General features: G+C 34.9%; 42 protein-coding genes and 1 tRNA gene (1 of these 43 running past the window's edge). 30 read left to right on the top strand and 13 right to left on the bottom strand.

All coding sequences use genetic code 11. The features are described from left to right. The 8 genes from YW9_RS0100220 to YW9_RS0100185 all read left to right on the top strand — a co-directional run. A protein-coding gene (locus tag YW9_RS0100220; RefSeq protein ID WP_018278159.1) for a RagB/SusD family nutrient uptake outer membrane protein crosses the window boundary here: on the top strand, positions 1-343 show its 3' portion. 1,007 nt of this gene lie to the left of the window's left edge; 343 of the gene's 1,350 nt are visible here — the last part of the coding sequence; its start codon lies off the left edge, out of view; the stop codon is at positions 341-343. 8 nt (positions 344-351) lie between these two features. Next, positions 352-1,779, top strand: coding sequence for a TlpA family protein disulfide reductase (locus YW9_RS0100215; RefSeq protein ID WP_018278158.1), 1,428 nt, complete (start codon positions 352-354; stop codon positions 1,777-1,779). A 285-nt stretch (positions 1,780-2,064) separates the two neighbouring features. Then, a complete protein-coding gene (gene greA, locus YW9_RS0100210; protein ID WP_026193684.1) occupies positions 2,065-2,538 on the top strand; it encodes a transcription elongation factor GreA in 474 nt (157 codons plus the stop codon). Between the two features lie 7 nt (positions 2,539-2,545). Beyond that, positions 2,546-2,941, top strand: coding sequence for an HIT family protein (locus YW9_RS0100205; RefSeq protein WP_018278156.1), 396 nt, complete (start codon positions 2,546-2,548; stop codon positions 2,939-2,941). Between the two features lie 184 nt (positions 2,942-3,125). Then, the gene (locus tag YW9_RS0100200) at positions 3,126-3,896 is read left to right on the top strand and encodes a polysaccharide biosynthesis/export family protein (protein ID WP_026193683.1); all 771 of its coding nucleotides are present in this window, start codon (positions 3,126-3,128) and stop codon (positions 3,894-3,896) included. 5 nt (positions 3,897-3,901) lie between these two features. Continuing rightward, a complete protein-coding gene (locus tag YW9_RS0100195; RefSeq protein ID WP_018278154.1) occupies positions 3,902-6,247 on the top strand; it encodes a GumC family protein in 2,346 nt (781 codons plus the stop codon). 179 nt (positions 6,248-6,426) lie between these two features. After that, complete coding sequence (fbp, locus tag YW9_RS0100190; protein WP_018278153.1) at positions 6,427-7,458, top strand: class 1 fructose-bisphosphatase; 1,032 nt, start codon at positions 6,427-6,429, stop codon at positions 7,456-7,458. Between the two features lie 78 nt (positions 7,459-7,536). After that, positions 7,537-8,691, top strand: coding sequence for a beta-ketoacyl synthase N-terminal-like domain-containing protein (locus YW9_RS0100185; protein WP_018278152.1), 1,155 nt, complete (start codon positions 7,537-7,539; stop codon positions 8,689-8,691). A gap of 17 nt (positions 8,692-8,708) precedes the next feature. Here the strand turns inward: YW9_RS0100185 and YW9_RS0100180 are convergent, their stop codons facing one another. Both YW9_RS0100180 and YW9_RS0100175 read right to left on the bottom strand, forming a co-directional pair. Then, a complete protein-coding gene (locus YW9_RS0100180; RefSeq protein WP_018278151.1) occupies positions 8,709-9,755 on the bottom strand; it encodes a carbohydrate-binding family 9-like protein in 1,047 nt (348 codons plus the stop codon). 7 nt (positions 9,756-9,762) lie between these two features. After that, a complete protein-coding gene (locus tag YW9_RS0100175) occupies positions 9,763-10,872 on the bottom strand; it encodes a glycosyltransferase family 4 protein (protein WP_026193682.1) in 1,110 nt (369 codons plus the stop codon). Between the two features lie 271 nt (positions 10,873-11,143). Between YW9_RS0100175 and YW9_RS0100170 the strand changes: the two genes are divergently transcribed. From YW9_RS0100170 to YW9_RS0100155, 4 genes are all read left to right on the top strand, one after another. Then, entirely contained in the window at positions 11,144-12,571 is a 1,428-nt protein-coding gene (locus YW9_RS0100170) for an alkaline phosphatase (protein WP_018278149.1), read from the top strand. Positions 12,572-12,588: 17 nt separating this feature from the next. After that, the gene (locus tag YW9_RS0100165; RefSeq protein WP_018278148.1) at positions 12,589-13,578 is read left to right on the top strand and encodes a cation diffusion facilitator family transporter; all 990 of its coding nucleotides are present in this window, start codon (positions 12,589-12,591) and stop codon (positions 13,576-13,578) included. A 328-nt stretch (positions 13,579-13,906) separates the two neighbouring features. Then, positions 13,907-14,677, top strand: a complete 771-nt coding sequence (locus tag YW9_RS0100160) for a DUF6261 family protein (RefSeq protein WP_018278147.1) — start codon at positions 13,907-13,909, stop codon at positions 14,675-14,677. A 3-nt stretch (positions 14,678-14,680) separates the two neighbouring features. Beyond that, positions 14,681-16,351 carry a DUF6909 family protein gene (locus YW9_RS0100155; RefSeq protein ID WP_026193681.1) on the top strand — a complete coding sequence of 557 codons (1,671 nt, stop codon included), beginning with the start codon at positions 14,681-14,683 and terminating at the stop codon, positions 16,349-16,351. Between the two features lie 226 nt (positions 16,352-16,577). Here YW9_RS0100155 and sov read toward each other — a convergent pair whose 3' ends face one another. The 6 genes from sov to YW9_RS12940 all read right to left on the bottom strand — a co-directional run bounded on the left by sov (position 16,578) and on the right by YW9_RS12940 (position 28,140). Continuing rightward, positions 16,578-23,630: a T9SS outer membrane translocon Sov/SprA gene (gene sov / locus YW9_RS0100150; protein WP_018278145.1), complete on the bottom strand. Its 7,053-nt coding sequence runs from the start codon at positions 23,628-23,630 to the stop codon at positions 16,578-16,580. 38 nt (positions 23,631-23,668) lie between these two features. After that, entirely contained in the window at positions 23,669-24,169 is a 501-nt protein-coding gene (locus YW9_RS13650; RefSeq protein ID WP_231555510.1) for a hypothetical protein, read from the bottom strand. Position 24,170: 1 nt separating this feature from the next. Then, a complete protein-coding gene (gene ruvA / locus YW9_RS0100140) occupies positions 24,171-24,755 on the bottom strand; it encodes a Holliday junction branch migration protein RuvA (protein WP_018278143.1) in 585 nt (194 codons plus the stop codon). A gap of 244 nt (positions 24,756-24,999) precedes the next feature. Then, positions 25,000-25,926, bottom strand: a complete 927-nt coding sequence (locus tag YW9_RS12285) for a formylglycine-generating enzyme family protein (protein ID WP_018278142.1) — start codon at positions 25,924-25,926, stop codon at positions 25,000-25,002. Positions 25,927-26,195: 269 nt separating this feature from the next. Next, positions 26,196-27,110, bottom strand: coding sequence for a formylglycine-generating enzyme family protein (locus tag YW9_RS12280; RefSeq protein ID WP_018278141.1), 915 nt, complete (start codon positions 27,108-27,110; stop codon positions 26,196-26,198). Positions 27,111-27,492: 382 nt separating this feature from the next. Beyond that, a complete protein-coding gene (locus YW9_RS12940; RefSeq protein WP_167933603.1) occupies positions 27,493-28,140 on the bottom strand; it encodes an SPFH domain-containing protein in 648 nt (215 codons plus the stop codon). A 776-nt stretch (positions 28,141-28,916) separates the two neighbouring features. On the opposite strand from YW9_RS12940, the gene YW9_RS0100120 reads away from it, so the two are divergent. The 13 genes from YW9_RS0100120 (at position 28,917) to pheS (ending at position 47,889) form a co-directional block, all read left to right on the top strand. Continuing rightward, positions 28,917-31,604 carry a hybrid sensor histidine kinase/response regulator transcription factor gene (locus YW9_RS0100120; RefSeq protein WP_167933602.1) on the top strand — a complete coding sequence of 896 codons (2,688 nt, stop codon included), beginning with the start codon at positions 28,917-28,919 and terminating at the stop codon, positions 31,602-31,604. Between the two features lie 52 nt (positions 31,605-31,656). Beyond that, positions 31,657-32,067 carry an rRNA maturation RNase YbeY gene (ybeY, locus tag YW9_RS0100115; protein ID WP_018278138.1) on the top strand — a complete coding sequence of 137 codons (411 nt, stop codon included), beginning with the start codon at positions 31,657-31,659 and terminating at the stop codon, positions 32,065-32,067. A gap of 30 nt (positions 32,068-32,097) precedes the next feature. Beyond that, on the top strand, positions 32,098-32,748 hold the full coding sequence (locus tag YW9_RS0100110) for a GDSL-type esterase/lipase family protein (RefSeq protein WP_018278137.1): 651 nt from the start codon (positions 32,098-32,100) through the stop codon (positions 32,746-32,748). 530 nt (positions 32,749-33,278) lie between these two features. Continuing rightward, positions 33,279-35,150 carry a tRNA uridine-5-carboxymethylaminomethyl(34) synthesis enzyme MnmG gene (gene mnmG / locus YW9_RS0100100; protein ID WP_018278135.1) on the top strand — a complete coding sequence of 624 codons (1,872 nt, stop codon included), beginning with the start codon at positions 33,279-33,281 and terminating at the stop codon, positions 35,148-35,150. A gap of 237 nt (positions 35,151-35,387) precedes the next feature. After that, on the top strand, positions 35,388-36,677 hold the full coding sequence (locus YW9_RS12270) for a glycosyltransferase (RefSeq protein ID WP_041997652.1): 1,290 nt from the start codon (positions 35,388-35,390) through the stop codon (positions 36,675-36,677). Then, entirely contained in the window at positions 36,664-37,689 is a 1,026-nt protein-coding gene (locus YW9_RS12265) for a radical SAM protein (RefSeq protein ID WP_040353552.1), read from the top strand. Before YW9_RS12270 ends, YW9_RS12265 begins: the two co-directional genes overlap by 14 nt. Positions 37,690-37,927: 238 nt before the next feature. Continuing rightward, positions 37,928-38,365 carry a hypothetical protein gene (locus YW9_RS0100085; protein WP_018278133.1) on the top strand — a complete coding sequence of 146 codons (438 nt, stop codon included), beginning with the start codon at positions 37,928-37,930 and terminating at the stop codon, positions 38,363-38,365. Positions 38,366-38,427: 62 nt separating this feature from the next. Then, positions 38,428-39,867, top strand: coding sequence for a tyrosine-protein phosphatase (locus YW9_RS0100080; protein WP_018278132.1), 1,440 nt, complete (start codon positions 38,428-38,430; stop codon positions 39,865-39,867). Continuing rightward, positions 39,860-41,518, top strand: a complete 1,659-nt coding sequence (locus tag YW9_RS0100075; RefSeq protein ID WP_018278131.1) for a carbamoyltransferase C-terminal domain-containing protein — start codon at positions 39,860-39,862, stop codon at positions 41,516-41,518. Before YW9_RS0100080 ends, YW9_RS0100075 begins: the two co-directional genes overlap by 8 nt. 6 nt (positions 41,519-41,524) lie before the next feature. Beyond that, complete coding sequence (locus YW9_RS0100070) at positions 41,525-42,229, top strand: WG repeat-containing protein (protein WP_018278130.1); 705 nt, start codon at positions 41,525-41,527, stop codon at positions 42,227-42,229. Between the two features lie 129 nt (positions 42,230-42,358). Next, a complete protein-coding gene (locus tag YW9_RS0100065) occupies positions 42,359-44,134 on the top strand; it encodes a MutS-related protein (protein ID WP_018278129.1) in 1,776 nt (591 codons plus the stop codon). 303 nt (positions 44,135-44,437) lie between these two features. Beyond that, positions 44,438-46,702, top strand: a complete 2,265-nt coding sequence (locus tag YW9_RS0100060) for an aconitate hydratase (RefSeq protein ID WP_018278128.1) — start codon at positions 44,438-44,440, stop codon at positions 46,700-46,702. A gap of 167 nt (positions 46,703-46,869) precedes the next feature. Further along, on the top strand, positions 46,870-47,889 hold the full coding sequence (gene pheS, locus YW9_RS0100055; protein ID WP_018278127.1) for a phenylalanine--tRNA ligase subunit alpha: 1,020 nt from the start codon (positions 46,870-46,872) through the stop codon (positions 47,887-47,889). 65 nt (positions 47,890-47,954) lie between these two features. On the opposite strand, the gene YW9_RS0100050 is transcribed toward pheS, so the two are convergent. Together YW9_RS0100050 and YW9_RS0100045 are read right to left on the bottom strand one after the other, a co-directional pair. Further along, a complete protein-coding gene (locus YW9_RS0100050) occupies positions 47,955-49,343 on the bottom strand; it encodes a M56 family metallopeptidase (RefSeq protein WP_231555621.1) in 1,389 nt (462 codons plus the stop codon). Position 49,344: 1 nt separating this feature from the next. Further along, positions 49,345-49,713, bottom strand: coding sequence for a BlaI/MecI/CopY family transcriptional regulator (locus tag YW9_RS0100045; protein WP_018278125.1), 369 nt, complete (start codon positions 49,711-49,713; stop codon positions 49,345-49,347). Between the two features lie 180 nt (positions 49,714-49,893). Here YW9_RS0100045 and YW9_RS0100040 point away from each other — a divergent pair, with 180 nt between their 5' ends. From YW9_RS0100040 to YW9_RS0100030, 3 genes are all read left to right on the top strand, one after another. Further along, positions 49,894-50,820 carry an ABC transporter ATP-binding protein gene (locus YW9_RS0100040; RefSeq protein WP_018278124.1) on the top strand — a complete coding sequence of 309 codons (927 nt, stop codon included), beginning with the start codon at positions 49,894-49,896 and terminating at the stop codon, positions 50,818-50,820. A 39-nt stretch (positions 50,821-50,859) separates the two neighbouring features. Continuing rightward, entirely contained in the window at positions 50,860-51,090 is a 231-nt protein-coding gene (locus YW9_RS0100035) for a DUF6341 family protein (protein ID WP_018278123.1), read from the top strand. Between the two features lie 163 nt (positions 51,091-51,253). Continuing rightward, positions 51,254-51,748, top strand: a complete 495-nt coding sequence (locus YW9_RS0100030) for a hypothetical protein (RefSeq protein ID WP_018278122.1) — start codon at positions 51,254-51,256, stop codon at positions 51,746-51,748. Positions 51,749-51,810: 62 nt separating this feature from the next. Here the strand turns inward: YW9_RS0100030 and aspA are convergent, their stop codons facing one another. After that, entirely contained in the window at positions 51,811-53,202 is a 1,392-nt protein-coding gene (gene aspA, locus YW9_RS0100025; protein WP_018278121.1) for an aspartate ammonia-lyase, read from the bottom strand. Between the two features lie 464 nt (positions 53,203-53,666). Between aspA and nrdD the strand changes: the two genes are divergently transcribed. Continuing rightward, on the top strand, positions 53,667-55,457 hold the full coding sequence (nrdD, locus tag YW9_RS0100020; RefSeq protein WP_018278120.1) for an anaerobic ribonucleoside-triphosphate reductase: 1,791 nt from the start codon (positions 53,667-53,669) through the stop codon (positions 55,455-55,457). Next, positions 55,438-55,911, top strand: coding sequence for an anaerobic ribonucleoside-triphosphate reductase activating protein (gene nrdG, locus YW9_RS0100015; protein WP_018278119.1), 474 nt, complete (start codon positions 55,438-55,440; stop codon positions 55,909-55,911). Before nrdD ends, nrdG begins: the two co-directional genes overlap by 20 nt. Positions 55,912-55,918: 7 nt before the next feature. Here nrdG and brnQ read toward each other — a convergent pair whose 3' ends face one another. Together brnQ and YW9_RS0100005 are read right to left on the bottom strand one after the other, a co-directional pair. Beyond that, entirely contained in the window at positions 55,919-57,241 is a 1,323-nt protein-coding gene (gene brnQ / locus YW9_RS0100010) for a branched-chain amino acid transport system II carrier protein (protein WP_026193680.1), read from the bottom strand. A 263-nt stretch (positions 57,242-57,504) separates the two neighbouring features. Further along, a tRNA-Leu gene (locus tag YW9_RS0100005) sits at positions 57,505-57,586 on the bottom strand. Positions 57,587-57,671: the final 85 nt, after the last annotated feature.

The raw sequence follows: 57,671 nt of genomic DNA, 5'->3' as shown, positions 1-57,671 counted from the left end.
TGCTGAATGTTATGCTCGTTTGGGTAAAAAAGATTTGGCAATCGCCGATTTGAATACGTTACGCGAAAAACGCCTCAAAAATTACACACCTTTGCAATCTGCTGATTTTTCGTCAGATAAAGATTTGATAAAATTCTGTTTGGAGGAACGAAGACGAGAAACTTTCCAATCGCATTTACGCTTGTTTGATGTGAAGCGAATGAATTTGGAGCCTGATTTTGCAACCACGCTTGTAAAGGAATTTCAGGGAGAAACTTACAAAGCTGAACCAAATTCAGGCAAGTTGGTGCTACCTATTCCTGCACAAGTAATGAAATTCAACCCTTCTTGGAAGAATAATTAATTTATGTGATGAAAAAAATAAGCATACTTTTGGCTTTTACTATGGTAATTAGCTGTGGTACGCCAGATAAAAAAGGTAATTTACTTTCGGGAAAAGTTTCAGGAGAAGCCAATAATAATTTGTCGGTTAATTTGCCTATTGACGGGAAATATTTTGCAGGGAATAATCAGCAAATCAACATTAAAAAAGACGGAAGTTATTCTGTTGAAATTCCTGAGGGAACAGCAGGAATGGTTTTTTTACACAATCACTTTATTCCAGCCTACTTGTTTATAGATAAGCAAGAACAATATGTTGTGGATTTTCAGGGCGAAGAAGTTACTTACGACTCTGATAATCAAAAGATGTTTCAATTGTTCAATGATTTGGAATTGTTTGCTGATGTTCGCAGCACAGTAGATGTGGAAAAGCACACGAACTTGGAGAGTAAAGTAAAGTATTATTCTGAATTATTGCAGCGAAGAAAAGAAATTCTGGATAAAGCTCGTGAAGAATTGCAACTTTCTGAAGTGGCTTATGAAAAGTTGAAAAATCTGGTAGCATTGAAAGTAGCTGACTTGCAATCTGCTGATTTTTTCTTCACATTCCGACTTTTTTATGAGCAAACTCCCGAAAAAAATAAGGAATTTGCTGATGTATATTTGAATTCTTGGGAAGAAATTTACGAAAAAGCCTTTCAAAACCCCGATTTATCGGCGTATGATGGGCAAACTGCCTTTCTTTCGCGTTACAGAATGCTACAAGATATTAAAAATACAGGAACTTTGCAGTTTGAATCATCTGAAAAGCCTTATTTCATTCGTGAAATTGATTTTTTCCGAGCAAATTTACCACAAAATTTAGTTGAGTATGCTTGGGCAAATACAATGTACGAAGGGCTGATGCAGGGAAATTTTGAAAAAGAATGGATTGCCAATTTCGAAGAATTTAAAACACAATTTCCGAGGAGTAAACTCACGGATTTGCTTATTCCTTATTTAAAGAAGGTTGTTGAATATCACAGTAGTGAGAAAGGTTTTTCTGTGAATTTTGTAGAAAACTATCAAAACATCAACTCTTTAGATGAACTTTTTGCAAAATATCAAGGAAAAGTACTTTACATTGATATTTGGGCGACTTGGTGTGTGCCTTGCCGTAAAGAATTACAATATTCTAAGGAAAATCATCCCACTTTGGAAACAATGGGCGTGATTCCTGTTTATCTCTCGATTGATAAAAATAGTGCTGATAATCAATGGAAAACAATGATTAAAAATCTGAAATTGGAAGGTATTCATATCAGAGCCAGTGAATCACTTCAAAAGGAATTGGGCGAGTTTGTTAAGGCAATTCCTCACTATATCATAGTTGGGAAAGATGGTAAAATTAAAGAGAAATCCGCCAAACGTCCTAGTGATAAACAAGATTTATTCGACCAACTAAATAAGTACTTATAGTTTAGTTATTTAGAAGTTTTTTTGAATTCGTTACAAAACTTATTTTTCACTTTTCAAGAGTTTTGTAACGAGTTCTTTTTTTGTGACGTTGCCATAGAATTGCTGGTAAAGTTTTGTATTTTCTACAAATAAATAAAATATTTATTATCAATTTATTGCAAATTCTGGGTGCTTAATTTAAAAATTAGACTTTTGTATTTTGCTTTCAACTTATTTTTCGTATCTTTGTCCCCGAATCCTCAAAACGCTTTGAGGATTTTTCGTTTTTTTAAAAATAAAGGAATTATGAGTAACGTATCGTATTACACCGCTGATGGTTTAAAAAAGTTGAGAGAAGAACTTAATCAACTAAAAGATGTTGAGCGCCCTAAGGCTTCGCAAGCTATCGCTGAAGCAAGAGATAAAGGAGATTTATCTGAAAATGCCGAATATGATGCAGCCAAAGAGGCTCAAGGACTTTTGGAGATGAAAATAGCTAAGTTGGAAACACTGTTAGCAAATGCCAGACTGATTGATGAATCACAACTTGATACTTCAAAAGTGTTGGTGCTTTCAACGGTTAAGATAAAAAACTTGAATAATAATATGCAAATGACATATACTTTGGTTGCTGAAAGTGAAGCTGACTTAAAGTCAGGAAAAATTTCTGTAAGTTCTCCTATTGGCAAAGGCCTATTGGGTAAATCTGTTGGGGAAATAGCAGAAATAAATGTTCCCAACGGAGTTTTAAAAATGGAAATTTTAGAAATTACCAGATAGAAGGCTTATGGCAACAATTTTTACAAAAATCATAAATGGAGAAATTCCGTGCTACAAAATTGCAGAAGATGACGATTTTATAGCCTTTTTGGATATTAATCCGAATGCCAAAGGACACACACTTTGTGTTCCCAAAAAAGAAGTGGATAAAATTTTTGATTTGGAAGATGAGCTGTACTTGAAGTTGATGATTTTCTCTAAAAAGATAGCTAAAGCATTAGAAAAGGCTATTTCTTGTAATAGAGTAGGAGTAGCGGTCGTAGGATTGGAAGTGCCTCACGTTCACGTACATCTGATTCCTATCAATAGGATGGAAGAGATGACTTTTAACGAAAAAGTAAAGCTTACAGATGCCGAATTTAACAAAATAGCTGAACAGGTTAGGAAATTTCTTTTAGACTAGCTGTTTGTTGACATAATGTTTGTATGTTAAATATTTGTTAGGAATTATTTTAAACTTGGAAAATTAACGCTGATATTATACTTTTGGCGTTGATTATTCTAACCAAAAATGTAGCATTTTAGAAAAGGAGTGAATACGCGCAAAAAGTTCAAGTTTAAAAGTTGTTATAAATAAAAACTAAATAATGAAAAGAGTATTAATTTTATTTTGTGTAAGTTTGATGTTGTTTTCTTGTGCATCAAGGGATAAGGTAGCTTACTTTACCAATGCTAAGAATAACAAGGTGGAGACATTGAAATCCTATGTTTCAAGACTTCAGCCAGATGATTTGTTGAGTATCATAGTGAACTCCAAAAGTGAAGAATTACTTAGTGAGTTTAACAAAGGGTTAGTAGGATTTCAGCCTTCTTCAGGAGTAAGAGTATCACAGTCGATGTTACAGACTTACTTGATAGATAAGGATGGATACATCCACTATCCAACTATTGGGAAAATAAAGTTGGGAGGTCTAACAAGGCAAGAAGCTGTAGATTTGCTTACAAATGCTATAAAGCCTTATATAACGGACGCTACAATCAATTTGAGAATTTTGAATTTCAAAATAACAGTAGAAGGCGAGGTTAATCGACCTGGTACCTACACTATAGAATCGGAGAGAATAACACTTCTTCAAGCTTTGAGCCTTGCTGGAGATTTGACAATTTATGGCAAAAGAAAGAACATTTTGATCATACGAGAGCAAGATAATCAACGAGTTTATAAAACTATTGATATTACTTCTACAGATTTTATGAATTCCGAGTACTACTACTTAAACCAAAATGACATTGTTTATGTAGAACCAAATAAAACGAGAGTTAATTCTTCAGTTGTGGGACCTAATACAACCACAATAATTTCGTCTATTTCAGTGCTTGTAGCTGTGGTAGCTTTAATAGTGAATATAAGTAGATAATTTTTATGGATAATAGAGAAAAATTTAACTCAGAGGAAACGACAGGAAATTTTAATTTTATGGAGCAAATAACTCCATATGTTTCCCGTTGGAAATGGTTTTTAGCTGGAGGCTTTTTAGCTTTGTTGGTTGCTTTTTTATATTTGAGGTATGCAACTCCACTTTATAAAGCATCAACAACAATTATGCTTAAAGATGAAAACAAAGGAGGGACTGTCAATGAATTCTCAATCCTTTCTGATTTGAATATTGGAGTAAAAGACAATGTCGAAAATGAAGTAGAAGTACTACGCTCGAGAACATTATCAGAGAAAGTAGTCAAAAAACTTAATTTGAATGTTTCTTATTTTCCTTTAGGGAAGAAAAAGCCGGACTTATACAAAGAATCTCCAGTAAATATTACACTGGAGAAAATAGCGGGTAGGTTTGATAAAGAAATGCCTCTAAATTTAGAAGTTAAAGGATTAAGTGATATTGCCTACAATTTTTACAATGATGGAAAGTTACTGGGAAAATATAACTATGGAGAAACGGTTAAAAATGAAATAGGGCAGTTTGTGGTAAACAAGTCTGAGCTGTATTTTAGCAAACCAGATTTCGGTTTGTCTATAGAACTTAATGGAGTTGAAAATACAGCTCAGATATATAGAAGAGTATTGAATGTAAATTTGCTTGGAAAAAATACTAGCGTTTTGGAGCTTTCATCAACAAATTCAAATAAGGAGAAAGCAATAGACTATTTGAACACTCTTGTTGAAATTTATAATTCAGATGCGATTGCTGACAGACGTTTTATATCTGAAAACACTTCTGATTTTTTAACCCAACGTCTTGACATTCTTACTAAGGAAATAGATGCAGTTGAGAAAACTACTGAAAAGTTCAAGAAAGATAATCAGGTTACAGATATTGTTTCTGAGGCTAATCTGTATACTCAAAACACGAGTGAATTTGAGAAAAGATACTTGGATGTCAACACTCGTGTTGAGTTGATTGACAATGTAATAAAAGGATTTATTGATACGGAAACAACAGGGAAGACTTTTCCTATGTTAGATGCTCTTACGGCAGATCCTGCATTGTCAGCAGCAATTAATGAACACAACAAGTTAGTTTTGTCTCGTAATGAATCAGCGGTTAATGCAGGTCCTGAGAACTTTAGGATAAAACAAATGGATGAGCAAATCAAATCGCTAAAAAAAGCCATCAAAGAAAACCTTATCTTGTTGAAGTCTAACTTGAATATACAAAAATCAGATATTAGTAGACAACAAAGAGTATTGAGTGGTAGAGTTAGTTCAGTACCTACTTTGGAAAGAGAATTCCGAGAAATTACAAGACAACAAGGTGTAAAAGACGCATTATATCTATATTTATTGGAGAAAAGAGAAGAGGCAGAGATTTCTACAGTTGCTTTAGCACCTAATGCTAAGGTAATTGATAGAGCGTTCTCTTCAAACATTCCAGTATCTCCTAAAAAGATGATAATTTATCTAGCAGCTTTGATACTTGGTTTAGTTATTCCTTTTACAATCATATATCTTAGTACTTTATTAGATAATAAAATCAAGAATAAGTCTGATGTGGAGAAATATCTATCTGCTCCATATTTAGGAGATGTACCTCATACCAAGTCAGATGATAAAATCATTAAGGCTAATAGTAACTCCGAGTTTGCTGAAGCACTTCGTATCATTAGGACTAATATGGATTTTATTCTTGGTAATATTGCGGAAAACAGAAGTAAATCTATATTTGTAACTTCAAGTTTGCCTAAAGAAGGAAAAACCTTTATGGCAATGAATCTTGCAGGGACGTTCGCTCTTTCTGGTAAAAAGACTTTACTTATTGAAATGGATATCCGTAATCCTAAAATAGGTCAATATTTAAAATTACCTTCACAAGGCCTTACTAATTATCTGGCATCAAGTGATATAGACATCAACTCTGTGATAGTTAAAGTTCCAGATTTCAAAGAATTATATGTAATTCCAGCAAAAGTAGTTCCGCCAAATCCAGCAGAATTGCTTATGAATCCGAAGCTTGCAGAAATGTTTGAATATCTGAAGACAAAGTTTGATTACATAATCGTTGATACGGCTCCTGTGAATTTAGTTGCAGATACTCTGTTAACGGCAAAAAATGCGGATGCATTTGTTTATGTAGTAAGAGAGAATCAAACAACTAAGGAAATGCTTCAAAAAGCACAAAAATTACATAAGGAGAATAAACTTCCTAATATGTGTGTGTTATTGAATGACACAACTGTTAAAGCTAACGATAGCTATGGTTATGGTTATTTTCAGGACAAACACCAAAAGAAACCTTGGTGGAAGAAAATATTAGGATAATTTAATTATTAAAATAAAAGAGCTGACAATAAAGTCAGCTCTTATTTTTTGTAATAATTTAATCTCAAAAATTCTTATTAATGATAGTTTAATGTCTAAAAAACTGAATTCTTTTTGTTTCAATAACTATTTTTTGCTAACTTTGAGGCAATGAAAATTAAAACTTAAAACTTTGAGAAATGGCTAAAAAAACGTATCAAACAATGGGTGAGTTTATCATCCAAAACCAAAAGGATTTTAAATATTCCACAGGAGAACTTACCAGACTTTTGAGCTCTATTCGATTGGCTTCCAAGGCTGTAAATCGAGAAGTGAATAAAGCGGGATTAGTAGAAGACATTTTAGGCGATATGGGTGAAGAAAACATTCAAGGCGAAGTTCAAAAAAAATTAGATGTTTTCGCTAATGAAATTTTTATAAAAGCCCTGACGCAACGCGAAGTAGTTTGCGGAATTGCCTCTGAAGAAAACGAATTTTTTATTCCTGTAGAAGCTTCTGAAAACAGCCATTTAAGCAAATATGTGGTGCTTATCGACCCTCTTGATGGTTCAAGTAATGCCGATGTAAATGTGACAGTTGGAACTATTTTTTCAATTTACCGAAGAATTACTCCAGAAGGAACGCCAGTGCAATTAGAGGATTTTTTACAACCAGGAAATCAGCAGGTTGCGGCGGGTTATATTGTTTACGGGCTTTCTACTATGCTCGTTTACACTACAGGCAGAGGTGTAAATGGCTTTACGTTAGACCCTTCCATCGGGACTTATTATCTTTCACATCCCAATATGCAATTCCCAAAAGAAGGCTCTATCTACTCCATAAATGAAGGCAATTACGTCCATTTTCCGCAAGGAGTGAAAGATTATATCAAGTATTGCCAAGAGTTGGAAGAAAATCGTCCTTATACATCACGATACATAGGTTCTTTGGTGTCTGATTTCCATAGAAATATGCTAAAAGGAGGAATTTATATTTATCCTTCGGGAACACGTACGCCACAAGGAAAATTGCGTTTGCTTTACGAGTGTAATCCTATTGCATTTTTAACGGAACAAGCTGGAGGAAAAGCCTCTGATGGTTATAATCGAATTATGGATATTCAAGCAACCACTTTGCACCAACGTGTACCTTTTTTCTGTGGTTCGGTAAATATGGTAGAAAAAGCAGAGGAGTTTATGGCAAAATATCCCGAAGATAAACCAGTTTATTGAAAAAATTTAGTTAGTGTGCTCCCATAATTGTTATAGATGACGATTATGGGAATATTATAATGTTTAAAAAAATAGATAATGGAATTGAATTCTGATGTAAGAATCTCCATAACGGGTATGGGATCGGTTTCGGCTTTAGGAAATTCTTTAGAAGAAATCACCCAATCCTATGAAAATAACAAGACACATATTTCCGTAAATAATTCAATTCCAATGGCAAGATTATCCGAAAGTAGCCATTTGGAAGTTGAAAATCTCAGACATTCCATCGAAAGTTATAAAAGTTTAGATGCTTCTGTTTTGTATGCTATTTGTGCTTCACGTAAGGCAGTCTCTCAGGCTGGTTGGCAAGATGTGCAATTTGGTATAAATATTGGCTCATCGCGTGGGGCGACCTCTCTTTTTGAGGAACATTATTCTTATTTTTCTAAAAATCAGAAATGTATGACTTTAGCGTCTCCTACAACTACACTCGGAAATATCGCCACGTGGGTAGGGCAGGATTTGAAAGCTACAGGATTTGAAATGTCACATTCCATTACTTGTTCAACGGCTTTGCACGCTGTGGCGAATGGAATCGCTTGGCTTAAAAGCAGAATGGAAAATCGTTTTTTGGTTGGTGGAAGTGAAGATCCTTTAACCCCGTTTACAATCGCTCAAGCTCAAGCCTTGAAAATTTATAGTAATCTAAGAGATGATTTCCCTTGTAAGGCGATGGATATTACCAAAAAACAAAACACAATGGTTTTGGGAGAAGGAGCTGGTGTGTTCTGCTTAGAAGAAGGAGCCAAAGAACAAAGGTTGGCTTTAATTACAGGATTAGGATTTGCTACTGAAAAACTGACTCATAGCGTTTCTCTTTCGGCAAATGGCGAATGTTTACAAAAATCGATGCGAATAGCTTTGGAAAATACAAGTTTGGAAGAAATTGATGTTGTTGTAACACACACACCAGGAACAATAAAAGGAGATTTGGCAGAAATCACTGCAATTCGTGAAGTTTTTGCGGATAAAACACCTATTTTGACTAATAATAAGTGGAAAATAGGACATACTTATGGAGCTAGTGGAGCCTTAAGTCTCGAAATGGCAATTTTGATGCTACAAAATCAAACCTTCTATGGGGTTCCTTATATTGAAAACCAGAAAAGTGTACCTCACAAAATCAGAAAGGTATTGATTAACGCTGTAGGATTTGGCGGAAATGCAATAAGCCTACTTATTGAAAAATAGTAAGTAGGCTTATATTTTTATCTTTCAAATTCTTCCAGCTTTCCATCTTGCATAATTACAAATGTTTTTCCTGAAAAAGGGCTTTTTACAGAGATATTCCAAAAAAATGGATTATCATTGAATGTTGCGGTTATTTTCTCTTTAAAAATGATGATTTCTTCTTTAACTTTTTTTGCAAGTACTGATCTTTTATTTGATTTGCTGAAATGATACAAATCATACAAGTATCTTTTGATGCTTTCGTCTTTTGGAACTTCAAAATGGTCTTTTTCACCTACTTTTTTTTCTGAAAAATACACATATCCCCATAATTCAGGTTCGTGCATACTGATTTTCCACTGAGGGGACCAAACCCAATTATATTCTGGTAGATTTTTGCCCTTTTCATCTCTTTTTTTCTGATATTTTCCCTCATTTAGTTCGAAATCCCAATGTACACGTGAGAAATTGACTCGCCAAAATTTTCCAGTAGGAATGTTATTCTGCATATGTGCCTCTCGCATTGCTGCCCACGGAATAGCTATTTCAACGCTCCAAAACTTATCAATATCGGTAGGAGTATTTAGCGTTCCTTCGATATGAACAGCTGTTTTTAAGCCGTTTATGTCCCAACCATCAAGTACCTTATTTCTCTCACGATATGGTTTTGTTAAGAATAAATCCCAAACCGTATTTAGGGCATTTATTTCAAATTCATAATAGTTATGCGAATCATTGTCAGGGTCTAAGAAAATTTCGAAATCATTATTATGATAAATAACAGTATCACGTTGCTTAAGTGTGGCCCAAATATGGGGGTCTTCCATTTTTGCAAAGAAATAAAAATATTCATCGTCATAAAGCATTTTTACATTGGTTTTAAGATATGGAATTTTTTTTCCTTCAATATCAATAAAATCGTCTGTAAATTCCGCTGATTTCCAAGATTTTTCTCCATCTTTGCCATCAATCTCTATTTTTTCAGTAGTTCGATAAGCTACATACGATTTTGGCTCAGGCTTTGTTTGGGCAAAGACACTCAGGCTGAATACAATCCCTAAAAATGTAAAAAAATTTTTCATCATTGTTTGATTAAATTTTTGTTTTGTATACGTTCATAATTTGCTTAAAAACAGACTCATCAGTAAATTTCTGAGCATATTCAAAGCCTTTTTCAATCATAAACTCTCGTTTCTTTTCGTCAGAAAGAATGCTTAAAATAGCTTGTTTTATTTCTTCAGAAGCATTGTTTAAATCAATATAAATGGAATGTTCGCCACCAGCTTCAGGAAAGCAATTTCCAGAGGAAGTAATTACTGGAATTTTTGAAAATAAGGCTTCAATAATTGGAATTCCAAATCCTTCAAAAACAGACGGATAACAAAAAATACTTGCCGATTGATAAATTACAGCCAAATCTTCCATCGAAACATTTTTCAGTACAAATACACGATTTTGCATTCTGTTTTCAATGCAATACTTCTCAATTTCGTTGAAATATTTTGTTTTTTTGCCTATCAAAACCAAAGAAATATCCAAATCTTTAATAGCTTTTACAATTTCTAAAGCATTTTTGCGAGGCTCTATAGCTCCTACGTTTAGCACAAACTTTTCTGGAAGATTATATTTTTTGCGAATTTGTTGTTTTTTTTCTTCCGAATAAAATTGTTTGAAAGCCTTATGGCAACCTTGATAAACAACCGAAATTTTTTGCTCAGGAATCTTCAAAAATTTGATGATGTCTTGCTTTGTTTGTTCGCTAATTGCGATGATGTGATGCGACTTTTGTGCCGCGTACAGAAATTTCCAATAATGAATTTTTCTATCAAAAAAGGAATACAAATGCGGATAACGAAGAAAAATTAAATCGTGTATGGTAACAATGGTTCGCGTGTTTTTATAGATGCCTAAAGGGATTTCACCCGAGAGTCCGTGATAAATATCTAATTTCTCTTTTTCAGATAACGAACTTATTTTCAGAGTTCTCCAGATGCTTTTGAGCTTTTTCCAAAAGAAAGATTTTGGCGAAATTACTTTCGTTTTTTCAGTAAGTTTTATGCGTTCATCCTTCTTTGGTTTTGGGTTGAACAGAACGAGCTCACAATCACTTTGCTCCTGCAAAATACGAATTAAATCACGACTATAATTTCCTAATCCGCGATTGTTGTGAAAAGCTCTTTTGGCATCAAAACCTATTTTCATAAATATTGATTTTATTAAAAAATCCTGATAATATTGTCTTTCAGATAAAATAACTGAAATTTTTTGCACATAATTCTCTTCTGGATTAGTCAGCTACAAACATAATGAAATTTTTTAACAAATTCTTATTTGCCCACTAAAAAAAAATCCGTACCTTTCGCAACTAATTATTATCTGTTACGATTTATTATTTGTTAAATTAATGAGAAACAATTAGTTGTGAATTTGGTGCAAAGCCACTGAAAAACAAACTACTCAAAAAATATTTTTTATGAAAAGGAGGTCATTTTTCAAAAAAGGAGCGTTAGCAACTCTCGGAGGTGTATTGATATCCCCATTTGATTTAAGAGCTAATGCTGTTAAAGAGGAATTTAGAGGTAAAAAAGCCAAAAACATCATCTATATGGTGAGTGATGGAATGAGTTCGGGTACACTTGCAATGGCAGACTTGTATTCAAGGCGAATTTTAGGAAAACCTTCCAACTGGATAAATCTCTACCAGCAGAATTTAGCTACGAAAGCATTTATGGATATGCAATCGCTTAACTCTGTGGTTACAGACTCGGCTGCTGCAAGTTCATCTTGGGGGGGCGGGTATCGCGTACCGAATGGTAGGCTTAACGTAGGAGCTAACGGGGAGATGTACACGCCTATCTTGCAGAAGTTCAAAGCAAGTGGAAAGAAGGTAGGTTGTGTTACTACCGTGATGATAACCCACGCTACACCAGCAGGTTTTTGTGTTAACAGCAAAGCCAGAAACGCTCAGCCTGAAATCGCCGAACAATACCTGCAACTACGATTCGATGTAATGATGGGCGGAGGTGATGATTACTTCAGTGCAGACCATAGAAAGGATAGGGAAGACTTGTACAAAGAGTTCATAAACAATGGATTTACTGTGGCCAGAGATAAAGTACAAATGCAAAAGGCTCCTAAAGGTAAGCCCCTGTTGGGTGTGTTTGATAGTCAAGGACTTCCATATTCATTGGATTATAAGTATGACAAGGCATTACACAATCGTCCGACGTTGGCTGAGATGACCAGCAAAGCCATAGAACAAATGAAAGACCACAAACAGGGCTTCGTGCTGCAAGTAGAAGGTGGCAAAGTGGACTGGGCAGCTCACGGGAATGATATCGGAGCATTGCTTTTCGACCAACTTGCATTTGATGAAGCAGTGGGCGTGGCTATTGAGTTTGCAAAACAGGACAAAAACACACTCGTAGTGATTACTACCGACCACGGTAATGCTAACCCCGGACTGATTTATGGTAAGAATTGCAATAACAACTTCGACAATCTTCAGCATTTCAAACATACAAACGAATGGGTGCTGAACAATATTGCTCCTGATAGTTCAACAAGTTTCATAAAAGATATTATGGCAGAGAACTTTGGCAATATGAAGCTCACTGACGAACAAGCAAAAGCATTACAAGCATATTACTTAGATAAAGGCAAGGAAGATGGGCTTTATAATTTCAAGCACTTACCTTTCAGGTTATTGGCAGAGATACAGAAAGAACATACATCAGTGGGCTGGATAAGTATGGACCACTCGTCTGATTATGTGGAATTGGCTATGTTTGGACCTGGAAGCGAGAAGCTAAAACCATTTATGTACAATTATGAAATGCATAACTTCTTGCTGGAGGTAGCCGAAATGGAAAACAAATACTTCAATCCTAAACAAAGCTAAAGGTTTTAAGAGAATTGATGCACAAATCCCTTTCCTTTCAAAAGGTTGTAGCCTTTGTCGGTATTGTTTTATTTGTCGGCAAACTCATTGCGTGGCAATTAACTAATTCTGACGCTGTATTTTCTGATGCTATGGAAAGTATTGTGAATGTTGTCTCGGCATTTATGGGGCTGTATTCATTGTACTTGGCAGCCAAGCCCAGAGATAATGACCATCCTTATGGGCACGGAAAGGTAGAGTTTGTAACAGCAGGTATTGAAGGTGTATTGATAGCGATTGCAGGACTACTCATCATCATTCAATCGGTTCATTCTTTGCTTACAGGCATTTCGCTGCATCAGCTGGATTGGGGAATCGGCATTGTAGGAGCAACGGCTCTTATCAACTATATAATGGGATATATATCCTGTAAGAAGGGAGAAAGGGAAAATTCACTTGTGCTTATAAGTTCAGGAAAGCACTTGCAGAGTGATACGATATCTACCATTGGGGTAGTACTGAGCCTACTACTGGTTTATATAACGAACTGGCTTTGGTTAGATGCCATTGTAGCTCTTCTTTTTGGTGGGTACATTGTGGTTGTTGGTTATAAAATCGTTCGGAAAGCCTTAGGTGGCATTATGGACGAGAGGGACGAACAACTCTTAGCTAACATCGTGCAGGTCTTGAAAGAGAATAGATGTTCCGAATGGATTGACATACATAATATGAAAGTGCAGCAGTTTGGCTCTCATCTGCATATTGATGCACATATCACCCTTCCGTACTATTATTCTTTAAGGGAAGCACATCAGGAAATGGAGAAAGTTATCCGATTGTTATTGGAACACACCAACAGAACTGTTGAATTTAATTTCCATATGGACGACTGCAAACCTTTCTCTTGCGAAATATGTACTATAGAATGTACTTTACGTAAAAGACCTTTTGTAAAGAAGATAGAGTGGAATGCAAAGAATATTTCACAAGTTAAAAAACATAAATTGATAGAAGAAACGAAGGTATAAAACTCGTAATATATTTATCAAGTTCTATTCCAGTACTACTGAATCATTCTTTTTTGTAAGAGTAAGTTTCTTTGGTAGTGCTGGAATTTTTATAAGTAATAAAAACGTATAAGCAACTTGTGGTGACTTTTAGCTTTGTATTTTAAGACTTGTTGTCTTGTACTGCTAGAAAACCATTTTGATGTATTAAAGTTATTGTCTTGTGTTACTGGATAGGAGTTTTATATAGATAAACTAATTAGATAAGGCTATTTGTAAACATTTTTGACGTATTGAAATTATTTTCTTATATTTGTAGAAGTATTTAATTCATTTAAACTATAAGAATATGAAAACATTTTTAGATGTAAAATCCGTAAAATTGGAGCAACTTAATAACGATGAGTATGCTCAGTTTGTAAAAAGTGTTCTTAACTTGGTTCAGAATGCTTCTTTGGAGAAGTTAAGTGTAGAGCAAGAGGTGTATGATGCATTGCAATCCTATCACGAAAACCTTACAGAGGCTACAAGACAAAGCCGATTTAGTAATGAAACGAAAGACATTACTCAGTTAGATAGGCAACGATGTGATTATCTTATATTCCTGCTATCCTCGTTCCGCTTCGAGCAAAAAAATGCTATTGCAGAGCGAAGGGAGGCAGCTGCTATGCTTCATAAGAATATGAAAAGATATTCAGGGATTCAGGCTTTGCCACTTCGGCAGAAATCGCAAACAATAGAAGGTTTCTTAAAGGATATCACAAAACCTGAGTTTGAAAAGTACGTCCATACGCTGGGCATAAGCCAAACGATTACTTCACTGACAGAAGTGAATAAAGAATGCCAAAAGCTCATTGAAGAACGTGCTGAAAGCCAAGTTACTAATAAGCCTATCAATACTAAGAAGGTCAGGAAAGAGGCAACGAAGTTATATCGGTATGTAACGCGATGTGCATCAAGTAGCCACGCTGTATTTCAGTCTGCCGAAAGTGCTAACTTCATAACGTTATTGAACAAATTGATAACAGATACGATGAATGCTAATAAGCAAAGAACTACGCAGAATGCAGCAAAACCTACTTTACCAGAGAATAAAACAGAAGAAACAACACGCCAGTAAACTATGAAGATAAAAGAAAGAAGCAGAGCCCAAGAGTCCACAAGTGCCATTGAGCGTATGTACGTTACAATGCGTCATCTCTTTGCACGAGGATTTTACAAACCGATGGGTGTATCAGGAGAAGCCTTACGTGAATCGTTATTATTGCTTCGTCCAGAAATTTATGGTACCATTGCCGAGAGCAAAGCAGAACTCAATGGGCTGTCCTACGTACTTGAGCGTTTACCAGAAGGTATTGAACAATGCACGTACATTAACCTGATTTCTGATGAAGGCTACCGAAAGTCACACTTCAAGCCTATTATTCCGCCTAAAAGAAGACGTAATTGCTACAGAATAGATAGCCAACAGATGAATATTGAGATTACACGCGGTAGGTCGGATATCTATGATGCTCTTACACATTTAACTTTCTTATTTATTGAATCACAGAAAATTGCCAGAAATGTGTTGATAGAAGAAACAGGAGGTCTGTCACGTGACTGGGAAAAGTTGGAACAAGCATACAATAAAAGTAAACTTACCCAAGCAGAGCGTGAATCTACCCTCATACACATCGGGAATATATTAGGGCGTACCTTTGAAGAAGTCTTAGAAGTGTATCAATCCTTTGCTACTTCCTCACAGCCTGAGCGTTTCATACATATTATATATTGGCTTGGAAAATTAGCTTTAGATGAAATACTGGAAGATAAGAAACGAGTAATTACCTTCAGTACAGTCCTTCGCGAACGATTGGGTCATCATCTTCACGGCGAAATCTGGGCAGACACGATTAAAAGCACCTTATATAAAAATGGATTGCTAACACGTCCGTTACATATCATCAGTGCTAATATGCATAGTGTAATGAATAGTTTATTTGCTGAAAAGGCATTAAAAACGGAAGTAAAGGGCAAGACACGAATGGAAATCTTTGAGCTTTTGAGTAATCCTGAAAGCGAACGACTTCGTAAAAAGGTGAATGACTATGCACTCAGCAACGGAATGATATCCATTCCAGATACCTCAGGTACGAACATAGATGTGCAGATATTCGATACCGAGAAGATAGACCTAACGGGAACACCCTATGCACTAAGCTCAAAGGAGAAGCCGGTCATTTTTGTAATGGACTACGCATTCGGAGAACAAGCCTATGAGACCATCGATGAGCTCTTGAAACCCTTTCGGACAAATGGAGAGACCCATTTTATGAATGTGGATTCTGTATCCATAATGGGGAAAGCTGGTATCTTGGAAGGGGGCAAAGGGGATTTGATGATTCCTACGGCACACATATTCGAAGGGACATCTGATAACTATCCTTTTAAGAATGAGCTAACACTGCAGGACTTTGAGAACAACGGGCTGAAGGTATTCGAAGGCACTATGATTACAGTACTTGGTACATCATTGCAGAACAAAGATGTATTAAATTACTTCCTACGCTCTACTTGGAATGTAGTAGGACTTGAGATGGAGGGTGTTCATTATCAAAAAGCAATTCAGTCAGCATCGAAGATACGTAAGAGTATTCGTGAAGATGTAAAGGTACGTTATGCTTACTATGCATCGGATAATCCGTTGGAGACAGGAAGTACATTAGCATCAGGAGGTTTGGGTACTACGGGCGTTAAGCCTACCTATCTGATAACGCTAAAAATATTAGAGCAGATATTTGCAAGTGAGTAAGGCATTGCCCTTTTAGTAGACTAAGTGATGTTAAAGTACCACAGAATGTCAGTATGAGCGGAGTCGAAGACTGACAGGTGTTTCTGTTACTTGTTATAATAAGAATTTATAAAATGCCAGTAATGTGATACTATCGTATCAGGTATAAAAAGCAATTCTCCCTTAGGTAAAGCACTTAAGGGAGAATTTTTATACAATGATTCTACACAATTGTCTGATAACTTTGTTAATTGAAAGTATATCGCACGGATAGCCCAGTCCTAATTGTGGTCATCGGAAAGGCAGTGGATATAGCAGATTTAGAGAAGTTATACTGCAAGTAGTATGAAGCCAGTAGGTTCTTACTTAAGTTATACTCTGCCGTAAAGTTCCCCAACCAGTTCGTTTGCCCAGCTGTAACCTGATTGTTGAATACTTCCATATTCCTGATTACAGTAAACTCATCGCGGTAGGAGAGGGTACCTTTAAGGACTAAGTCGCTCTTCAGTGTGGTTTTCACTCCTGCTACCTTAGTAACAAATCGCAAGTCCTTAATGCGATATCCCAGCCCTAATTTATATTCCTTACCGATAATCTCAGTTAGGTAATCGTTATCCAGACTGATAGATACCGTGCGGTCGCGTGTTAGTTCAGCAAGTACATTAATAGAGTTTTTCATCTCCATATTAGCTCTAATAAGCGGATTAAATTGCTCCACTAAGGTAACGTTAGTGAATAGCTTTTCATTTAGGAAGTTACCAGCAGCGTTTACCTTGTTCAAGTCATTCGGGTCGTATTCCAAGTTAGTTCGGAATTCGCTCAAGGAGTAACTTGCTCTATAACTATGGTCAATTGTAAACCTCCTGAATGCCTTTTTGATAGGTTCCAGACGCATTAGCCCTGTGTAAGTGATGCTCCACTCAGGTACAGGAATATTTTTGAAAGCTCCAAGAGATACGCTATTAGCATTTTGCCCTGAATAGGCTGCTAAAAAGGCTGGTATCATTACAGACTGACTCGTTTTCCCAAATCCTTTAGGGAATCCCTCGCTATCCAAGTTATTGGAATCATTCAGGTTGATGCCTCGTTCAGTAGCTAAGCGTCGTGCTATGGTAATTCTGTTTTGCTTGAAACGTTCAAACCCTGCCGAATAGTATTCGTCTACTTTGTCAAAGGCTGTTGCTAGTAGGTTGGTTGAAATGTTGAAGTTACCTACTTGGTTTCCTATGAGTTTGTTATATACGAAGTTCTTCACTTCAAAGGTTTCCGTATAGTTATCGGAATATTGCCGTGCAGCTTTAAGAGTAATTTGCAAGTCTGGAATAGGTTGCAAGTTTGCTGTGATGGTCAAATCCCTCTCCTTAGATTGTAAGAATTGGTCATTGAAATCTACGAAATTGGTAAGGTAGCCTCTTTTTGCCATCTCATAACGCACATCGGACTGGCTTCCGAACATAAACCCAAAGGAAGGCTTGGTGGTTCCTAAAAAGCCAACGCTTTGTGTGTAACCTGGGAGCGTCTTTCCGTTAGTCTCAGCGTAGTTTACACCTATGTTTTTAATCATCGTAGCTAATGATTTCCATAGTTTCTGCTTCTCTGTCCTTGCACTTGGTTTGATGCCAATGTATCGATAGAGTTGGTCGAAGTTCATATTGGCTGTAAAATTGTGTGTGTTAGCGTTCTGTAACCTGTTAATATCGTGCTTAGCCAGTTGTAACAGCGTTTGTGAACCGCGTTGCCAATCAAAATCACCTGAATACGTGTAGTTCGATTTGATGAATTGTAGGAACGGAAACTTAGAGAATGGAAGCTCATAATTTACCTGAAACTTAGAGAAGAAATGGTCTGGGTCTCCTAAATCCCAGAAATTATCCCATAAAGTGATGTCCTTGCGTGTGCCAGAAACCTCTCCGTTAGCATCGTATGTGTAGTAATTACGGATGATACTATTATTCGTAGCATTGAAGTTCACACGCAGTGAGCGAGTCAGGTTATAATTCACTCCAAATTGATAATCCATCAGGTAATTTCTTTGCTGAAGCTCAGGCATAGCCTTTTGTTTAGTAATGTCGATACCTTGAATGTACACATCTCGGAATAGTTGTTTTGAGAATGACCTTGTGATATTCGAAGAGAAAGTTACACTCGCAGGTAGCACGTTTAGGTTTAGATCAGATAACCATTGCCAGTATTTTTTGCCTTCCAAGTACTTTATCTTCTTGAAAGGCTCTAATGTTTTTGGTTCAAAGGCATAATTGTACAACAAACCTGCACGTACCCTTTGCTCGTCTTCGTATTTGAGTTCATAATCACGATGTTTTACCTCATTGTACGCATAGTTTAGGGTTAAGTTTTCAACATTATAAAACCTTTTTTTCTGCCCTTCAGACATATTTTTCTTCACCCCGATTAGGTTGATACCTCTGCGAAGAGTGAAATCCTCAGCTTGTTCTTTAATGGACTGACGCTCTTCAGCAGATTGGGCTACGCTAAGCCTGTCTTCCAAGCGAATATCCTGATAAACTGGGTCGTACTCAGGAGTGGATAACTTCTGAGAATGATTCAAAGTTACAGGAATTTGCATATTCCACTTAGGAGGAAGTAGTTTTCCTGCATTGATGTTCATTACCACATCGTATTCCTTAGTACTTTCGATGGCTCGTTGGTTAGGAGCTTGGTCGACTGCACCAAAGCCAACGGTGTTCATACGTCCTGTAGCGGATACATTTAGTAGTTCGGAGGCATTGGCATCTAATGCACCTACCATCGCCCAACCTCCATTATTAACGAGTTCAGCTACTCGCAATTCGTTAAACCAAAATTCGCCACTTGCTGTATGTCCTGACACGTTCTTAACACCTATCATAACGGAACGCACACTACCTAAGGAAGGGTTTCCTTTCACTACATATCGGTTTTCTCCAAGTACGTAAGGTGTGTTTTCGGTAACGATATTAAGATTTGCATCGTAATACGTAGCGTTATTTAATGTTTGATTTCTTAGCCCAATAGCCTTGAGCTTAGTTAGGACTTCCATAGGAACAATCAATTCATTCTCTTTAGGCCAAATAAGCCCTTCAGAGGTAGTTCCTATAGGAGTTACTCGTAGCGGAACTTCCACTTGATAATAATTCTCATTAAAATCCGTTCCGATTCGCATAAAGGCAACCATCTGTCCGTTATCCAGAGATTTGTTATTGTATGCCTCAGCGTGGGTGAACATCTTGATGTACTTGTACTGCCTTAAATCAAGGTTCATTACTTTGTACACAGCCCTACTATCATACGACTCTAAGTTATCAACAATGTAAGATAGCGATTGCTCATTTTGTTCAATTAGGGTGTTATTCATATTGATTCGCTCACGATGAACTCCTGGAGGCATTCGGTATGGAATAGGGGTACGGGATTCATTCTCAATGAGATTCACTGAATTGATTTCAGTATGTGTATTATCATCTGATGGATCGTCCAAATCACTACTCAATGTATAGTTATAGTAACGCCAGTCGCCACGTACCAAGTCCAATGTTCCAAAACGCAGTAGCATTTCTTGAGGGAAACCTGTCATATACATTCGCATATGGGTTATGGAATTGATGATATCTATCTCGTCGTTAGGATTAAGAGGAAATCTGAATCCTTCACGTACCATTTTACCTTCTGCAATAGGTATTTTAAATTGAATCCAACGGGCTGATACGTTTCTTCCGTTAGGAGCTTCAATAGATACATTACGGATATCATTTACGTATTTATCACTACGTGAAATATTAGGCTTGATAGGTAAGCGATATTCATAGTAATTGTTTGCCGTATTCATCGTGAAATCGGCATTAATATCTTCGTAATCAGGAACTGTTGTTGAACCTCTGTTGTTATTGCCTACTGCAACTGGAGAGTTACCCTCTGTTCCGTTATAGTTGTAATATCTGTTAAGAATTCCTCCACTACGAGCTAAATAGTATTCATAATTATCCAGAGCGGGGTCGTTTGGTGACTCTGATGTATTGTTATTGTATATACTCGCCTCTTGTGAGCTTGGAAGTCCGTCCAATCCCACATCTTGTAGGGTTCTGTTCTCGCTACTCGCATCAAAAGCATATAGTAATGATTGTGCACCAGGAGTTTTTCCCCAAGAAGAAGTATTAACACTTGATGATGATGAAAGCCCAGGTAATCCGTTTTCATATTGTTTCCGACCATCTTTTAAAACATCTTCGGAGATATTTCCTAAGTTAAAGACCAGTTCTCCTGTTCCTGAATATTCTCCTGAGGTGTACGGGTCAAGCATCCAAAACTGGATATATTCGATATTACTTTCTTGGAAATCGGAATAGGTCATTCCTCGCATAATTCCTGCCCATTTTTCATCGGCATTGGTAGCTCCAAACGCAGGGTTATTGTTGTATTGTCCTTTAGCATTCGGGTAGTAGGCGAGGTCTAAAGTTGTTTGCACGAGGGTTTGTCCTTGAGCTATTTGTTGTTGGGGGAAGATTTCTTCAATGTAGATACGTCGCGTACTGTTTTTTGAAATTTCGTCACTACTAATGTCCGAAGGCTTTTGTGTAGAGTAGAATATAGGGTCGATGGTGTACCAAGCCATTTTGGCACGACCATAGCCGTTCTTCAAGTTTTCAGGGTCATCAGGAGATGTTCCATACAAGTTTTGAGGTTGAGAACCACTTCCTGAACCAAATTCCAAAGGTGTACTGGCTAATTTCCAAGCCAGAGACGAACGTATGTCAATGGTTATTTGGGAGGATTCGAAATCATCTAAGTAAACAGTTGTTTCTCCGTCAAAATTGTCCCCTTTAGGAGTTCCTGGAATGAGGTAAGCAAATTCGCCCCGCAAGGAGAGATTTGAAGCAACATCTGATTTTATGGTAGGAATCCGATTCACTAAGCGAGTTAGGAAAGGAAGTTCTGTTGAATAGGTTCCTCCGAAACCAAAAATAGTATTATTTACCGATTCCTGCCCGTAACTTGTCTTTTGGGTGTACGGACGTTCTCGAAGGTTTACCACAGAGGCTCCTACTATGAATTTATCGTTGAATTTATGTTCGATATTCACTCCCATAAAACGTGTAGTTTGTCCTCCAAAAATTAGATTATTTTCCACAGAAACTTGTATTGGTAGGTTCGAAGCCTCCAAACTTGGGTTGGTAATTTCAACTATTCCTGACAGATAATCAACTAAATAATCAAGACCTTCAACCAAAATCCGTCCACCAGCAGTAACTGTAACTGAGCCACGTGGAACATTAAATGCTCCTAACGATATTCCTCTTCTACCTGATGATTTGTAACGCCCTTTGAGTTGGAATTTGTTTTTATTACCATCCATTTGGGCTTGTGTTTTGGTATTGGAATACAGACTTGGATATACGTATTTTCGTTGATTTTCATTGTAAGTACTTGGATTTGAATAATCTCCTCCACCTAATGTTTTGTGCAAAAATTCCCCAAAGGGTTCTACTTTGGTAAAGAAAATCTTTCCGTATTGTTCATCAACGGTAATTCCAGGGAGAAAGTCAAAAAATCCATCTCCGCCAGGTTGTGGGTCGTTGTATTTGTTCAATCGGTCGAAATTAAACAAATTCAGTAATATTTTGTCTTCCAACCCCGAAGGCCAACCTACATCGGATACTTTTGTAATGTAGTTAATAGGCGATGGATCAGAGTAATAGATATTCATTCTGAAGTCTTCAGGGTCTAACTGAGCGGTTCCTAATGCGTAGACGTTCTTCATCATCAAATCCCAGATAGGATCTTTAACACTCAACCGATTACTTTTTAACATTTTCAGTACCAGTAAATTGTTCGTAATGGCATTATTATTTGCTGAAATGTTATGACTGGTAGCAGAAATACCATCATTGGCAAATTCCCCAATTTGAAATACTTGACTTCCGTAAGTATATTGATATGCAACAGCAAGTACTTCATCACTGCTAAGGGCAATATTTAGAGAAATATAACCCAACTTTGTATCTACTTTATAATCAATTCCTTCTTCAAGTTTCCGAGCATTTTCAATTACTGCATAGTCGTATCCTTGGTTTACGATTGCTGAAATACTTCCGAATCCTTGTTGCAAAGTTGCTACATCGCGAATAGCCTCAGTAAGTACTGAAGTTTTCCCAATTTGTGTTGGGTCGTAGTGGTTAGCTTCATTGGTAGGCATATCGTTTGTGGTCGAAGAAAAAAAGCCTGAGGGAGCGTTTTGGTTGATACGCGTATTTTCAGGTTTTACCTCGCCTAAATCCTGCAGGGCAAGTATGTTACGAATATTTCCTGTCCGGTTATTGCGATTGGTAACCCAAACTTCTAACCGAGTGATTTGTACTTTACTATTGATGAATGGATAATTTTCTAATGCCTTATCATATTGATCTCGAAAGAATTGCGCTAAGAAGAAGTTTCGGTTTTCGTCATAATCCAACGCGGTGAAGTCAAATTCGGTTATGGCTCCACCTCCTTGTGCTGTTACAGTTTTTCGCTCTGATTTTTGCTCAGAGAAAACTCCCGTGATAGTTGTCCTTCCAAATTTTAATTCTGTTTTAACTCCAAACAGACTTTGTGAGCCTGTAATGAGAGAGTTAGACATTGGCATTGAGATGTTTCCTAACTCTATTTTTTGAATTATATCGTCCTCATTGGGTTCGTACTCTAACTTGAAAACGTTTTGAAAATCAAATGAAGCCTGTGTGTCGTACTGAGCGTTTAGAGAAAGTCTTGTACCTATTTTTCCAGTCAATCCCAAACTGATACGTTGGTCAAAATCCAATCCCCAAGTGCTTCTGTTTCGTGGTGTTATGGCAGGATTATCATTCTTTGTATAGCGTAAACCTAAATCAATTCCTACACTTCCTTGAGGAATTATATCAATATTTCTTCCACCAAAAATACTCTCAAAAAAATCAGAGTTCACATACAAATCCGGAAGTAAATCACGTTGTATTTTCTTTTTTTCTTCTCCTGATTTGTTTGTATCAACGGCGTCCCATTTTTCTTTGTAATATGCCCGCATTCGTTCACGAAGTACTAAATTTTCATACTCCTTCACGGTTAGAAACATTGGAGTGGAAAGGTCATATTCACCCAGTTTTTCCGTGTAAACGTATTTATTAAGTTGTGGATTGTACGTGTATTTATGAACGATACTCTCAGGATTTTTTAGCCCGATTTTTGGGATATTATTTTTGAAGACAATACTGTCTTTTTTAGGTTCTTGACCCCAAGTAGTTAAGCTCAAAAAAAATAATATCAGCGTTATGTTTTTTAGATTTTTACACATAAATCTTTTGTTTTAGTGCTTCGAAAAAGTATTTATTGTTAATGCCAATCAATATGTGATTTTATTTTTGCCAATAAAACAGATGTTTGACGACTAAATAGATTGAAATATGTTAGTGCTGTGTCATAATCTTCATAAATGCCGATAATGTCATTATGGTCATAATCGAATAATTTATCCAATGGATTTTGAAAAACACAATATTTATCATTTAATCTATTACAACTCACTCTTTTCTCTATTCTTGGAAAATTTAGTTTTGTGTTCTCTAAATAACCTATTTTTTGACATATCAAAAGAGACGTATAGCCTAAACGCATTGTGGCGTTATAATAAACCTCATTTTCTTCTAAATTATCATATAAATAAGAATATCGCTCAAATTTTCTGTTGGTTAGGTACAAGAAATCTCCTTCTTTTGTATCTACGCTGAAAGGATTATTATTTGTTGATACTTTTCCTTTTACTGCATCACTTACAAACATTACTTGTTCAGTATACCTACTGTGACTTAAGACAATTGATTCTAAATTTATCATTTTATAAATTCTTTAATGCTTGTTTGATGATTTCTTCTACAGAAATTTCTCCCGAAGCTGATTTCACAATTTTGTCCACTACTTTTTCGGATTGTTTTCGGGCAAATCCCAAAACTTCTAATGCGGCAAGAGCTTCTTCTTTATTTGTATTTGGAGTAGTAAGTGAAACATCTTCAAAATCCTGAAGTTTGACCATCTTTTCTTTCAAATCTAAAATTACACGTTGGGCTGTTTTTGCTCCAATTCCTTTAACAGATTGAATGCTAACTACATCGCTATTTATGATAGCACTCCGTATATGAGAAGCTGTAAGTGATGAAAGCATTGTACGAGCTGTGTTTGCTCCAACTCCTGAAACAGATAGTAATAAAACAAAAATTTCTCGTTCCGCTTTGGTTGAAAAACCATAAAGCGTATGAGAATCTTCCTTGATTTGCAGATGTGTGTATAGTTTAATAAATTCACTATTAGGTAGTGATGAAAAAGTATGTAGTGTAATGTTTACAAAATACCCTACTCCACCACAATCTATAACAACATAGGTGGGATTTTTTTCAACGAGTTTTCCTTGTAATTGAGTAATCACTTTACAAATTCTGAATTTAATTTCAAACTGAACCGCTAAGGTATGAAATATATTTTTAAGCAGAAATATTTTTAATAAAAACGATTTTTTTTTATGATTTAATCCTAAAAATTTAACAATATACTATGGAAGAAATTTTTTAAATATAAAAATCATTATATTCTTTAACATAAGAAAAGTTGAGGGAAATAAAAAAAGTCTCAACAAAACTATGTTGAGACTCTTATTTATATTTAAAGCTATACTATTTTGCAGGGAAAGCAACACGGAATCCTATGTTTCCTTGTCCACCACGAGCAACGTAAGCTCCGCGATTAGCAATACGGCACTTATCTTTTAGACAAGTGTAGCTTGCCCCACGCCGAACACGATAAATTCCATTTTCAGGACCCGTAGGGTCTGTCTGGTCAGCACTTGAGTAACTTCCATACCAATCAGCAGTCCATTCCCAAACATTTCCATTGACATCGTGTAACCCTAATTCATTAGCTTTTTTCTCTCCAACAGGGTGTAAAACACCACCTGAATTAGCTCTGTACCAAGCATAATCATCTATATTATTACCACTACCATCTTCATCTGCAAAAATACCATCTTGGTTTACTTTCTTACTTCCACCTCTTAAAATGTATTCAAACTCAGCTTCAGTAGGTAATTTTCCTCCTACCCACTCAGCATACGCTTTTGCACCATACCAAGAAACAAGTGTTACAGGATGATTTTCTTTCCCAGTTGTTACAACAAAAGTATCTCCTTCTTGCTTAATATCTTTACCTTGGTACCATTTCTTTTTATCTTCAATTTGATTTCCTTTTGCTGTTAGGAATTTAGCATACTGAGCATTGGTGATTTCGTACTTACTTACTTTAAAATCACTTACTGTTACCTTGTGTTGAGGTCTTTCGTCCCACTGGCTTTCCTTGTCTTTAGTTGGGCTACCCATTATGAAGCTTCCTCCCTCAACAAAAACAGCATCCAATTCCTTAAGGAAAGGGTTCAATGTTTCTGTACCTGGCGTTTGAGGTGATTCAGTTTTAGGCTCTTGCACTCCTTCTATTGGCTTTTGTGTTATTTCCTCATCTTTTTTGTTACAACTAACCAGCGAAATTGTAACTAGAGATATTGTTGTTGCTAAAATACTTTTTGTTAGCTTTACAATGTTTTTCTTCATAAGTAAATAGTATTGAGTTATTAATAATTAATAAATTAGTAGTTAGTGAAATCAATTTTCAAAAACATTAATTTTAATGGGGCAAAGTTACAAATTAATTTTACATTAAAGACGACTTAATCATAAAAAAGATGTAAACTTTCAATGAAAAAAGTTAAAATGTTTAAAATATGCACTCGAAAGTCCTTTCTTATTGCTTTTACGATAAGTTACAAATGCCTAAATCACAAATTGTTGTAAGAAAACATTCACTTTTTCAATTAATTTTTTTATTTTACGTCAAAAACCACACGAAAACCTAAATTGTGACGTACTCCATTAGGAGCTCTACTACTCCGATTTGCTGAACGATTGTTGTGTGATGTACAGAAAGCACTAGCACCGCGCCGTGAGCGAGCTTTGCCTTTAGCGGGACCTTTAGGGTTTGTTTTGGCTTCTTTGGAATAAGGAGCATACCAATCTGCTGTCCACTCCCATACATTTCCACTCATATCATATATTCCCAACTCATTTGGTTTTTTCTCTCCTACATTGTGTAATCGTTGCCCTGAATTTCCTACATACCAAGCTACTTCGTTGATGTTGTTACTTCCGCTCCAAGTGTAGCCTTTACTTTTTTTACCTCCTCTTGCTGCATATTCCCATTCAGCTTCTGTTGGTATTCTTCCTTTTACCCAAGAGGCATAAGCTACGGCTCCATTCCAGCTAACGAATCGTACAGGTATTTTACTCATTCCCTTTTTAGGAGTGAATACTTTTCCTTTTATTTCAAAATCTGTTCCCTGATACCATTTTACACCATTTTCAGTCTGATTTCCTTTTGCAGACAGAAATTTAGCGTATTGTTCATTGGTGATTTCGTACTTAGTGATTTTGAAACTTTTGAGGGTTACTTTGTGTTGTGGACGTTCATCACCATCGCCCGAACCAGCAGGGCTACCCATTAAAAACGTTCCTCCTTCCACAAAAACCAAATTTGAGTCCTCAGGTTTGGAGATAGCTTCTCCAGAATTTGATAGCCCTTCTCCTGAAGAAGATGAATTTGTGATAGGATTAATTAAATCTTCCTGTTCTTTTCTGCAACTTGTTAGTGAAACGATTGCAATAATTACTGTTAAAAAAACAAGTTTGAGCAGAATTTGTTGGTGAATTAAACCTTTTTGAGTGAGTTTAGTATTTTTCATTACTATATTTGAGTTGATTTATTTTTGTTATTAGGTTTCATTCCAATCAAATGAAAGTCATTCTGTTGATAGTATATGTTTTCAAACATCTTCTTATTCGGGGCAAAAATATGAATAACTTTTACACAAAAAATTTTTTTTCAAAAAATTGATACACAATTAGAAATAAATTAACACTCTGATACAATGTGTTTTATAAAATAATTAATATATATGATTGATAGTCAGTATCTTGACTTGCTATTTTGAAGAAATAAAAATCAAGTATAAGAAGCGTATTATAAGGTTCATATTCTACAAAAAAAGAAGATACACTTAGGTATCTTCTTGAATAGTGAATTAAAATATTGTTTAAAAAGAATGGATTTTAAATTGTACTTTTTTAATTTTTGTAAACGATAAATTTCTCAATTTGAAAATCATACAGAACAATATCGTAATCTAAAAGGTCATTTTTGAGGTAAGGCATTAATTTGTCAGAAAAATTCTGGGGCTCTTTCACTATACTAAGTAAATCAACTCCTGATGTTTCTAAAAAACTTCTAAATCTTCTAATAATGAAGTTGTTAAACCATCTTTCCTGAGAATCAACTTCTTGGTCTTTTATCAAATTTTCTATAAAAGCAGAAGGATTCGGCTTTACGCAAAAACTATAAGTACCTGAAGTTTCGATAGCTACAGACTTCAGTTTATCGTCTTCGAGAGGAAAGGGATATAACGTTGCCCAGTTTTGATTGTTAAACGTAGCAGTATTGATGAAATAAACCTCTGCTTCAAATGATGAGTTGTGGTTGCATTTCCATCCCTTCATTGTTGCAAAAATTGGCATATTAGATGCTACTAATTTGTGCTGTCCACACCCATAAATATCAGCTAATCTTCCTCCACTTACCAAAGCTGCGATTTGTGTTTTATCAACAACAAGCTTCGCTCCGTTCTTTATCGTAGCAGGAGATGAAAAAATGTTCCATAATTTGTTTTCGTTCTCTGTGCATTTTATTACATCAATGTTTCGATGTAAAAATTTCAATTCGAGAGATTTAATTTTACCAAGCAAATCCATAATTCCGAAAATATTAGTTAATAAACGCCCAGACAGCCAACGATTGTGAACTGAAACTACCAGACACAACCTTGAACTTATCTATGCAATGTGAAAATCAATTTCTATAAAAAAAACGACTCAAATTTGAGTGCCAATCTCTCGGTACAAAACTACCCCAATCAGTAATCAAACTCTTGTAAAAAATTTAATTTTATTTGTATAAATCACGCATTAACATTTCAAAAATTTGTACAAATCACGCATATTTCATATGTAAGTTATTTGTAATCAATTATTAATGAATACAAGTCAAGCTCATAAACTGAGCCTTAATAAGCAAGATAATCGTGTTATTTATGTATGAGAAATTAATAAAATCGAAGTCTTTTTGAATTTGAAAAACTATCAATGTTTCTATTGCTAAACTATATTATAGTTGGAAAAATTTTACAAGATAGCTCTGTTGATTTTGAATATGTTCAAACAGAATATATTTATTCTGTAAATCAGCGAAAAACGCGTTATATTTTTTTGTTAAATTCCATAAATTATTCAAGTATATTACATAATTTTGTCACCTATTTAATTTTGAACCTATGGAGATTTTCTTTAATAAAGGGAAGCCATTTTTCTTGCTATGTGTTTTTATATTTTTCAATGCTTGTTCCCCTAAAAAGGAAGAAGTAAAAAAAGATGATTTAAAAAAAGAATATTCGGAAATACTAAATAGTTTTTCAAAAAGGGAGGATTCTTTGCAAATTATGCTTCATAAGCAAATTGATGCAAAGAATGATGTTGGTGTGATGTTATCATATAAGTATCTTGGAAAAAATCAGAGGGAAAATGCAAAGTTCTCTGAAGCGATTGAATCTCACCAAGAATATTTAGAACTTGCTTTAAAAATAAAGGATACAGTTGAAATTATTCAGGCATTCAATGATTTAGGTACTGATTTTAGACGCATAGGAGCGATGTCTGAGGCTTCAAACTACCATTATGAAGCACTTCGGTATGCTGATGCCTATTCTGATGTGAAAAATAGTGGTAGAAAGGCTCGTGTAATGGCTTTAAATGGAATAGGAAATATTAGCCATCAGCTTGGCTATTTATCTGATGCTGAAAGATATTTTCGTGAAGCCCTTGCAGAAGAAACAGCATTGAAAAGCGACTTAGGACAAGCAATAAATTATGCAAATATAGGTTCTGTGTTTAGAAGTCGACAAGAATATGACTCCGCAAGAGTGTATTATCAACATTCATTGGAAAAGAATATTAAAGCTAATTCAGAAGTAGGTATAGGATTGTGCTACATTCATCTGGGAAATTTATATAGAATTGAAAAAAAATTCAATCTTGCAGAAAAGGAATATCAAAAGGCGTATGATTTAATGGAGAGTTTTGCAGACAGGTGGCACTGGCTTAATGCTTGTGTTGCTCTTGCAACCATATATCAGGAACAAGGTAGCTTTGAGAAATACACGAAATACGTTCAACTTGCTGAGAAAGTCGCAAACCAAATTGGGTCGATGGGACATATTTCCGAGATAAATATGTTAAAGTATAATCAGGCAATAAAACAACATAATTTCCGAGATGCACTAGAGAGTTACAAGAAAAGTATGGTAATGAGGGATAGTGTTCAGGGAATCAGAAATACAAATCATTATATGGATTTGCGTGTAAATTATGAAAGAGAACAAAATACACGCAGACTTAAGCAAGTTGAGGCTACAAATATTATAAAGGAAAGGGAAAAGCAATTCATATTGAAAATAACTTGGGCGATAATTCTGGTAAGTATACTTATATTAGGACTTTTATATTATGCGTATTATCAACGTGCGGTGAGTAATCGTATACTCAAAAATCTTGAAAAAGCAAGAACAGAATTTTTTACAAATCTCACTCACGAGTTCAGAACACCATTAACTGTAATTCAGGGGCTTAACCGCCAGCTACAAAGCAGAAAAGACCTTTCCGAAAAAGAGAAATCAAAATTTATGGAGTCTATCGCTCGGCAAAGTAGCAATTTGCTCAATTTGGTTAATCAGCTATTGGATATTACAAAACTGAAAAGTGGAACTGAAAAACCAGAGTGGAAAAGAGACGATATTGTTCCTTACCTGCAAATGACGGCAGAAACTTTCCGATTATATGCTGAGGAAAGAAATATAAATCTGATTTTTTACACCGATGTAGCCAAACAAGAAATGGATTTTGTGCCTTTCTACATAGATAAAATAGTCGGTAATTTACTTTCCAATGCTATTAAACATACTGAAGATGGCGACAAGATTGATTTCATTGTGGTAAGAGGTTCAAAACCAAATACAATTATCATTCGTGTCATTGATAATGGAGAGGGAATTCCAAAAGAAGAATTAACAAACATTTTTGATTTGTTTTATCAAAATCCGAATGCAAGAAATACTTCAGGAACGGGTATTGGGTTGGCGTTTACGAAAATGTTGGTTGAAAAGATGCACGGGAAAATTACTGTGGAAAGTGAACTTGGAAAAGGAACAACATTTACTGTCACATTGCCACTGAGAAACAGAAATTTGAAAGATATTTCGAGTATAAAAACTATCAAAAAAGAATTAATGGCTCTTCCAAATACTCCAAAAGATGAAATTGAAGAAGAGGTAATAAATAGTGAGAGTATAAAACATAGTGAATTACCTAAAATATTGGTGGTAGAGGATAATAAAGACGTAACCTTGTATATAAAGTCTTTATTAGAGGCAAATTATACTATTATTACAGCTAAAAATGGAAAAGAAGGTATAGAATTGGCTGAAAAATGTGTACCCGATTTGGTTATTACAGATGTTATGATGCCTGTTAAAAATGGATATGACTTATGTAAGGAAATGAAAGACAGCGTGTTATTAAATCATATTCCTATCATTATGCTCACTGCAAAAACTTCGGAACAAGACCGCCTACAAGGTTTGAAATATGGAGTGGAAGCCTACATACAAAAACCTTTTTCCTCCAAAGAACTATTAGTTTGGGTGAAAAATATCTTGCAAAACAGGAAAGTACTGAAGGAGAAGTATTTAAGCGTTATTGAAAGCGGTAATCCTCAACATCACTTACATAATGATGAAAACCTAAAATTTTTGCAGAAAGTAATTAAAATCATTCATTCTGAGATGAATAATCCTGATTTCAATGCCGCTTTTGTAGCAGATAAAATGTCAATAAGTCAATCACAATTAAGCAGAAAACTCAATCAGATAACGGGATTTTCAACATCTTCATATATTCTCAAGGTAAAACTTAATAAAGCCAAGAAAATGCTTCACAACACATCAATCACTTTAGGTGAAATAGCAGACCTTTGTGGGTTCTATGATTCGAGTTATTTTTCGCGAGTATTTAAGAAAGAATTTGGCACTACACCGAGTCAGTATCAAAAAAATGTTGCAATGAATGTGAAGTAAATCAATATTATGAAGTATTTTTGTGTTTCATTCCATAAATCAAATATTTTTTATGATAACATTTAATTACGAAACTGAATTTGAGCTTCCTGAGCAAGAAACTGTTTTTCAAGTGTGGATTGAAAAAATTATCGCTTCCGAAGAAAAGGAATTGGGTGAATTAAATTACATCTTTTGTGATGATAATTATTTGCACCAAATCAACGTGCAATATCTTGACCACGATACACTTACCGATATTATTACGTTTGATTATACGGAAGAGCAAACCATTTCGGGGGATATTTTCATTTCGGTAGAACGGGTCGCAGATAACGCAAAAGATTTCAATGTTGATTTCCAAACCGAACTATTACGAGTGATGGCTCACGGGGTGTTGCATCTGTGTGGCTATAAGGACAAATCCGATGCTGAAAGTAACCAAATGCGAAGCAAAGAAGAGGAAAAAATGCAGTTATTTTGAAGGAAACTCAACTATTTAAACTGAATAACAATGAAAAAAGTAATTATTTTTTTAGCCGTAATGCTCTCATTTACTGCTTTTTCACAAGAGCAAAAACATTCACATTTTTATTACCAACGTGCCGATTTTTTCGACAAATTTCCTATCACATCGAAAGATATTGTCTTCTTGGGCAATAGCATAACTAACGGATGCGAATGGGCGGAACTTTTCGGAAAGAAAAACATAAAAAATAGGGGAATTAGTGGCGATATTTCGCAAGGAGCTTATGAAAGATTGGACAATATCGTAAACGGAAAACCCAAAAAAATATTTCTGTTGATTGGTGTCAATGATATTGCCCGAAAAATTCCAACAGTAATCACTTCACAAAACATTGAAAAAATTGTGATGAAAATTCAACAAGTTTCTCCAAAAACAAAAATTTATTTGCAAAGTGTTTTGCCCGTAAATGCTGATTTTAAGATGTTTGAAAATCATCAACAGCCTGAAAAAATACACGAACTTAATGCCGAAATTCAGCGAATTTGTCAGAAATACAAAGTTACTTATGTGGATTTATATTCACACTTTATCCTACCGAATACTGACAAACTAAATCCTGAATACACCAACGATGGACTTCATCTAATGGCGGAAGGATATTTGCTGTGGAAGAAAATCGTTTTGCCTTATTTGTAAAGAGGTTAAGTGGTTAGGAATCAATGACATTTTTAGAGCTTAGTTCTTTTTCTCCAAATTATTGTATTTTTGCAACCATTTGTAAAGTAATTAATACAATTTTTTGAAAAGAATTGTCTTTAACTAAGTTCACACTGATAAAACGTCTGTATCGCTGAGCATAGTCGAAGCGTTTCGGACGTTTTGTCAAACTAACAAAAAGAGAGAATGTGTCCTTATCTTAATTAAAAAGCTGTCAGAATGTTTGAAAAATTAATCTGTCAACTTCAAAAAATCGAAGAGTGAGTCCAAAAAGAGTTCCGTTGAGTATAAAAATCACTCCGTTGAGTTGAAAAAACCAAAAGTGAGTTGAAAAAGCATCATAGAATCCAAAAAAATAGTAATAATATATCAAAAACACGTGTAAATAAGTCAAATAATCTAAAAAAAATAGAACGAAATCACTAAAATGCATAAAGTATTAAGCAAAAAAACTCAAAAATCACAAGTATCTATTGCCTAATGCCTTTTGCTCAAAGCCAAATAGAAATATGTTTCAAGAAAAATATGACGTTATCGTAGTGGGTGGCGGACACGCAGGAGCCGAAGCTGCCGCTGCTGCTGCCAATATGGGAGCGAAAACCTTGCTCATCACAATGCAATTGCAAAATATAGCACAGATGTCGTGCAACCCAGCGGTGGGGGGCATCGCCAAGGGGCAAATCGTTCGTGAGATTGACGCTTTGGGTGGATATACAGGTATCATCACCGACAAAACTGCCATTCAGTTCAAAATGCTCAACCAATCGAAAGGTCCTGCGATGTGGAGTCCTCGAGCTCAGTCTGACCGAATGCGATTTGCCGAAGAATGGCGTCTGCAACTCGAAAGATTGCCCAATCTCGACTTCTATCAAGATATGGTTTCCGACCTCATTATCGAAAATCATCAGGTAAAAGGCGTAAAAACCTCTTTGGGAATTCCTATTTATTCCCAAACTGTGATTCTGACTAATGGAACTTTCTTAAATGGAGTTATTCATATAGGAATGAAGCAGTTAGGAGGCGGAAGAGCCGGTGAAAAGGCTTCCAAAGGGATTACCGAATGCCTTGTTTCTCACGGATTTGAATCAGGAAGAATGAAAACAGGAACGCCACCGCGTGTGGACAGTCGTTCGCTTGATTATTCCAAAATGATTCCCCAACCCGGCGATGAAAATCCTGAGAAATTTTCCTTTTCGGAAGAAACACAACCGCTTCAAATTCAGAAGGATTGTTATATGACCTACACCAGCGAGGAAGTACACGACTTGCTCCGCACAGGATTTGACCGCTCACCGATGTTCAATGGGGCAATCCAAGGCGTTGGACCGCGTTATTGCCCATCAATTGAGGATAAAATCAACCGATTTGCCGACAAAGACCGCCATCAGATTTTCGTAGAACCCGAAGGTTGGAACACGGTGGAAGTCTACGTAAACGGATTTTCGACATCGCTTCCAGAAGAGGTTCAGTTTGAGGCACTTCGTAAGGTGGAAGGCTTTGAGAATGTGAAATTCTTCCGACCAGGGTATGCCATTGAGTACGATTATTTTCCACCAACGCAACTCAAACATACGTTGGAGACAAAACTTGTTGAAAATCTGTATTTTGCAGGACAAATCAACGGAACAACGGGCTATGAAGAGGCTGCCGCACAAGGAATTATGGCAGGAATAAACGCTGTACAGAAAATTCGTGAACAAGAACCTTTCATTCTGAAACGAAATGAGGCTTACATCGGTGTTTTGATTGATGATTTGATTACCAAAGGAACGGAAGAACCTTATCGAATGTTCACCTCACGAGCAGAATATCGTACTCTTTTGCGACAAGATAACGCCGATGCACGACTTACGCCTCTTGGTTTTTCATTAGGATTGGCATCGCAAAAACGAATGGACGTTTTGGAAAGAAAACAAGCAAAAACCAATGCTTTTGTGGAGTTTTTTAAGGAAACGAGTATCAAACCTGAAGAAGCGAACCCGATTTTGGAAAAATACGACTCGTCTCCAATGAAACAAGGCGACAAGATGTTCAAAGTACTTTCGCGTCCGAACATTACCATTGCCGATTTGCAACAATTGGAGGGCGTAAAATCATTCGTAGAAGCTAATGAAATTGATAAAGAAATCATTGAACAAACGGAAATTGAGGTAAAATACGCAGGGTACATTGAAAAAGAAAAGAACAACGCCGACAAACTTAACCGCTTGGAAGACATTCGCATACCTGAAAACTTCAATTACGATAAACTGACATCTATTTCGTTTGAAAGTCGTGAAAAACTGAAAAAAATCCGTCCGACAACCCTTTCGCAAGCCTCACGTATCAGCGGCGTTTCCCCCGCAGATATCAGCATTTTGTTGGTGTATATGGGGAGGTAATATTTGTGAATATTAAGAAAAAACTATATTCTTACAAAAGCATTAGTACACCAAATAGTGCTATATCTGTAAACATAATTTTTAATTGAAGAGTGTAAAATTTCAATGTATATAGAATTTACTTTCTTTTAGTTTGTTGTGTGGTACTTGGACTCTTTTTGATTACAAGTAAAAGTTCTTTTAGATGTTGCAGATGCTAAAAAATAATTTAATTTATTAATCTACCAAAAAATAATTATGCATATTCTTAAAATCATTCACGGCTATCCGCCAAATTATAATGCTGGTTCAGAGGTGTATAGTCAATCTATTTGTAATGAACTTTCTAAACATCATAAGGTTTCCGTTTTTACACGAGGGGAAAATTTATATGCTCCTTGTTTCAGTATTCGTGAGCAAAAGATAAACGAAAACCTAACGCTTTATTTAATAAATAACCCGCAGGGCAAAGATGGTTATCGCCATAAGCAAATGGATGATAAATTTGCTGAACTTGTCAAAGAACTCAATCCTGATATTGCTCATGTAGGTCACGTAAATCATCTTTCTACAGGTTTGATTGACGAATTGAATAAAGTTCAAATTCCCATTGTATACACACTTCACGATTTTTGGCTGATGTGTCCGCGTGGGCAATTTTTAACACGAAGTATTGGTAGGGTCAATAATTTTCAAGTTTGTGAAAAACAGGATGACACAAAATGTGCAACAAACTGTTACCGTGTTTATTTCAGTGGAAAAGAAGATAACGAAAATTTGGATATAGAGAATTGGACTCATTGGGTACATCAGCGAATGGAAGAAACAAAAGCCATCATTGACAAGGTTGATTTGTTCATAGCTCCTGCTCATTATCTGAGAGATAGATTCATCAATGATTTTGAAGTTCCAAGTCATAAAATAATTTATTTAGATTACGGATTTCCAACGGGATACCTTTTGCCTACAGCAAAATCAAAAGAAAAAATCAATTATACTTTTGGTTACATTGGAACGCATATTCCTGCAAAAGGTGTAAATCTGTTAATTGAAGCCTTTAAACAACTTGAAACAGAAGCCACATTAAAGATTTTCGGCAGACCTAACGGACAAAGTACCAATGCTCTGAAAGAATTGGCTTCTACTTCAAAAAATAAAATAGAATTTTTAGGGGAATATATGAATCAAGATTTGACAAATCTGGTTTTTGCTAATGTTGATTGTATCGTAGTTCCAAGCATTTGGGGTGAAAATTCTCCACTTGTTATTCACGAAGCACAGGCGTGTAAAGTGCCTGTAATTACGGCTGATTTTGGCGGTATGAGAGAATACGTCCAACACAACGTAAACGGACTTCTGTTCAAACATCGCGATGTCAGCTCATTAGCAGAGCAATTAAAATACGCAGTGGCAAATCCTGAAAAAATGCAACGATTGGGAAAAAAAGGCTATTTGTTTTCACTTGATGGAAGTGTTCCTGATATTCAAAACCATTGTAGAGAATTAGAACAAATCTACAGCAAATTTATTTCAGATGAAAGCATATAAACTTTGGCGTGTTACGCTTGACACAAACCCAGAAGATTGCAATTTAAGTTGCACTATGTGTGAAGAACATAGCCCATTTTCAACTTATATCAAAGAAAAACTCAACGGAAAACACCGAAGAATGCCCAAAGAGTGGTTAGAACCCATTTTTGAACAAGCCAAAAAAATAGGCGTAACCGAAATGATTCCTTCCACAATGGGTGAGCCTCTGATATACAAGTATTTCGCTGATTTTGTAGCCTTGTGTTACAAATATGATATAAAAATGAACCTAACAACCAACGGCACATTTCCGCGAACAACCGAAAAAAATGTTACTGAATGGGCAAAACTCATCGTTCCTATTACTACCGATGTAAAAATAAGTTGGAATGGTGCAACGGCAGAAACCTCACAAAAAGTAATGCTCAAAATTGATTTCAATCAAGCCGTTGAAAACGTTAAAGAGTTTATCCGTATTAGAGACGAACATTTTGCTGAAACGGGCTATTATTGTCGTGTTACATTTCAGCTGACATTTATGCAGAACAATATGCACGAATTGGCTGACATTGTAAAATTAGCCGCAGAGCTTGGAGTGGATAGAGTTAAGGGACATCAACTTTGGACACATTTTGACGAAATAAAACATCTGTCAATGAAGGCTACACCTGAAAGCATATCAAAATGGAACGAATATGTAGAACAAGCACACCAAGCACAAGAAAAATACCGCAAAGCCAACGGAGAAAAGATAATATTAGAGAATATCGTTCCTTTGCAAGAGAACGAAAACATCGAAATTCCAGAGAGTTATGATTGTCCGTTTTTGGAAAAAGAACTTTGGATTTCTGCAACGGGCAATATTTCCCCTTGCTGTGCCCCTGATGAAAAACGGCAAACATTAGGAAATTTCGGAAACATTCAAAACACAAGTATCCAAGAGGTATTGCAAAGCGATATTTATCAAAACCTTGTGAAAAATTACAAAAAAATTGATTTGTGCAGAACTTGTAATATGAGAAAAATATGATACAAAAAGAAATAACTTTCGTTTCGGGGTTATATTTTTATACAAGAAACGGTAAGACAAACTATCCGACTATAGTGCCTGAGATAGAACAATCCTTAGAAATAAATACTTGGTATAAAGACAAGTTAATTTGTTATGCAGACTCAATAGAGATGGCTAAAATACTGCAAAATAAAGGGTTATATGTTCATAAAGTGATGATGCCCCAAAAGATATTATTTATGACTCTGCTCATAAAATGAAACATTGGATTATGCTAAACGCTGTAAAAGAATTCAAAGATGTTGTGTGGATAGATTGGGATACATATTCTGTGAAGTCAATTGATGACTTTTTCTATAACAAATGTTTTGATTCTAACGTGCCTAAATTTACCTTCATTGAAAATTATTGGGCTGTTGTGAATTGTGCGGTTTATTATTTGAATGAAGATTATATTCCTCAGATGGAGCGAAGTTTTCAATCGGTTGTTTCTGAACCTAATGACGAATTGTTATGGAAATCTGTTTTACCTGAAAATATTTGCTCTTTACCGCATTTTTGGCTAAATGATTTGGTAATAAACATTTGGGACGAAAGTGATTTTAATCAAGTAACAGATAATACTTATTTTTTACATTTGAAGAATTTTGAAATGTTAAAACAAAATAGTAAATATAGGGAAAGATTTCATTGAAAAAACATCTAATTTTAGCTTTAATAATAGAAAGCATCTACAATTTTTATAAAGCATAAAAAATGAAACAATTAGAAATTATCAAAAAAATAAATTCTTCATTTAAAGAGATTGAGGGGATAAAAACAGCCCTACTCATTGGTTCTTTTGCTAGAAAGGAAGCAACGGTAAAATCAGATGTAGATTATTCGATTTGGATTGATGAAAAATTATTTAATCCAGAAATTCTTGGTAAAAAAATGAAGGAAATCTTTCCTTCTGCATTGAAAATTTTACAAAATAACTTACGAAACAGAATTGTAATCTATTTTGAAGATTGTCCAAGGGCTGAAATCGTTTGGTACAAAAATCTTTCTGAAATTGATAAAAATTTTTTAGGTTCAGAAATAACAGACATAAACTATAGTCTTATTTATGTTTTGCCTGATTTACAAGAAGATGTAAAAAATCACCTGAAAAAAATATCTGATGAAAAACAGGCAATTTTACCCCAAAAAGACATCATCACAAAGGGCAAAAACCTTACTGATAATTTTCTGTACGAATTTGAAACAACTTCTAATTTACACAGCCGAAGCGATTCGTATCGCTTTTATTTTCACTATAATATAGCTTTACAAATGGCTGTTCAGCTCAATTATTTGTCGTTAGGAAACACCAAACAACATTATTTACCGAAACATTTTTCGATACTAATGACTGGTGAAAAATTTTTAGAAAAACTAAACGCCACAACCAATCTTGAAAAAGCTAATGATAAAAAACGATTCTTACTAGATTTTTTCTATGCCGCTCTTGAAAGATTGAATATTCATTCTGAGCAAGAAATAAATGAAATTAAAAGTTTTTTAGAAGCTATTTACAAACGCGATTATCTATGGAATTTCAGAGATATTAGCCTGTATAACAATCGAATAAAAGAAGGAATCATTTACAGAACGGCTACTTTAACGCTATTCCAAAAACAATCTTTCTTTGATGAATTATTGAAAGAAAAAAACATCAAAACTGTTATCGATTTACGTGCCGACCGAGAATTATTAGATGAAAATCTGCGTTACAACGAAAATTCATTAAAAAAAATCAATTATTGTTGGACTCCTTTTGACCCTTGGAAACAAACAGATTATTTTAAAGAAAATTTCCATTACGGAACAGATATTCAAATCGCTTATCGTTTTTTTGCGGTAGAAGGTAAGTCCTCTATAAAAAAGGCAATTGAAGCTATTTTAGCTGAAAATCAGTCTGTAGCGATTCATTGTTTTGCAGGAAAAGACAGAACAGGAGCTTTTGTGTCTCTCTTGCACTTGCTTTCGGAAGCTGATAAAGAAACCATTTATACGGACTATCTGGCAACAGAAGTTGATACTAACAAAAATAAAATAGACGCTTTTTTAGAAATTATTGAAAAAGAAGGAGGCATTATTCCTTATCTAAGAAGTTGTAGTCTATCTGACAAACAAATTCAAAAATTGAAGCAAAAAATATTAAAAAATGAGTAAACCAACTCTGGCAATATACGGAATAAAAGATCGCAACGATTTTCTGTATCCAGAATTTACACACGATCATAATCTTTGCCTTATGCAAAACGGAAAAATTTTGCAATATTTACAGTTGGAAAGGCTCACAAGACGAAAATACGACAATCGTTTGGACTTATTTTTAGAAGATCTAATTGAAAATAAACAAATAGATTTGCCTGATGAATTTGATTTTGTTAGCATTAATTCATTTGTAGGTAATGCTTTTATATCTAAAAATGGGCGATTTAGGTTTGAGTCGTCCATAGAAACAGATTTATCAACCGATTTACAAAAAGGCTTTTTTACCTATCAGCATAATTTGAGGGGAAGTAAAGAAATAAACGCCTACAATTGCCCTCACGAATTGGCACATATATTCTCTTGCCTTCCATTTTTTGGAAAATTTAAAGAAAATAGTTTACTCATTTCGCTTGATGGTGGTTCAAGCCTTGGTAATTTTTCGGCTTTTCATTACAAAACAGGGAAAATGAATCTAATAGAATGCCATTGGGAATTGGGTTATCTCTCCAAATTTTTTAACGATAACGCCCTGTCTTTTCAGATTTTGGGAGCTAAACCAAGCGAACATTGCAGTGTGCCAGGTAAGCTTATGGGGTATGCAAGTTTTGGTAATTATGATTTAAAAATAGAAAATTGGTTAAAAGAACATCATTATTTCAGAACAACGTGGAATAATCAAGACGCTATTTTCAATTCAATTCAAAAAACATTCGGAATTAAAATTGATAATTTTGATACTAAAAATCCTTTCTTTCAAAATGTAGCCGCAACTTTTCAATATATTTTTGAAAGAGATATCATTATGAAAATAAGAAACTTACAAAATCAAACTCAAGCCGAATACTTATATTACAGTGGAGGCTGTGCGTTAAACATTGTTACTAATTCAAAAATTGTAGAAAACAATTTTTTTAAAGATGTCTTTATTCCTCCTTGTTGCAATGATAGCGGACTGAGTGTAGGAGCTGCCACTTTTTTAGAGTGGAAAAAAGGTAATGAAATTCATCTGCATTCTCCTTACTTAAACAATGTAGGAATACGCTCTTCTAAAAATAAAATTACACAAAAAACAATAGAGCAAACAGCAGAAATAATTATGCAAAAAGGTGTAATAGCCGTATGTAACGATAATGCCGAAGTAGGTCCAAGAGCATTAGGAAACAGAAGTATGTTAGCTTTGGCAAATGACAAAGAAATTGCTCAAAAATTAAGTGTAGATATAAAAAAACGCGAATGGTATCGTCCCGTTGCTCCTATTATGTTGGAAAAAGTATTTCAAAAAGTTACAACTCAAAAAATGAATCACTTAGCAAAATATATGTTGCTAGATTTTACTATAAAGAAAGATTTTGAAAACGATTTATGCGGAGTAACTCATGTAAACAAAACGGCACGAATTCAAGTAATTTCAAAACAAGAAGATAATCCATTTATTTTCAAATTATTAAGTTATTTATACGAAAAATACAATGTTTTAGCGTTGATTAACACTTCTTTCAATACCCAAGGAGAGCCTATCGTTCATACATCGGAAAACGCACTACAATCAGCCAAACAAATGAAATTACAAGCAGTTGTAATTAATAATACACTACATAAATTATAAAAAATAATGAATTGGAAAGAAATAAAAGTATCTAAAAGAGCCACACATTTTCTTTATGAAGGAGAACTAATTTTTGGCAGAAAGTTTATAGAAGTTTTAAAATTTCACTCACCAGGATTAGCTCCTGTATTAGATGAATCTGGAGCCTATCACATAGATTTTAATGGAAAAGAATTGTACCAGAAAAGATACCTACGTACTTTCGGATATTATTGTAATAGAGCATCAGTTATTAATAAGCACAACCAATGGTTCCATATAAATGAAAAAGGAGAAAGAATCTATCCAAGATCATATTTATGGACAGGAAATTATCAAGAGAATTTGTGTGCTGTAAGAGATGAAAACGGACAATATTTTCATATTGATTTAAATGGAAATCGAATCTATAAAGAAAATTATCTATATGTAGGCGATTTTAAAGACAGCGTGGCGTGCGTGAAATTACCAAATGGATATTTTAAACATATTGATGCAGAAGGAAATTATATCAATGATAAACAGTTTTTTGATTTAGGAGTATTTCATAAAAACTTTGCAACAGCAAAGGATAAAAAGGGTTGGTTTCACATTGATAAGCAGGGACGTGAATTATACAAAGAGCGTTATTTAATAATAGAGCCTTTTTACAATGGTTTTGCGTTGGTTGAAAAGTTTGGAGGGAAAAAGATAATAATCAATGAAGAAGGTAAGGAAGTGGTTGAAGTATAAATATTACCATCAATAGTATTTCCACGACAGGGATAAACGTTTTGCTCTTAACATAGGTGTGACTATTACCAATAAGTAATGATTATTTTACTTAGATATTTTTTATAACAAACATAGGAGATAATAAATATGATTTCTATTTATAAGGAAAAACTACAAGAAGCAACTACCAAATATAAAAAACTGACTAAAAAATACAATTTAATAAGTTTTTTAAGGCTCATTGTTGCGGTATCTGCTATTGTTTTGATTTACTTTTGTTTTCAAAATTTCGATGTAAAATCTGTTTTGAGTGCTATTTTTTCAGTAGTTTTATTCTTGTTTCTTGTTATTTGGCACAAAAAAGTGTCTTTTTCTCGTAAATTAGAGAAATCCAAAATAGAAATCAACACATATGAAATCCGTTTTTTGGAAAATAATGAGTATTTTTCAGATAATGGGATTGAATTTCAGGAAGAGTCACATTCGTATGCGTATGATTTGGATATTTTTGGTGAAAAATCTGTATTTCATCATATTAACCGAGCAAAAACATTTCTTGGTAAAAAGTATTTGGCTTCTTACTTTTTAAATCCTAAATTGAATAGTATTGTTGAAAATCAACAAAGTATCTCTGAGTTGGCTGAAAAAATTGATTGGAGACAACATTTTTCTGCATTAACATCACAGGTGAATGATTCTGCTGATTTTTACGAAAATATCAAAAGTTGGACTCAAAAAAAGCAAACTTCTTTTCCGAAATGGATACAAATTTTTACTTTTATATCTCCTTTATTATTAATGACTTGTGTTATTTTAGGATTTGTTTCGGAAACATTTTCATTTCATAATTGGGCAAAATTACTATTTCTGATTAATTTAATAATTTTTGGTTACATATTCGGAGTTATTCAACGTAACAAAATAAGTTTTGAAGGAGCTTATAAAATTTTGTATTCATATAAGAAAAGCATTGTTTTTATTGAAAATTCAAACTTTGAGTCAGGAAAATTGACTAAGATTCAGCAAAAATTACTTCAGAATAAAGAAAAAGCAAGTGTTTTGATTCAAAAATTATCTAATTTGTTAGATGATTTGGATAATTTAGGAAATGTTTTAGTGTCAATTCCGCTAAATTGCTTCACTTTTTATCATTTTCATACCTATTGTCGATTAATTCGTTGGAAAAATCAGTATGTAAGTCAAATACAAGATTGGTTAGATGTTGTCGGGGAAATGGAAGCGTTTATTAGCTTTGCCAACTTTAAATATAACAATCCGAAATATGTTTTTCCAGAAATAAATTCAGATTATCAAATATATTTTGAAGAAGTTGGGCATCCACTTATTGCTGAAAAACAGAGGGTTACAAATTCGGTGTCTTTTACAGAAAACTCGTTTGTAATTTTAACGGGCTCAAATATGTCAGGAAAAAGCACTTTTTTACGGACTTTGGGTGTAAATATGCTTTTAACGGCAGTTGGTTTGCCCGTTTGTGCTAAAAGGGCAGTCGTTCATCCTATGAAGATATTGGTTTCTATGCGGTTATCTGATTCTCTGAATGATGGAAAATCGTACTTTTTTGCGGAAATACGCCGAATTCAGACAATTATACAAAAGCTTGAAAATCAAATTTGTTTTGTACTTTTAGACGAGCTTTTGAGAGGAACAAATTCAGAAGATAAACAATTGGGAACCATTAAGATAATTGAGAAAATTATTTCACTGAAAGCCTTTGGGGTTGTCGCAACGCACGATATTGAGGTGTGTCAACTTGCTAAAAAATATCCGCAAATTATTCAAAATAAATGTTTTGAAGTAGAAATTGAAAATGATGAACTTCATTTTGATTATAAAATCAGAGATGGTGTCTGCCAAAACAAAAATGCCACTTTTTTAATGAAAAAAATAGGAATAATTGATTAAAGACGTCTGTCTGATTTTTGTAAGAAATATTTTCTAAATCCTGCTTTGTAAAATAGAATTGTTATAAATAGTGGTTTTTATTGCGAAAATTTCAATTGTTAAAATATGTTGTTTTGTATTGGTTTTCTAATACTTGATTAATTTATTTAGGAAAAAGAAATTTTGTAAAACACAACTTTAGTAAAATGACAAATAGTTTGAAGCGATTAATAGAATAATAAAATAATCATTTAATTGAATATCTTTTATTTGATAAAAACATTTCATATCTTTGCGAGTACATAAAATCAAAAGAATTTATTTATGGCATTTGATATTGAAATGATAAAAAAAGTGTATGAGCGTATGCCTGAACGAGTAACCAAAGCTCGTGAATTAGTAGGACGTCCGCTTACACTTGCTGAGAAAATCCTTTACTCTCATCTTTGGGACGGAACGCCCGAAAAAGCCTACGAGCGTTCAAAGGATTATGTGGATTTTGCTCCCGACCGAATTGCTTGTCAGGACGCAACTGCCCAAATGGCTTTATTGCAGTTTATGCACGCTGGAAAATCAAAAGTTGCAGTTCCTACAACCGTACATTGCGATCACCTCATTCAGGCAAAAGTAGGTGCAGAGAAGGATTTACAAGTTGCCAATGAACAATCAAAAGAAGTTTTTGATTTTCTTTCTTCAGTATCAAATAAATATGGTATTGGTTTTTGGAAGCCAGGAGCAGGAATTATCCACCAAGTGGTTTTAGAAAATTATGCCTTCCCTGGAGGAATGATGATTGGAACAGATTCGCATACGCCTAATGCTGGCGGACTTGGTATGTTAGCCATTGGGGTAGGAGGTGCCGATGCCGTAGATGTGATGGCAGGAATGGCGTGGGAGCTTAAATTTCCAAAAATCATTGGAGTAAAACTTACAGGTAAACTCAGCGGTTGGACAGCTCCTAAAGACATCATTTTGCGTGTTGCCGATATTCTTACCGTGAAAGGTGGAACTGGGGCTATACTTGAATATTTTGGCGAAGGAGCAAAAGCCATTTCTTGTACTGGTAAAGGAACTATTTGCAATATGGGAGCCGAAATCGGTGCAACAACGTCTACTTTTGGGTATGATGATTCAATGAGAAGATATTTACGTGCCACAGGGCGTGAAGATGTGGTTCTTGCAGCTGATAAAATTGCTGAACATCTTACGGCTGATGCTGAGGTATATGCAAATCCTGAAAAATATTTCGACCAATTAATTGAGATAAATCTTTCTGAATTAGAGCCATATATCAACGGGCCTTTTACACCAGATAGAGGAACACCAGTTTCAAAAATGAAAGAAGTTGCCATTGAAAATGGTTGGCCTCTAAAAGTGGAATGGGGACTTATTGGTTCGTGTACCAATTCTTCGTATGAAGATATGACACGTGCGGTTTCCATTGTAAAACAGGCTCTGGAATTGGGAATTACGCCAAAGGCAGAATTCGGAATTAATCCAGGTTCGGAACAAATTAGATATACCATTGAGCGTGATGGAATTATAGATGCTTTTGAAAAGATGGGAACAAAAGTATTTACCAACGCTTGTGGTCCTTGTATTGGACAATGGGACAGAGAAGGTGCTGATAAGCAAGAAAAAAACACTATTGTGCATTCTTTCAACCGTAATTTTGCCAAACGAGCAGACGGAAATCCTAATACACACGCTTTTGTAACTTCACCAGAAATGGTTGCAGCATTAGCAATTTCAGGGAGATTAGATTTTAATCCAATAACGGATAAGCTGCTGAATGACAAAGGGGAAGAGGTAATGTTTAAACCTCCTTTTGGTGAAGAACTTCCAACTAAAGGTTTTGAAGTTGATGACCCAGGTTATCAATCTCCTGCGGCAGATGGTTCGACAGTGCAAGTTGTGGTACGTCCTGATTCTCAACGTTTGCAATTGCTTGAGCCTTTCCCTGCTTGGGACGGAAAAAATATCACAGGAGCAAAATTGCTTATCAAAGCTGAAGGAAAATGTACCACTGACCATATTTCAATGGCAGGACCTTGGTTGCGTTTCCGTGGGCATTTAGATAATATTTCAAATAATATGCTTATTGGAGCGTTAAATGCTTTCAATTCGAAAACAAATTCGGTGAAAAATCAGCTTACAGCAGCATATGACGAAGTACCAGCGGTACAGCGTCAGTACAAAGCCAACAATATTCCGACTATCGTGGTAGGTGACCATAACTACGGCGAAGGTTCGTCACGTGAACACGCAGCAATGGAACCTCGTCATTTGGGAGTGAGAGCCGTTTTGGTGAAATCCTTTGCTCGAATTCACGAAACGAACTTGAAAAAACAAGGAATGCTTGCTTTAACATTTGCTAATGAAGGAGATTATGATAAAATTCAAGAAGATGATACAATTAACTTTTTGGATTTGACTGAATTTGCTCCAAACAAACCTTTGCATTTGGAGTTTGTTCACGCTGACGGAACAAAAGATATTATCGTGGCGAATCATACTTACAACGATAGCCAAATTGAGTGGTTCAAGGCTGGAAGTGCTTTAAATTTGATAGCTGCCAATGCAAAATAGTAAGAAAGTGAAATAGAAATAATTTGAAAAAGCTGGTAAATATTTACCAGCTTTTTTGTTTATCAATTCGTTTGCTTTGTTGAATAAAAAGATAGTTAGTTTTTTGTTCGTTGTCCTAAAATTTGTACTTTTGCTATCTTGAAACTAACAGGAAATTCATTCAAAAGATGATTGAGAAAATTAAAGAACATATTATTAATATTGAGGGAGTTAAAGCCCATACGAAGGAGGATTTAGAACAGTTTCGCATCCAGTATTTAGGAAAAAAAGGAATTTTAAATGATTTTTTTGCTGCTTTTAAGCAAGTTCCTAATGAAGAAAAAAAGGCTTTCGGACAAGTTATCAATGAGCTGAAAAATAAGGTAGAAGCCAAGGTACAAGAACTTCGTGATGCTTTGGAACAACAACAAGAAAGCAAAGGCGTTTATGGAGATTTAACACGTCCTGCTACACCCATTAGCTTAGGAGCAAGACACCCAATATCACTGGTAAAAAACCAAATCGTGGAAATTTTTTCTAACATTGGATTTAACGTTTCCGAAGGACCTGAAATTGAAGACGATTGGCATAATTTCACGGCATTGAATTTACCTGAATATCACCCTGCTCGTGATATGCAAGATACGTTTTTCATTCAAACCAATCCTGATATTTTGCTCCGTACGCATACTAGTTCGGTACAGGTTCGGTATATGGAAAACCACCAACCGCCAATTCGTACCATTTCTCCAGGACGTGTATTCAGAAATGAAGCTATTTCGGCACGTTCACACTGTTTATTCCATCAGGTTGAAGGACTTTACATTGACAAAGAGGTGTCTTTTGCCGATTTGAAACAAACATTGCTTTATTTCACCAAAGAAATGTTCGGGAAGTCTAAAATTCGTTTGCGTCCGTCGTATTTTCCGTTTACAGAGCCTTCTGCGGAAGTGGATATTTATTGGGGCTTGAATAACGAAATTGATTATCGAATCACCAAAGGAACGGGTTGGCTCGAAATTATGGGTTGTGGAATGGTTGACCCTAATGTGTTGAAAAACTGCAATATAAATAGTGAAGAATACAGCGGTTTTGCTTTCGGAATGGGAGTAGAACGTATAGCGATGTTGCTCTATCAAATTGGAGATATTCGTATGTTTTATGAGAATGATGTCCGTTTTTTAGAGCAGTTCAAAAGTTCTTTTTAGGATGACAATAAAAAAGCAAGTTTTTAAAACTTGCTTTTTTTGTTATTTCTTTACAGAGGAATAGGTTACTTCTTTTTGGAAGATGTTGGAGGAGGAGGTGGAACTAACAACTCCATATCATATTTTTTAGCAAAGGCAGCTGTTTCTTCCTTGCTGTAGATGTCTAATTTTTCTACAATTCTATTCCCTTCTTTATCCTCCAAGACAATGATAGTGTTTCCGTCTTTCCGACTGGGCACTACTTCCATATCTATCATTTTGTATTTATCAGAAGAAAGCAAATATATTTTTGGATCTTCGTTGATAGGTAATGGCGGAGGTGGTAATTCCTCAGCTTTTTTTACTCTGATAGCAGATGGTGGAGTTGGTGGCGGAGGCGGCAATTGTAAGCCATACTTCTTAGTAAAAGCCTCTCTTTCTGATTTATTGGTAATTTGCTCCACAATTTCATTACCTGCTTCATCTGTCAGAGTAACAGTTGTTTTTTCTCCTTTTCCCTTAAAACTTACACCTTCTACTCTTATTATTTTATATTTGGCAGATGCTTGTAAGGGAGAAACTTCTTTTTGTTTTTCCGCTTCTTGGGCGTAGCTTTTTTCGGCAAAAACCACAAGGAATAAAACACTTGTTGGAATAAGCAACGCCATTTTGCATAAATTACGAAGATGATTTACTTTTGTTTGTAACATAATCAGACGTTTTTTGGTGTTGTAAAAATTGAAATAATTATAAAATGGGACATTTGCAGAAGTAGCTCTTTTGAGTATAATCATTTGATATTCTGCAATATTTGTGTGTTTAGAAACCACACAAGCATCGGCTAAAAACTCGTGATTGATTCGGATAGCTTTCCCAAACAAATGCACCACAGGGTGAAACCAAAACACGATCTTCAAAAACTCGACAAAAAGTAAATCCAAAGAATGTTTTTGCCGAATGTGGGTCAGTTCGTGTAATAAAACTTTTTGTTCATAGGCGTCTTTTTTATTGATAAAAATGTAATTCCAAAACGAATGAGGTGCACATTCTTCTTCCAAAATCACCAAATAAGCTCCTTGATAAGGTTGTTTAGGATGCTTTTTGATTTTATTGAAGATTTTAAGCAAGTTACGTAAGAATCGAAATAGCATCAGAAACGCAATCACTCCATATAAACATATGATAATCAGATTTGTAAAGTCTTTAGTTTCTGTAATGAGTTGCTCTGTTGTTGGATTTGCGTAAATCGAGGAATTGTTAATTTCTTGTGTAACGACTATTTGCTCGAATGTTTTTTCAAATATGGGTTGAAAAGGCATTTCAATGGTAATCAGCGGAAAAACAAACGAAGCTACCAAAGCTAAAAGCAAGAAAAACCGATTGAATATCAGCATTTTTTCTCGCGATAGTAACAAGTGATACAATGTGTAGAAACACATACCACATAATAGTGTTTTGATAAGATATGGTATCATTTTATTCCTTTTTAAGGTTTGAATCTACTATTTTTTTTAATTCTTCCCATTGCTCGGGAGTCATCGAAATTTCTTTCGCAAAAAAGGAAGCAAACTGAAAAGCTGAATTTCCAAAATAATCGTTGATAATGGTTTTCATCTTTTGGGAAAAATAGCTGTTTTTAGAAATTTTCGGATAATACTCACGCGAATTTCCCCGCTGATGATACCCAACCATCTGCTTGTCAATCATTCGTTTAAGAAGTGTAGCGATGGTTGTACTTGCCGGTTTTGGGTCAGGATAAGCCTCCAATAAATCTTTCATATAGGCAGTTTGTTTCTGCCATAAATATTCCATAAGCTGTTCTTCTGTATTTGATAATTTTTTCATTTTCTACAAATTTAGATTTTACACTACAAATGTAGAAACAAATTTTAAATAGAAAAAATTTTCTTCTAACTTTTTTCAAAAAATTTTTCATTGTAATAGAAAATTTACTTCTAAATAGTTGATTTTGTGTAAGTATTGTGGTTTTGGTTATTTCTTATATATTTGCTTTCTTTTTGAATGATGCTCGAGGTTAATAACATATCATATACACACGGTGAATCCGATTCTGGGTTTCGTAATATTTCATTTAAATTGCAACAAGGTGAACATCTGTCTGTTATGGGTGAAAGTGGCAGTGGCAAAAGTACGTTACTGAAAGCTATTTACGGACTTTTTGATTTACAAGAAGGAACCATTTTTTTCAACGAGAATAAGGTGGTAGGACCTTCACGTCAGTTGGTTCCAGGCTATGAAAAAATGAAGTATTTAGCACAGGATTTTGGTTTGAGTCCGTATCATACTGTGGCAGAGAATATTGGTAAATTCTTGTCTAACATTGATTTAGATTATAAAAAGCAACGTGTAAGTGAGCTACTTTCGCTTGTGGAAATGGAACGTTTTTCGGACAGAAAGGCACATTTGCTCAGTGGAGGTGAAAAGCAGCGTATTGGCTTGGCGATGGCTTTGGCACAAGAACCTGAAATGCTGATACTTGATGAGCCATTTAGCCAAATTGATAATTTCAGACGAAGTCGATTGCAGCGAACGCTTTTTTCGTATTTAAAAAAGAAAAAAATCAGTTGTATCGTAGCTACTCACGATGGTAAAGAGGCTTTGTCTTTTTCTGATAAAGTGCTTATTATGAGGGATGGAAAGCTTATTTTATTTGATGATTTGCTGATAGTTTATAATCAGAATACAGATTTTTACACAGCTTCACTTTTTGGAGATGTTAGTAACTACACTGAAAACGGAAAAACATTGTTGTTAAAACCGCATCAGATAGAACTTGCTGAAAAATCAGATTGGGAGGCAATTGTTGAAAATTGCTACTTTCAAGGAAATACTTTTTTAGTTTGTTGTTTGTCAAATGATGAATATGTCTATTTTTTGAATGAAAATCCGTTAGAAATCGGCAAAAAAATTTATTTATCTAAAAAGAATTAATATCTTTGCCAACAATAACACTATTAGAAACAATAAGCTATGAAAGCATTTTTTGAAGCAATACAATATTTTTTTGAAGAGATTTTATTTGCTCCATTAGATTTTTTACGAAATTTGGAACTTGAAAATTGGTGGATGGCTAATTTAATAAGCTGGATTTTTATACTGATTGCTATTGCATTTTTTGCATATTGGTTAGGGCAGTTACGCAAATACAGCAAAAAGAATGATGAAAGAACCGATGTTGTTTCACATTCGTTTTTTAAATAATAAAGAAAATAGAAAATTAAGAAGTGAAAGTTTGATATTGTAGAAAACTTTCGCTTTTCTTTTTTCTAGAAATTTGTAACAGCCATCTTTAGAAATAACCTTAAAATTTGGAAACACAATTTATTTTTCTTTCTTTTGTGACATCAATCAAACAAAACATACGATGAAGAAATTAGCTTTTTATTTGGTACTTTTGTTAACAGGATTCGGATGTACAGATACTGGAGAATGTCTCGATACAGGTATTCCTCCTGAGAGGTTTATTGTTGCAATAAGTATGGAAAATCCACACGCTCAAGATTTTCTTAACGAAAAGAAAGAGAAAGACAGGTCGGTTTATTTTTATAAGTTGGCAAATGACAATATCACAAAAACCCCTTATAAAACATTAGTAGGGATAGGAAAAATAGAAGATAGCAAAAAAGAGTATTTGATGATAGAGTTAGATAGAAATATTGTTCGGAACATACTTGTTACAGGCAATTCAGAAACTATCTATTTGAATAATAAAGGAAAGTCAGACATTTTACAAATAAAAGCAAAACGCGTAGAAACAGAATGTGACACATTTAGTAAAACAGAGGAACTAATAATAAATGGGAAGAAAAAAGAAGAGTTACCTTCTCTCCATTGGTCCCCTATCATTCTAATTGAATAATTTATGAGATATTAAAAAAGCGGAAGTTCTACTGAAATTCCGCTTTTTTAATGTTGGAATTATTAAATCCCTAACATATTTTTCGGGTCTAAAATTTCGTCTAATTTATCTTGTGAAAGCAGTTTGTGTTCCAAAACCAAATCATAAACTGATTTACCAGTTTCGAGTGCTTCTTTAGCGATTTTTGTACTATTCTTGTAGCCAATATGTGGGTTTAGAGCAGTTACAATTCCGATACTGTTTTTAACCATATTTAAGCAAACTTCACGATTGGCAGTAATCCCAACGATACATTTTTCACGGAGTGTGTCCAAAGCTCTTTCCAAAAATACAATGGATTCAATAATGGATTGGCACAAAACAGGCTCCATAACGTTAAGCTGTAATTGTCCTGCTTCGGCAGCAAATGTTACGGTAAGGTCGTTTCCGTAAACTTTAAAACACACTTGATTTACTACTTCTGGAATTACTGGATTCACTTTTCCAGGCATAATGGACGAGCCAGGTTGCATTGGAGGTAAATTAATTTCATTCAGTCCAGCACGTGGTCCAGAGGAAAGCAAACGTAAATCATTACAGATTTTTGAAAGTTTTACAGCCATACGTTTTAAAGCTGATGAATAAATCACGTACGAACCTGTATCAGGCGTAGCTTCTACTAAATCTGCTGCAGGAACGAAGGCTTCACCTGTGGCTGCGGCTAACTTATCAGCACATATTTTTGGGAATTTTTTAGGAGCGTTTAATCCTGTTCCAATGGCAGTTCCTCCCATATTTATTTCCAAAAACAAATCTGAAAGGTTATTTAGTCGGGTGATTTCCTCTTCCAAAGTTGCTGCAAATGCCTCAAACTCCTGCCCGAGCGTCATAGGAACGGCATCTTGCAGTTGTGTACGTCCCATTTTAATTACATCAGCAAATTCTTTTCCTTTCTTTCGGAAAGCATCTACAAGTTGTTTTAGATGTTTTACCAATGAATCATTCATTCGGATGATAGCCAACTTTATGGTTGTCGGATACGCATCATTGGTTGATTGTGAAAGATTTACGTGGTCGTTAGGCGAACAATGTTGATAATCACCACGTTCATAGCCCATAATTTCCAAAGCACGATTGGCAATTACCTCATTGGCGTTCATATTTACAGAAGTTCCTGCCCCACCTTGAATCATATCTACAGGGAATTGTTCGTGCATTTTGCCTTCAATCAATTCGTTACAAGCCTGTGAGATAGACTTCAAAAGTTCATCAGAAAGTAATCCTAATTCGTGATTGGTTTGTGCTGCAGCTAGTTTCACATAGGCAATGGCTCTAACAAACTCAGGAAATTCACTCATTTTGCTTCCTGAAATGTAGAAATTGTCAATAGCTCGTTGAGTTTGTACACCATAGTAGGCATCGAAAGGCACTTGTAAATCGCCTAACAAATCTGATTCGGTTCTAAATTTTGACATATCGTTAAAATTTTATTAAGTTACTTTAAATGTTTTTATTCTACACAGAGACAAAATTTCCGTAAAGGTATAAAAATATTTTTATACAGAGAAATAAAAATAGTGATTTATTTAACGAATGTGTAAAAATGAGTCGATTATTTTTAGAAAATAAAAGTTATTGCCTCTGAAAACCATTATATCCGAAAAATAAAGTAAATTACTAAATCAACTTTGTTTAGTACAATGTTGATAAGTTTGTGTATAACTATTTTTTATTTTAGGATTTATTAGTCTTTTATTTGTTTAGCTTCGTGGCTCAGTAATTCGTATCATTTCTAATTCATAAGTTATTGACAAATAAATAATAACAAAAGATACGATAATTTTTCTACTAACTTTTTCTTTCAAGCGTTTTTGCTAAAAATTAATTTTTCTTAATCAGCACTTTGCGGTTTTCTGTAGAGTGAAAAATAGTTTCAGTTATGTCAAAATTCACAAAATTAACACCCGAACAACTAAAAACGAAATGTAATTTTATTGAGAATTACCTAACATCGCAAAATGCAGCGAGTGGTTCCTTGTTTGATTCTAATGCTAATGTTTCTAACAAAAACATAGCCACGATGGAAGCCGAACTGAATAAAGATATTAATATTCAGGTGAATAGAATGTTGGTTTCACGCAAGATTGCGCAACTTTTTGGTCAGGATTTAGCCAATGAATACATCAGGCAAATTGAAGAACACGAAATTTACGTACACGACGAAACTAGTCTGAAACCTTATTGCGTAAGCGTTTCGATGTATCCTCTTTTGCTTGACGGATTGTTGAAACTTGGTGGCGAATCCAAAGCTCCGAAGCATTTAGCGAGTTTCTGTGGTTCGTTTGTAAATTTCTTATTTTCAGTGTCTTCTCAATTTGCAGGAGCTGTAGCAACGGTTGAATTTTTGATGTATTTTGACTATTTCGCTCGAAAAGACTACGGGAATGATTATCTAAAAACGCACACAAAAATAGTAGAAAACGAAATGCAACACGTGGTGTATGCTATCAATCAACCTGCGGCGGCACGTGGTTATCAATCTGTTTTTTGGAATATTTCTTTGTACGACAAACCTTATTTCGATTCGATGTTCGGGAATTTTGTTTTCCCCGACGGAAGTAAACCAATTTATGAATCGTTGGATAAAATCCAAAAATATTTTATGAAATGGTTTAATAATGAACGAAAAAAAGCCATTCTGACTTTTCCTGTGGTTACGGCGGCGATGCTAACCAAGGACAAAAGAGTTCACGATGAAAATTTTGCCAACTTCTGTGCCGAAGAACTTAGCGAAGGAAACGCATTTTTCATTTATCAGTCCGATAATGCCGATTCTCTAGCGAGTTGTTGCCGTTTGCGAAATGAAATTTCGGACAATACGTTCAGTTATTCGCTGGGTGCGGGAGGCGTTTCCACGGGAAGTATCAATGTTATTACCATTAATATGAACCGATTGTATCAAAAAGGGCTTTCTTTGGAAAAAATGATTGATAATATTCATAAATATCAGGTTGCGTATCGTGCTATTATTCAGGATTATAAAGATGCTAAAATGCTTCCCGTGTATGATGCTGGATTTATTTCGCTTGACAAACAATTTCTTACCATAGGAATCAACGGAATGGTGGAAGCAGCAGAATTCTTAGGGTTAAAAATATCTGATAATGAGGAATATAAATCATTCATCAATAAAAATTTAAAGCTGATTTACGAAAAGAACAAGAAAGCCAAAGCAAAATACGGCTATATGTTTAATACAGAGTTTGTTCCTGCTGAAAATTTGGGTGTGAAAAATGCCAATTGGGATAAATCTGATGGGCTTTTTGTTCCGAGAGATTGCTACAATTCATATTTTTATGTAGTTGAAGATGAATCTGTTAATATAATAGATAAATTTTTTATGCACGGACACGAATATATCCAATTTTTGGACGGAGGCTCGGCATATCACTGCAATTTGGAAGAATATCCAACCCAAGAAGGATTTTTGAAACTACTCAATGTAGCTGCGAAAACGGGTTGTAATTATTTCTGTTTCAATGTAAAAGTAACTTATTGTAATAGTTGTGGTTATATCAACAAACACACCACTGACCATTGTGTAAAATGCCATTCCACTGATGTTGATTATGCTACTCGCATCATCGGTTATTTGAAAAAAGTAAGTAATTTCTCGAAAGACAGACAAAAGGAAGCCCAAAAAAGATATTATGGCAATACTGCGATATAGCGAGTATGATATTGTTTTACAGGAAGTTTCTAATGAAATTTCGCTTTGTTTCACGATAACAGGTTGTCCGTTGGCTTGTGAGGGTTGCCACTCTGAGCATATCTGGAATCCTAATTTTGGACAGCCTTTAACGCTTAGTTTGTTAGAAAAACTCATCGAAAAGTATGAGGGAACTATCAGTTGTGTGCTTTTTATGGGAGGAGAATGGAATATTGATCAGCTGCTGAATTTTATTACGATTGCAAAAGAAAAGAATTTAAAAACAGCACTTTACACGGGTTTAAACATCAAGCAGGTAGCTCGAAAATACCCACAATTATTGGAGCGTTTGGATTACATCAAAACAGGCAAATGGATTCCCTCATTAGGCGGACTTGATAGCAAAACCACAAACCAACATCTGTTAGAAATCAAAACGGGAAAAATATTAAACCATTTCTTTTGGAAGGAATAATCGAGCTTTATTTCCTTCTACTAAAAGTAGTGAAAATCACAAAGGTAATTAGTGAAGGTAATAGCCATTCTAAGTGATAGCTATTTAAAGGCAATTGCTCTTTTATTCGGAATAGAAAGTCTAAATTCCAATTTAAGTTTAGATTTTTCAGTACCGAAATAAGCGATATTAATGCGGTAACAACGATACTCGCAATGAAAGGTTTTTTCGATTCAACAATTCTCCCGAAAAGCAAAATGTACAAAATAAGTGTAAAAACAATCGGATAAATGAAAAGAAGAATGTTGATAGCATAATTTATAATGCTGTCAACACTATTTGTTGATATGAAAGCAGAAACAACTGTACACAAGGTAACTCCTAATTTGTACGGAATTTTGTCTTTTGACATTTTCTCAAAAATTGAGCCTGTGGCAGATGTCAAAGCAATGGCTGTTGTCAAACAGGCAAAGGCGATGGCTATTGCCATAACAAATGTTCCTACTTTTCCTAATATGGAAGTTGAAATATGAAGTAAGAGATTTGTTCTTGAAATCTCAGAAGGAGAAACTCCAGTTGCCTCCAAATAATCTGAAGTAGCTCCCAAATAAATCAACCCTCCGTAAATAATCAGCAGAGCCAAAGTTGATATCATACCAGCTGATATTGTGATTTTTACACGTTCTCTCACAGAAGAATATCCATCACTAACAACTGCCGAAATGATAATTCCTGCAAAAATAACGGAAGCTAAAACGTCCAAAGTTTGATAACCTTCCGTAAATCCTACGCTGAATGCACTCGGGCTGTAAAATCCTGCTATTTCTTCCCCAATAGGTTTTGCAGGATACAAAACTCCCAAAATGATTAAAGCAAACAACGATAATAATAAAACTGGAGTTAAAAATTTCCCAATAATATTCACGATTGTTGTTCGAGAAATTGATAAAACCAAAACAATTGCGAAAAATATGATTGCAAAAACAACATTGCTTAGTTCTGGAAAAGAAGGACGTATTCCTACCTCAAAAGTAGTGGCTCCCGTGCGAGGAATTGCTACCAAAGGTCCAATACATAAAATTATCAGAACAGCGAGGATGTCAATCAGTTTTGGGTGTACTTTCTTTCCTAAGTCGGTAAATGAAGTTCCTGATTTTGTAACCACAAGAATTCCTAAAAAGGGAGCTATGATTGCCGATATAAAAAAACCGACTAATGCCTCTACCCAATTCCTTCCAGTACTTAATCCTATCAGAGGGGGTAAGATAAGATTTCCCGCCCCAAAAAACATAGCGAATAAGGCAAAACCTACAGTTGTGATAGTAACTACTTTGTTCTTATGAGTTTTCATTTGTAATTTAGTTTTCAGAAGATTAATTTATTAGTGAAAAAATCCAATGAATATTCACATTAATTAAGGCAAAGATAATAGTTTTTATGAAAATTTCCCAATTTCTTTTTCTTGTTAATTTTCGTTTTATGAAGAAATACCAAACAATTTAATTAATTGTTTTTATGAAATGGAAGAGTTGATGTACAGAAAGAAGTTGAAATTTATAAAAAACAAAAAACGCTTTAAAATGTTTATTTTCAACATAATAAAGCGTCTGTTTGTGCGGGTGAAGGGACTCGAACCCCCACGCCGTGAAGCACCAGATCCTAAGTCTGGCGTGTCTACCAATTTCACCACACCCGCAAGTGATGAGCGTTTTGAGGTTGCAAATATACACATTTTTTGTAATAAAAAATATTTTTCAAGAAAAAAAATAATAAAAATATTT

The organism is Capnocytophaga cynodegmi DSM 19736 (assembly GCF_000379185.1).
Classification (GTDB): domain Bacteria; phylum Bacteroidota; class Bacteroidia; order Flavobacteriales; family Flavobacteriaceae; genus Capnocytophaga; species Capnocytophaga cynodegmi.
This window is presented reverse-complemented; position numbering and strand designations above follow the sequence as displayed.

Excerpts from the sequence above, each read along its gene's own strand:
- YW9_RS0100215 (WP_018278158.1), top strand. The coding sequence starts at position 352 with ATGAAAAAAATAAGCATACTTTTGGCTTTTACTATGGTAATTAGCTGT.
- greA (WP_026193684.1), top strand. The coding sequence starts at position 2,065 with ATGAGTAACGTATCGTATTACACCGCTGATGGTTTAAAAAAGTTGAGA.
- YW9_RS0100205 (WP_018278156.1), top strand. The coding sequence starts at position 2,546 with ATGGCAACAATTTTTACAAAAATCATAAATGGAGAAATTCCGTGCTAC.
- YW9_RS0100200 (WP_026193683.1), top strand. The coding sequence starts at position 3,126 with ATGAAAAGAGTATTAATTTTATTTTGTGTAAGTTTGATGTTGTTTTCT.
- YW9_RS0100195 (WP_018278154.1), top strand. The coding sequence starts at position 3,902 with ATGGATAATAGAGAAAAATTTAACTCAGAGGAAACGACAGGAAATTTT.
- fbp (WP_018278153.1), top strand. The coding sequence starts at position 6,427 with ATGGCTAAAAAAACGTATCAAACAATGGGTGAGTTTATCATCCAAAAC.
- YW9_RS0100185 (WP_018278152.1), top strand. The coding sequence starts at position 7,537 with ATGGAATTGAATTCTGATGTAAGAATCTCCATAACGGGTATGGGATCG.
- YW9_RS0100180 (WP_018278151.1), bottom strand. The coding sequence starts at position 9,755 with ATGATGAAAAATTTTTTTACATTTTTAGGGATTGTATTCAGCCTGAGT.
- YW9_RS0100175 (WP_026193682.1), bottom strand. The coding sequence starts at position 10,872 with ATGAAAATAGGTTTTGATGCCAAAAGAGCTTTTCACAACAATCGCGGA.
- YW9_RS0100170 (WP_018278149.1), top strand. The coding sequence starts at position 11,144 with ATGAAAAGGAGGTCATTTTTCAAAAAAGGAGCGTTAGCAACTCTCGGA.
- YW9_RS0100165 (WP_018278148.1), top strand. The coding sequence starts at position 12,589 with ATGCACAAATCCCTTTCCTTTCAAAAGGTTGTAGCCTTTGTCGGTATT.
- YW9_RS0100160 (WP_018278147.1), top strand. The coding sequence starts at position 13,907 with ATGAAAACATTTTTAGATGTAAAATCCGTAAAATTGGAGCAACTTAAT.
- YW9_RS0100155 (WP_026193681.1), top strand. The coding sequence starts at position 14,681 with ATGAAGATAAAAGAAAGAAGCAGAGCCCAAGAGTCCACAAGTGCCATT.
- sov (WP_018278145.1), bottom strand. The coding sequence starts at position 23,630 with ATGTGTAAAAATCTAAAAAACATAACGCTGATATTATTTTTTTTGAGC.
- YW9_RS13650 (WP_231555510.1), bottom strand. The coding sequence starts at position 24,169 with ATGATAAATTTAGAATCAATTGTCTTAAGTCACAGTAGGTATACTGAA.
- YW9_RS12285 (WP_018278142.1), bottom strand. The coding sequence starts at position 25,926 with ATGAAGAAAAACATTGTAAAGCTAACAAAAAGTATTTTAGCAACAACA.
- YW9_RS12280 (WP_018278141.1), bottom strand. The coding sequence starts at position 27,110 with ATGAAAAATACTAAACTCACTCAAAAAGGTTTAATTCACCAACAAATT.
- YW9_RS0100120 (WP_167933602.1), top strand. The coding sequence starts at position 28,917 with ATGCTTCATAAGCAAATTGATGCAAAGAATGATGTTGGTGTGATGTTA.
- ybeY (WP_018278138.1), top strand. The coding sequence starts at position 31,657 with ATGATAACATTTAATTACGAAACTGAATTTGAGCTTCCTGAGCAAGAA.
- YW9_RS0100110 (WP_018278137.1), top strand. The coding sequence starts at position 32,098 with ATGAAAAAAGTAATTATTTTTTTAGCCGTAATGCTCTCATTTACTGCT.
- mnmG (WP_018278135.1), top strand. The coding sequence starts at position 33,279 with ATGTTTCAAGAAAAATATGACGTTATCGTAGTGGGTGGCGGACACGCA.
- YW9_RS12270 (WP_041997652.1), top strand. The coding sequence starts at position 35,388 with ATGCATATTCTTAAAATCATTCACGGCTATCCGCCAAATTATAATGCT.
- YW9_RS12265 (WP_040353552.1), top strand. The coding sequence starts at position 36,664 with ATGAAAGCATATAAACTTTGGCGTGTTACGCTTGACACAAACCCAGAA.
- YW9_RS0100085 (WP_018278133.1), top strand. The coding sequence starts at position 37,928 with ATGAAACATTGGATTATGCTAAACGCTGTAAAAGAATTCAAAGATGTT.
- YW9_RS0100080 (WP_018278132.1), top strand. The coding sequence starts at position 38,428 with ATGAAACAATTAGAAATTATCAAAAAAATAAATTCTTCATTTAAAGAG.
- YW9_RS0100075 (WP_018278131.1), top strand. The coding sequence starts at position 39,860 with ATGAGTAAACCAACTCTGGCAATATACGGAATAAAAGATCGCAACGAT.
- YW9_RS0100070 (WP_018278130.1), top strand. The coding sequence starts at position 41,525 with ATGAATTGGAAAGAAATAAAAGTATCTAAAAGAGCCACACATTTTCTT.
- YW9_RS0100065 (WP_018278129.1), top strand. The coding sequence starts at position 42,359 with ATGATTTCTATTTATAAGGAAAAACTACAAGAAGCAACTACCAAATAT.
- YW9_RS0100060 (WP_018278128.1), top strand. The coding sequence starts at position 44,438 with ATGGCATTTGATATTGAAATGATAAAAAAAGTGTATGAGCGTATGCCT.
- pheS (WP_018278127.1), top strand. The coding sequence starts at position 46,870 with ATGATTGAGAAAATTAAAGAACATATTATTAATATTGAGGGAGTTAAA.
- YW9_RS0100050 (WP_231555621.1), bottom strand. The coding sequence starts at position 49,343 with ATGATACCATATCTTATCAAAACACTATTATGTGGTATGTGTTTCTAC.
- YW9_RS0100045 (WP_018278125.1), bottom strand. The coding sequence starts at position 49,713 with ATGAAAAAATTATCAAATACAGAAGAACAGCTTATGGAATATTTATGG.
- YW9_RS0100040 (WP_018278124.1), top strand. The coding sequence starts at position 49,894 with ATGCTCGAGGTTAATAACATATCATATACACACGGTGAATCCGATTCT.
- YW9_RS0100035 (WP_018278123.1), top strand. The coding sequence starts at position 50,860 with ATGAAAGCATTTTTTGAAGCAATACAATATTTTTTTGAAGAGATTTTA.
- YW9_RS0100030 (WP_018278122.1), top strand. The coding sequence starts at position 51,254 with ATGAAGAAATTAGCTTTTTATTTGGTACTTTTGTTAACAGGATTCGGA.
- aspA (WP_018278121.1), bottom strand. The coding sequence starts at position 53,202 with ATGTCAAAATTTAGAACCGAATCAGATTTGTTAGGCGATTTACAAGTG.
- nrdD (WP_018278120.1), top strand. The coding sequence starts at position 53,667 with ATGTCAAAATTCACAAAATTAACACCCGAACAACTAAAAACGAAATGT.
- nrdG (WP_018278119.1), top strand. The coding sequence starts at position 55,438 with ATGGCAATACTGCGATATAGCGAGTATGATATTGTTTTACAGGAAGTT.
- brnQ (WP_026193680.1), bottom strand. The coding sequence starts at position 57,241 with ATGAAAACTCATAAGAACAAAGTAGTTACTATCACAACTGTAGGTTTT.